The following is a 44,918-nucleotide window of genomic DNA, read 5'->3' as shown; positions in this document are numbered from 1 at the left end:
CGTTGACGACGCCCCCGGTGTACCCCAGCCCCCGGGGCGCCCCGGGGGGGGGGCGGGGCCCCCCCCCGCCCACACCCCCGGGGGGGGGGCCCCGCCCCCCCGGGGGGGGGGGCGGCCCCCCCGGCTCACCGGTCGCGCAGGGTGTGCGGCCGGACACAGCTCGTCGCCGGGTGCCGATGAAGTGCTGGGAATCAGCGCTCTTCTTCGGTGGCCGTGTTGGTGGTGGTGCTGGTGAGACGGCCGCTCTCGTCCTGTATCTCCACGGCGATCTTCTTGAGCTCGGGCTCGAACTTCCGGCCGTGGTGGGCGCAGAAGAGCAGCTCTCCGCCGCTGGCGAGTACGACGCGCAGATATGCCTGGGCGCCGCAGCGGTCGCAGCGGTCAGCCGCGGTCAGCGGGCTCGCAGGTGTCAGAACAGTAGTCACGTCGCCTCTTCTCTAGCTCGACGAGCTGTCGTACCAGGGTCAACATCCAACCAGGCCGAAAACGTTCCCGCTCGTGGCTTTTCTTCTTTGAGGATTCTGCTGTGTTGATGAGGACGTGCCCCGGGGGCCGGTGGTTCATGCGTACCGATTCCCAGGATCCGCCCGTCGCTCGAACGCCCGATCGGGACCGGGGTCGAGGTCCGCGTAGCATAATCCTCTGCTGGGTTGGAGCATAAGCCCCGTCCTGGGCCCCGGTAGCCTGCATAACGGCAGTTCCGGAGCCTGCGCCCGGCCCCACGGTCCGCCAGGACCGCTGGTACCGGGAGGAGATGGCGCCCCGGCGCCCCGAATCCTGCACAGTTCTTGTTCGCGCAGCGCGTACAAGCTGCGCGGGACCGGCCCGCCGTGCTGCGTACCGAGCGGAGGGGTGCGCACACGCAGGGGAACGGCTGTCGGTGCGCTGTGCTGCACTGGCGGGCGATTCGGATGGACCCGGATGTGACCGATGAGACAGAACTTCACCGAGGAGAGTGCCGCGTGAGTGCCGAAACGACCGTGCCGTCCGCACTGCTGGCCGGCGACGACGGTTCCAACTACACCGCTCGGCACCTGCTCGTCCTGGAGGGCCTGGAGGCGGTCCGCAAGCGCCCCGGCATGTACATCGGCTCGACCGACAGCCGCGGCCTGATGCACTGCCTCTGGGAGATCATCGACAACTCCGTGGACGAGGCGCTCGGTGGCCACTGCGACCGTATCGAGGTCGTCCTGCACGAGGACTCCTCGGTCGAGGTGCGCGACAACGGCCGTGGCATCCCGGTGGACGTCGAGCCCAAGACCGGGCTCTCCGGCGTCGAGGTGGTGCTGACCAAGCTGCACGCCGGCGGCAAGTTCGGTGGCGGTTCCTACGCGGCCTCCGGCGGTCTGCACGGCGTCGGCGCCTCCGTCGTCAACGCCCTCTCCGCCCGGCTGGACGTCGAGGTGGACCGCAGCGGCCACACCCATGCGATCAGCTTCCGCCGCGGTACCCCCGGCATCTTCACCGAGGGCGGCCCGGACGCCCCGTTCGAGCCCGCCAACGGCCTCACCAGGGCCCGCAAGGTGCCCAAGGCCCGCACCGGCACCAGGATCCGCTACTGGGCCGACCGGCAGATCTTCCTCAAGGACGCCCGGCTCTCGCTGGAGAACCTGCACAACCGGGCCCGGCAGACGGCCTTCCTGGTCCCCGGCCTGACCATCCTGGTCCGTGACGAGCGGCTGACCGAGAGCGACAAGGTCGAGGAGTCGACCTTCCACTACGACGGCGGCATCGCCGAGTTCTGCGAGTTCCTCGCCCCCGACAAGGCGATCTCCGACGTCGTGCGGCTGCACGGCGAGGGCACCTTCAAGGAGACCGTCCCCGTCCTGGACGACCTCGGCCACATGACGCCCACCGAGGTCACCCGTCACCTCGGCGTCGACATCGCGCTGCGCTGGGGCGCCGGCTACGACACCACCCTGCGCTCCTTCGTCAACATCATCGCCACCCCCAAGGGCGGCACCCATGTGACCGGGTTCGAGCGCTCGCTCGCCAAGACCGTCAACGAGGTGCTGCGCTCCAGCAAGCTGCTGCGCGTCGCCGAGGACGACATCACCAAGGACGACGCCACCGAGGGTCTCACCGCGGTGGTCACCGTCCGGCTCGCCGAGCCGCAGTTCGAGGGGCAGACCAAGGAGGTGCTGGGCACCTCGGCGGCCAACCGGATCGTCGCCGCGGTGGTCGCCAAGGAGCTCAAGTCCTTCCTGACCTCCGCCAAGAAGGACGAGAAGCTCCAGGCCCGGGCCGTGCTGGAGAAGATCGTGGCCGCCGCCCGCACCCGGGTCGCCGCCCGCCAGCACAAGGAGGCGCAGCGCCGGAAGACCGCGCTGGAGACCAGCTCGCTGCCGGCCAAGCTGGCCGACTGCCGCAGCGACGACGTCGAGCGCAGCGAACTCTTCATCGTCGAGGGGGACTCCGCGCTCGGCACCGCCAAGCTGGCCCGCAACTCCGAGTTCCAGGCGCTGCTGCCGATCCGCGGCAAGATCCTCAATGTGCAGAAGGCGTCCGTGAGCGACATGCTCAAGAACACCGAGTGTGCCGCGATCATCCAGGTGATAGGGGCCGGTTCGGGCCGCACCTTCGACATCGACCAGGCCCGTTACGGCCGGGTCATCTTCATGGCCGACGCCGACGTCGACGGTTCGCACATCCGTTGCCTGCTGCTGACGCTCTTTCAGCGCTACATGCGGCCCATGGTCGAGCAGGGCCGGGTCTTCGCCGCGGTGCCGCCGCTGCACCGGATCGAGCTCACCAACCCCAAGCGCGGCCAGGAGAAGTACCACTACACCTACTCCGACGCCGAGCTGCGCTCCACCCTGCTGGAGTTCCAGCGCAAGAGCATGCGCTGGAAGGAGCCGGTGCAGCGGTACAAGGGCCTCGGCGAGATGGACGCCGACCAGTTGGCCGAGACCACCATGGACCCGCGCCACCGCACCCTGCGCCGGATCAACCTCGGGGACCTGGAGCAGGCCGAGAAGATCTTCGACCTGCTGATGGGCAACGACGTCGCCCCGCGCAAGGAGTTCATCGTGGACTCGGCGGCCACCCTGGACCGTTCCCGCATCGACGCCTGAGCGGCGGCTTCGCGCGCGGGCCCTCCACCCCTGGGTGGAGGGCCCGCGCGCTGCCGGTTCCACCCCCGGTCCACCCCGGCTCCGATCACCGGGCGGCGCCGGATCCGTAGCGTCGGAGAGGTCAGCCCAGCCCTTCCCGTCGGGACGGAGAGTCCGATGACCGGCCTCGTCAACGTACTTGTGATCATCGCGGTGATCGCCCTGGTGGCCCGCCGCCAGCTGCGCGCCCAGCGTCTGGACACCGAACGCCGCTTCTGGCTGCTGCCGGTGATCCTGGCCGTGCTCGCGCTGCGCGACCCGCGGCTGGTCGACCAGGCGCACCCCGGCCTCTCGGTGGCGCTGCTGGCCGCCTCGCTGCTGGCCGTGCTCGCGATGGGCTGCGTCTGGGGCTGGACCGTCCGGCTCTGGCACGGCAAGGACGGCGCGGTCTGGGCGCAGGGCACCAGGGCCACCGTGGCCGCCTGGGCCGGCCTGATCGCCATCCGGCTGGGCCTGTACGGCCTCGGAGCCGCGCTGCACGTCCACCAGGGCGCCAACGCGCTGCTGCTCGGCCTGGCGGTCCTGCTGCTGGTCAGGGCCGGCGTGGTGAACTGGAGGGCACGGACCCTGGAGAGCCCGCACCGCGTCGGCCTGGCCGGCTGAACCGCCGCCGTCCACCGGTCGGTCCGATGAGCCGATGAGCCGCCGAATCCAGGAGGAGGTACCCGTGCCCGGGTGGAACCGGACCCGCTGGCCGTCCCGCGAGGGGCTGGAACGGGAGCCCGAGAGCCCGGCCCGGCGGACCCTCTCGCTGATCGGGCGGACCGTGCTGGTCGCCACCGTGGTCTGGGGGACGTATTCCGGGGGCGGGTACAGCGGCTGGGGCGCGGTCGCGGTCGGGGCCGGACTGGTCGCGACGGTCGCGCAGGCGGCGGCCTTCCTGCGGGTCAGCCGCGAGCAGCTGCTCCGGCCCACGCTCGCGCTGGCCGTCACCCTGGTCGGCAGCGGCTGGCTCGCCGAGTGGGGGCGGGCCCACCTGCTGGCCGACTTCGTCTGGGGCGGGCTGGCGCTCACCGCGCTGGTCCGGCTGCCGTCCGTCGCCGCGCTCGGCACGGCGGTGGCGGGCTTCGGCTCCTACACGGTGGCCGGCTGGGAGAACTGGCTGGGCATCACGGCCACGGTCGGCGGGCTCGGGCTGCTGGGCTACCTGCTGCGGATGGACACCGAGGCGCGCGGCACGGCCCGCCGGCTGCTGGCCCAGGAGCGCGCCGCCCGGGCCGCCGAGGCGGAGAGCGCGGCGCTCGCCGAACGGGCCAGGATCGCCCGGGAGATCCACGACGTCCTGGCCCACAGCCTCTCCGCGCAGCTCGTCCACCTGGAGGCGGCCCGGCTGATGCTGGACGCCGGGACCGACCGGGAGCAGATCCGGGAGCGGGTGGTGGCGGCCCGGCGGATGGCGCAGGACGGCCTGGCCGAGACCAGACAGGCGCTCTCGGCGCTGCGTGGCGAGTTCACCCCAGTGGGGGAGTTCCTGGTGGAACTGACGGGCCGGGAGCGGGCCGCGCTCACCGTCACCGGCACACCGCGCCCGCTCGCCGCCGAGGCCGGGCTGGCGGTTCGGCGCACGGCGCAGGAGGCGCTGACCAACGTCCGCAAGCACGCGCCGGGCGCGCGGTGCACGGTCGAACTGCGCTATCTGCCGGGGGCGGTGGAGCTGGAGGTGCGCAACGTCCGTGCCCCGCGCGGCGAATCGCCCGGTGAGCTGGCGGCCAGTGGCAGCGGGTACGGTCTGCTGGGGATGCGCGAACGTGCGGAACTGCTCGGCGGCACCCTGCTGGCGGGCCCGGAGGAGGGCGGCTGGCGGGTGCTGCTGCGGCTGCCGGGGTGAGCGGGCGGTACGAGGCGGACGAGCGCGGATGAGCGAGGTGGACACGTGAACGGGGAGCGGCCGACCAGGGTGCTGGTCGCGGACGACCAGACGGTGGTGCGCGAGGGCATCGTGATGCTGCTCGGGCTGCTGCCGGGCATCGAGGTGGTCGGCGCCGCCGCCGACGGCGAGGAGGCCGTCGCCCTGGTGGAACGGCACCACCCCGACGTGGTCCTGATGGACCTGCGGATGCCGCGCTGCGACGGCGTCGAGGCCACCCGCCGGATCCGGGCCGCCCACCCGGAGACCGAGGTGGTGGTGCTCACCACGTACGCCGACGACGACTCGCTGTTCCCGGCGTTGCGGGCCGGCGCGCGCGGCTACCTCACCAAGGACGCGGGCGGCGAGGAGATCGCCCGGGCCATCGCGGACGTCCGCTCGGGTGCGGCCGGGCTCTCGCCGCAGGTGCAACTGCGCCTGCTGGAGCGGCTGGCGGACGCCGGACCGGTGGCCCCGGCCGCTCCCGGGGCTTCGGCGGGCGCCGGGGCGTCGGCCGCCGCCGACCGGGGCGAGCTGCCCGACGGGCTGACCGCCCGGGAGGCCGAGGTCCTGGCGCTGATCGCCGAGGGCCTCTCCAACACCGAGATCGCCCAGCGGCTGTTCGTCAGCCCGGCCACCGTGAAGACGCACATCAACAACCTGTTCGCCAAGACCGCCGTCCGCGACCGGGCGCAGGCCGTCGCGTACGCCTTCCGACACGGAATCACGAGTACGCAGCAGTAGTCGGATGAGTGCCAGTCGGATGATCGATCACCTCATTGAGTGAACGTATCTGTATCCGGCGTTGGCGGTGCCCGGGGGCGCCCATCATGGTGTCGGTCAGACGACCCCGGCTCAGGAGCAGTAGTGCCACAGCAGCAGACGAGCAGCCCGGAGCAAGGGCGGCGATTGGACTCGTGGGCCGCTCAGGCCGCCGCCCCCGGCCAATCGGCCCAATCCGCCCCGCCCGTCCCCACCCGGTCGGCGCAGTCCGCCCCCGGCCGGGCCGCCGACAGCAGCGCGGTGTACCGCGCCGTCCAGGGCAGCGAGGCCTTCCAGGAGATCCGGCGCAGCTACCGGTCCTTCGTCTTCCCGGCCTGTGGGGCCTTCCTGGGCTGGTACCTGCTGTACGTCGCGGCCCAGGCGGGCGCGCCCGGTGTGATGCGCCGTCCGGTGGCCGGTCCGATCAATGTGGCGTGGCTGCTGGGCCTGCTCCAGTTCGCCTCCACCTTCCTGCTCACCTGGCTCTACGCCCGCCACGCGCGCACCCGGCGCGACCGGGCCGCCCTGGAGCTCCGCTGGGACACCCAGGACCAGCTGCGATGACGACCGCCACCCCGCCCCCCGTCGCCGCCACCGGCGACCACCACGACCTGGCCATCGTGCTGTTCGCCGTCATCGTCCTGGTCACCCTGGGGATCACCCTCTGGGTGGGCCGCCGGGGCGGCGCCGCCGAGGACTTCTACGTCGGAGGGCGCGACTTCACCCCGCTGCAGAACGGCTTCGCGCTCTCCGGGGACTACCTCTCCGCCGCCTCCTTCCTCGGTGTCGCCGGGCTGATCGCGCTGTACGGCTACGACGGCGCGCTCTACAGCATCGGCTTCCTGGTCGCCTGGCTGGTGGTGCTGATGCTGGTCGCCGAACTGGTCCGCAACGCCGGCCGGTACACCCTGGCGGACGTGCTGGCGCTGCGGCTGCGCCGCCGCAAGGTCCGGGCGGCGGCCGGCGGGGCCAGCGTGGTCGTGACGCTGCTCTACCTGGTCGCCCAGATGGTCGGCGCGGGCAGCCTGGTCGCCCTGCTGCTCGGCACCAGCAGTGCCCAGGCCCGGACATGGACCATCGTGGCGGTCGGCGGTCTGATGATCATCTATGTCACGGTCGGCGGGATGCGGGCCACCACCTGGATCCAGATCGTCAAGGCGTTCCTGCTGATCGCCGGATCGGTTCTGCTCACCGTGCTGCTGCTGATCCGGTTCCACGGGGACGTGGCCGAGCTGATGCGCCAGGCGGCCCAGCACAGCGGCGCCGGACAGCGCTACCTGGAGCCGGGGCTCAAGTACGGCGGGAGCTTCACCAGCCGGCTGGACTTCTTCAGCCTGGGCCTGGCCCTGGTGCTGGGCACCGCCGGTCTGCCGCACATCCTCTCCCGCTTCTACACCGTGCCGACCGCCCGGGCCGCCCGCCGCTCCACGATGTGGGCGATCGGGCTGGTCGGGAGCTTCTACCTGATGGCCATCGCGCTCGGCCTGGGCGCCACCGCACTGGTCGGCTCCGGCGAGGTCCGGCACGCCAACGCGGCGGGCAACACGGCCGTTCCGCTGCTGGCCCTGGTCCTCGGCGGCGGCAACGGCAGCACCGGCGGGGTCGTGCTGTTCGCGCTGATCTCGGCGATCGCCTTCGCCACCATCCTCGCCGTGGTCGCCGGGCTGACCCTGGCCTCCTCGGCGGCCTTCGCCCACGACATCTGGGCGGGCGCCTGGCGCGGCCGTCCGCGCCGCGGACAGGGCGCGGTACCGGCCTCCCGGCAGTCGGACGGCGAGGCCGTCGAGCACGAGGAGGTCGGCGTCGCCCGGATCGCGGCGGTGGGGATCGGGGCGATCGCGATCGTGCTCAGCCTCTTCGCCCAGCAGCTGAACGTCGCCTTCCTGGTCGGTCTGGCCTTCGCCGTCGCGGCCTCCGCCAATCTGCCGGTGCTGCTCTACAGCCTGTTCTGGCGGCGGTTCACCGCCCGGGGCGCGGTCTGGTCGGTGTACGGCGGGCTGATTCCGGCGGTGCTGCTGGTGGTCTTCTCACCGGTGGTCTCCGGCACCAGGACGGCGCTCTTCCCCGGGATGGACTTCCACTGGTTCCCGCTGGAGAACCCGGGAGTGGTCTCCATCCCGCTCGGCTTCCTGGCCGGCTGGATCGGGACGATGACCTCGGCCGAGCCGGCCGATCCGGACCGCTACGCCGAGCTGGAGGTCCGCGCCCTGACCGGCGCCGGTGCCGCCTGAGAAGCCGCTCCGCACCGAACGGCGACGGTGAACCCCGGTGGGGCCTCGGGCCCGCCGGGGTTCACCACGTCCGGGTCTCACGCCCTGACGGCCAGTCCGTAGCGGTGCTCGGGCCGCCCGGTGTCGCCGTACCGGAGGGTGAGCCGCAGCCGGCTGTCGCGTTCCAGCTGCTTGAGGTAGCGCTGCGCGGTGGACCGGCTCAGCCCGGTGGCGTCGGCGACCTCCTGCGCCGAGAGCGGCCGGGCGGCCCGGCGGAGCACCCCGAGCACCAGGTCGGTGGTGGGCGCCGAGTGCCCCTTGGGCAGGGCGGTGGCCGGGGAGGCGGTACCGCGCAGGGTCGCGAAGAGCCGGTCCACCTCGTCCTGCCCGGCCTCGCGTGCGGCCGGCCCGGCCAGCGCGTGCCGCAGCCGCGCGTACGCCACCAGCTTCTCCCGCAGCCCGCCGAAAGTGAACGGTTTGACCAGGTACTGCAACGCGCCGTGCTGCATCGCCGCGTGCACGGTGGAGACGTCGCGGGCGGCCGTCACCATCATCACGTCGCAGCTCACCTGCCGTTCGCGCAGCCGCCGTACCAGGGCGAGCCCGGTCTCGTCCGGCAGATGGTGGTCGAGCAGCAGGAGGTCCACCGGGCGGCGCTCCAGCGCGGCCAGCGCCTCGCCGGCCGAGTGCGCCGTGCCGGTCACCCGGAAGCCGGGCACCTTGGCCACGTACGCGGCGTGCACATCGGCGACCCGGAAGTCGTCGTCCACCACGAGTACGTCGATCATCACGCCTCCACGAGCGGTGCGGCGGGCAGGGCCCCGGTGCGCAGGGCCTCGGGCAGTTCCACGGTGAACCGGGCGCCGCCGAGCGGTCCGGTGTCGAGCACGATCCGGCCGCCGGTCCGTTCGACCAGCCGCCGGACCATCGCCAGCCCCAGCCCGCGCGGCCGGTGCGCCGGCGCGTCCTTGCTGCTCCACCCCTCCTCGAAGACCTGCTCACGCAGACGCTCCGGAACGCCCGGTCCGCTGTCCGCGACCTCGACCAGCAGGGTGGAGCCGGCCGCCGCCAGCGTCACCGCCACCTGCCCGCCCCCGCCGGGCGCCAGCGCGTCCACGGCGTTGTCGACCAGATTGCCGAGCACGGTGACCAGCGTCCGGGCGTCCACCACCGCGTCCGGCAGATGCGCGGCCGGGGCGACCACCAACCGGACCCCGCGCTCGCCCGCCACCGCGGACTTCCCGGCCAGCAGCGCCGCGACGTGCGGGTCCTGCACCTGTTCGGCGATCCGCGCCGCGACCGCCGCGTGCGAACCGGACTGCTCCGAGATGAACTCCACCGCCTGCTCGTGCCGGCCCAGTTCCAGCAGCCCCAGCAGGGTGTGCATCCGGTTGGCGTGCTCGTGGTCCTGCGCCCGCAGCGCCTCGGTGAGACTGCGGGTGGTGTCCAGCTCCCGGACCAGCGACTCCAGCTCGGTCCGGTCGCGCAGCGTCACCACCGCGCCGCCCTCGGCCGTCGCCATCCGGTTCACCACCAGCACCCGGTCGTCCCGGACGGCCGGCAGATCGGCGCCGGTGATCCGCCCGGTCAGGACATCGGCCAGCCGCCCGGCCGGCAGCACCTCGTCGATCGGCCGGCCGGCGCAGTCGTCGGGCAGGCCGAGCAGCCGGCCCGCCTCGTCGTTGGCCAGCCGGATCCGGCCCCCTTCGTCCAGCGCCACCATGCCCTCACGGATCCCGTGCAGCATCGCCTCGCGCTCGACCAGCAGCGCCGAGATGTCCGCCAGCGCGATGTTGTGGGTGCGGCGCTTCAGCCGTCGGGCCAGCGCCAGGGTGGCGACGGTGCCCGCGGTGAGGCCCGCGCCCGCGCAGAGCAGGATCCCGGTGAGCATCTTCAGCAGCCGGCGCCGGATCGAGTCGTCGCTGATGCCCACCGACACCTCGCCGACGATCCGCCCGTCGGCGACCCGCAGCGGCACCTTGCCGCGCGCGGTGCGCCCCAACGTGCCCTCCTGGATGGCGGTGATGCTGCGCCCGCTCAGCGCGGGCTCGGGATCGGTGCTGACCCGGTGGCCGATCCGGACCGGGTCGGTGTGCGAGAGCCGGATCCCGTCCAGGTCGGTGACCACGACGAAGCTGGCGCCGGTGGCCAGCCGGATCTGCTCGGCGTTGCGCTGGGCGGCGGCGGAGTCGCGGTCCTCGGCGGCCCGGGCGATCGTCTCGTCGGCGGCGGTGGCCTGGGCGATCGACAGCGCGCGCTGCATCGCGTCGTGGTCCAGCTCGGAGCTGACCGGTGCGAGGAACAGTCCGGCGGTGACGATGGTGACGCCGACGGTGACCACCGTCTGGCCGAGCAGCAACTGGGCGAAGACCCGGCGGGGCCACCGGGGACGGTGGGTCAGGCGGGGCCGATGGGACGGACGAGGCCCGTGCGGCCCGTGCGGTCGGTGTGGGCGGTGTGGGCGGTGGGGGCGCGACATCCGGGCCTCCTCTCGGCAGCGGACGGGCGGGTGGTGCGGCTGGTGCGCGCGGCAGGGGTGGTGGCACACCCTATGTTTCCGACGTGTTTCTGTCAGCCGCGCCCCCCGTTGTTGTAGCGGAAGCAAAACGAGCAGAACACCCCTCAACGCGGAGAACCCGCAGTACGCCGAGAAGCCTCCCGCCACCCCCCGGGCCACTCCTAGCCTCCCGGAGCAAGCACAGACCCGGGAGGTCATATGAGCACAACCCCGGCGCCGGTCCCGGCGATCGAGCTGACCGGCGCGACCAAGCGGTTCCGCACCCCCTCCGGGGGCCTGCACACCGCCGTCCGCGATCTCGGCCTCACCGTCGCCGAGGGCGAGTTCGTCGCCGTCGTCGGCCCCACCGGCTGCGGCAAGTCCACCACGCTGACCCTGGTCAGCGGCCTGGAGGAGCCCACCGAGGGAGAGGTCCGGGTGTACGGCGAGCCGGTCGACGGGATCAACCCGCAGGTCGGCTTCGTCTTCCAGCAGGACGCCGTGTTCCCCTGGCGGACCGTTCTGTCGAACGTCACGGCCGGCCCGCGCTTTCGCGGTGTTCCCGCCACCGAGGCCCGGGAACGGGCCCGGGACTGGCTGGCCCGGGTGGGCCTGGGCGCGTTCGAGGACCGCTATCCGCACCAGCTGTCCGGCGGTATGCGCAAGCGCGTCGCGCTCGCCCAGACCTTCGTCAACGAGCCGAAGATCCTGCTGATGGACGAGCCCTTCTCGGCGCTGGACGTGCAGACCCGCGCCCTGATGTCCGACCAGCTGCTGGAGCTGTGGGCCGGTGCGGGCACCGCCGGCAACGCGGCCTCGGTCGTCTTCGTCACGCACGACCTGGACGAGGCGATCGCGCTCGCCGACCGGGTCGTGGTGATGACGGCCGGCCCGGCCACCGTCAAGGAGATCTTCACCGTCGACCTGCCGCGCCCGCGCACCGTGGAGGCCGTCCGGCTGGAGCCGAGGTTCGTCGAGCTGTACCGCGAGATCTGGGCCTCGCTCGGCGAAGAGGTGCGCATCACCCGGGAGAGAGGAGCGGGTCGTGCCGCTTGAGACCGCTTCGACCGCCGCCGTCGCCGGGAAGCCCCCGGCCGTCGCCGCCAGCAGAACCGAGGCCCGCCAACGGGCCGCCCGCAACCGGAGACTGGGGGTGTACGGGGCCCGGGGCGCGGTGCTCGTCGCCTTCCTCGGCCTCTGGGAGCTCTGCGCCCGGACCGAGGTCGTCGACCCGTTCAACTTCTCGCAGCCGTCGAAGATCTGGGCGCAGATCTGGCAGTGGACCACCCACGGCACGGCGCAGGGCTCGCTGGGCGAGCAGATCGGCTACACCCTCTACGAGGCCCTCACCGGCTGGGTGATCGGCGTCACCGGCGGTGTGCTGCTGGGCATCGCGCTCGGCCGGATCCGCTTCCTGGCCGATGTGTTCGGGCCCTACATCAAGGTGCTGAACGCCATTCCGCGGATCGTGCTGGCCCCGATCTTCCTGATCTGGTTCGGTCTCGGCCCGGCCTCCAAGGTGGCCTCGGCGGTGGTCCTGGTGTTCTTCCCGGTGTTCTTCAACGCCTTCCAGGGCGCCCGCGAGGTGGACCGCAACCTCGTCGCCAACGCCCGCATCCTGGGCGCCGACAACCGCAAGGTCACCCTTCAGGTGGTCATCCCCGCAGCCACCACCTGGATCTTCACCAGCCTGCACGTCAGCTTCGGCTTCGCGCTGATCGGCGCCATCGTCGGCGAGTACATCGGCGCGACCAAGGGCCTCGGCCTGCTGGTCGCGGCCGCCCAGGGCACCTTCAACGCGGCCGGTGTGTACGCCGCCATGACGATCCTCGCGGTCGTCGCGCTGCTCACCGAGGGGCTGCTGACCTTCGCCGAGAAGAAGCTGTTCCGCTGGAAGCCCGCCGACTCCGGCGACGGCCGCTGACCCCCACCCCCGTTCCGTAGAGAGGCACCCCCACCCATGCGCCGCAACCCGATCGGCAGAACCACCGCAGCCGCCCTCGCCGCCGTCCTCCTCCTCCCGCTCGCCGCCTGCGCCAACGACGCCGCCTCCTCGCACAACGGCGCGGCCCCGGCCGGCCGGCAGGTCGACGGGCCCAAGGTCAAGATCATGGTCGGTGGCCTGGACAAGGTCATCTACCTGCCCGCCATGCTCACCCAGCGCCTCGGCTTCTTCGCCGACGCCGGTGTCAACGTCGAGCTGATGAGCGAGCCCGCCGGCGTCAACGCCACCACCGCGCTGCTCGCCGGGGACGTCCAGGGCGCGGTCGGCTTCTACGACCACACCATCGACCTTCAGGCCAAGGGCAAGAACGTCGAGTCCGTGGTCCAGTTCTCCCAGGCCCCGGGCGAGGTCGAGCTCGTCTCCACCAAGCAGGCCGAGGCCATCAGGTCCGGTGCGGACTTCAAGGGCAAGAAGCTCGGCGTGACCAGCGTCGGCTCCTCCACCGACTTCCTCACCAAGTACCTCGCCGTCAAGAACGGCACCGCGGTGGCCGAGTTCAGCCCGATCGCGGTCGGCGCCGGCCAGACCTTCATCGCCGCCCTCCAACAGGGCAGCATCGACGCCGGTATGACGACGGACCCGACGGTCGCGACCGTCCTCGACAAGGGCCTCGGCAAGATCCTCTACGACATGCGGACCCCCGAGGGCTCGCGCGAGGCGCTCGGCGGCCTCTACCCCTCGTCCTCGCTCTACATGAACACCGACTGGGTGGAGAAGAACAAGGACACCACCCAGAAGCTCGCCAACGCGTTCGTGAAGACCCTCAAGTGGATGTCCACCCACACCCCCGCGGAGATCGCCGAGAAGATGCCCGCCGACTACGCGCAGGGCGGGGCCGAGCAGTACGCGGCGGCGATCAAGGCGACCCTGCCGATGTTCACCACGGACGGCGTGATGCCGGCCGACGGCCCGAAGACGGTGCTCGCCGTGCTCGCGGCCTTCCACCCGGACGTCAAGGGCAAGGAGGGCTCGATCGACCTCGCCCGCACCTACACCACCGAGTTCGTCAGCAAGGCCGCCACGGGCTGACCACCGCGCCGACGGTCCCGCGTCCACCCCCACGGGCGCGGGGTCGTCACCGTGCCGGAAGCAGCGGGAGCCGACGACGGGGGAGGGCCGTCACCGCGCCCGGACGACCGTCACGTCCATCCGCGACGGCGTGCCCGCCGCCTTGCCACAGCTCTCCGGGCGCGGCGGCTCGCTCGCCCCCTCCACGACCTCGACCTCCCAGGCCCGGCCGTCCTCGTGCACCACGTCCACCAGCCAGCGCCCCTCGCCCGCCGGCGACTGGGCCAGGGTCAGCGCGTCCGCCCTGGTCTCCCCGGTGGCCAGCCGCACCGCGTGGTCGGCCGCCTGGCCCGGGCGGTCCCAGCCCGAGCAGCCCCGCGACCACTCCGGCACCATGTGTCCGGAGGCCGTCGCGGCCAGTACCTCCTTGGCGCTCTCCGGCGTCAGCCGCCCGTAGGCGTAGCCGTACGGCAGCACCAGCATGGTGGGGGAGAAGCGGTGCCCGCCCAGGTGCGTCACCTCCCACACCTCGCTGTGCCCGGCCGCCGCCAGCTCGGCCGCCAGCGGACGCCCCAGCAGCGCGCAGCAGCGGTCCCGCCGGCCGTTGGTGCACACCAGGGCGACGGGACCGCCGACGTGCGCCGTGCCGAAGCCTCCGTGGTCGCCCGCCCCGAGCTCGCCGAAGTCCAGCCCGAGCAGCTCCGCCGGGTCGGCCACCGTGGCCCGGCGCACCCAGCCCCGGCCCGGCACGGTGTGCGCCACGATCACCTCGTGCCGGGCGGTCGGCAGGCAGTCCGCGTGCCGCCCGGGCCGGCGGATCAGTGCCACCCGCACCCCGGTTCCCGCCGCGGCCGCGTCCAGGGCCCGGCCCACGGCGGCGTCCAGATGGCTCTCACCGAGCGCCTTCGCCCCCCACGGTCCGTTCTGCTCGACCAGCAGCCAGGTGGTGGCGGTCGCCGCCGTGGCGGCCAGTGGTTCGGACAGTTCACGCGACACGGTCGCACAGGTGCTCACGCAGGCAAGGCTACCCTTGGCGCCTCGGCCGACGGCGGCCCCGGCCCGGGGCGCCGCCGTGGGCTCCCGGGGCCCCGCCCTGGACCGGGGGCCTGGCCCGACCCCGCTTCCACCGGGACCCGTACCGCAGCCGGTCTCCCGGCACAGGCCCGGAACGACGAAAACGGGGGCGGGGAACCGGCCTCCGGTGCCCCGCCCCCGCCCCGGACCCTGCTACGCCGGGCCCGCCACCACGGCGATCGGCGTCGTCACCGGAGTGCCCGAGCCGTCACGGCGCGGGTCGCGCTCGGGGAGGTCGACCGGGGCCGCCTTGGCCGTCGCGGCACGGGCCGGGGCCGCGCCCGCCCAGGCGAAGGCGAGGGCGTCCTCACCGCGGAGGAAGCGCTGGCAGCGCACGCCGCCCGTCGCCCGCCCCTTGCGCGGGTACTGCTCGAACGGCGTCACCTTCCAGGAGCTCTGCTCCTCGCCGGCCAGCGTGCCCGTGGTGCCCGCCACCGTGACCACCACCGCGTCCGCCGCCGGGTCCACCGCGGTGAACGACAGCACCCGGGCGCCGTCCGACAGCTTGATGCCGGCCATGCCGCCCGCCGGGCGGCCCTGCGGACGGACCTGGCCCGCCGGGTAGCGCAGCAGCTGCGCGTCCGAGGCGATGAAGACCAAGTCCTCCTCGCCGGTACGCAGTTCGACCGCACCGACCAGCTCGTCACCCTCCTTGAGGGCGATCACCTCGAACTCGTCCTTGTTCGCCGGCCACTCCGGCACCACCCGCTTCACCACGCCCTGCGCCGTGCCCAGCGCCAGACCCGGCGAGGACTCGTCGAGCGTGGTCAGCGCCAGCGCCCGCTCGCCCGCCTCCAGCCGCAGGAACTCGCCCACCGCGGCGCCGCCCGCCAGCGTCGGCGACGGCGTCGGCGGCAGCGCCGGCAGGTCGATCACCGGCAGCCGCAGCACCCGGCCCGCCGAGGTGACGACACCCACGTCCGCCCGCGCGGTGGCAGGCACCGCCGACACGATCACGTCGTGCTTGGCGCGCTTCTCCGACAGCTCGAACGGCTCGCCGTCCGCCGTCCGCGCCAGCAGGCCCGTCGAGGACAGCAGCACCCGGCACGGGTCGTCCGCCACCTCCAGCGGCACCGACAGCGCCGCCGACGGCGCCGCGCCCGCCTCCAGCAGGACCGTCCGCCGCTCGGTACCGAACTGCTTGGCCACCGCGGCCAGTTCGCCCGACACCACACTGCGCAGCCGGGTGTCCGACTCCAGGATCTCGGTCAGCTCCGCGATCTCGGAGTTGAGCTTGGCCTGCTCCTCCTCCAGCTCCACCCGGTCGAAACGGGTCAGCCGGCGCAGCGGGGTGTCCAGGATGTACGCCGTCTGCGTCTCCGACAGCGAGAAGCGCTCCATCAGGCGCTCCTTCGCCTGCGCCGCGTTGTCGCTGGACCGGATGATCGCGATGACCTCGTCGATGTCGACCAGCGCCACCAGCAGACCCTCGACCAGGTGCAGCCGCTCCTGACGCTTGCGCCGACGGAAGTCGCTGCGCCGGCGGACCACCGAGAAGCGGTGGTCGACGTAGACCTCCAGCAGCTCCTTCAGGCCCAGCGTCAGCGGCTGGCCGTCCACCAGCGCCACGTTGTTGATGCCGAAGGTCTCCTCCATCGGCGTCAGCTTGTACAGCTGCTCCAGCAGCGCCTCCGGCACGAAGCCGTTCTTCACCTCGATCACCAGCCGCAGCCCGTGCGCGCGGTCGGTCAGGTCCTTGACGTCCGCGATGCCCTGCAGCTTCTTCGCGTTGACCAGGTCCTTGATCTTCGAGATGACCTTCTCCGGGCCGACGTTGTATGGCAGCTCGGTGACCACGATGCCCTTGCGGCGGGCCGTGACGCTCTCGATCGACGTGGTCGCGCGGATCTTGAAGGTGCCGCGCCCCGACTCGTACGCGTCCCGGATGCCCGACAGACCGACGATCCGGCCGCCGGTCGGCAGGTCCGGACCGGGGACGAACCGCATCAGCGTGTCCAGGTCCGCGTTCGGGTGCTTGATCAGATGCCGGGCGGCCGCGACCACCTCGGACAGGTTGTGCGGCGGCATGTTGGTCGCCATGCCGACCGCGATCCCGGTCGCGCCGTTCACCAGCAGGTTGGGGAAGGCGGCCGGCAGCGCCATCGGCTCCTGCTCGCTGCCGTCGTAGTTCGGGCCGAAGTCGACGGTGTCCTCGTGGATCGACTCCACCAGCGCCATCGACGCCGCCGTCAGCCGCGACTCGGTGTACCGCATCGCGGCCGGCGGGTCGTCGTTGCCCAGCGAACCGAAGTTGCCGTGGCCGTCGATCAGCGGCAGACGCATCGAGAACGGCTGCGCCATCCGGACGACCGAGTCGTAGATGGAGGCGTCACCGTGCGGGTGCAGCCGGCCCATCACCTCGCCCACCAGGCGGGCGCACTTGACGTGTCCGCGGTCCGGCCGCAGGCCCATCTCGTTGGCCTGGTACAGGATCCGCCGGTGCACCGGCTTCAGACCGTCCCGCGCGTCGGGCAGCGCACGCGAGTAGATCACCGAGTAGGCGTACTCCAGGAAGGAGCCCTGCATCTCGTCCACGACGTCGACGTCGAGGATCCGCTCCTCGAAGTCTTCGGGCGGCGGGGTCTGCGAACTGCGGCGGGCCATCGCGGCGGGGCTCCCTTACGTCTCGCTTGCGTCTCGTCTGCGTCTGTCATCGGCTGGTCGTCAACAGGGCTCAGCGCCCCCATTGTGGACCCTCACGCCGACACTCCCAGCCAGCGCCCCTCTTCCGCCCCTGGCGAACGCCCTGTCCGCGCGGACACATCCGCGCCCCCCGTGCGTTGCACCACAATGGGGGACGCCACACGAACCCCGACATCGACGACGGGAAGGACCCGAGCGCATGGCCAACCCGGCCCCCGCATCAGCCTCCACCGGAGGAACTGGCGCTGCCATCGCCATCACCGAGCACCGCCTGGCCAACGGCCTGCGTGTCGTCCTCTCCGAGGACCACCTCACCCCGGTCGCCGCCGTCTGCCTCTGGTACGACGTCGGTTCCCGCCACGAGGTGAAGGGCCGCACCGGGCTGGCCCACCTGTTCGAGCACCTCATGTTCCAGGGCTCCGCCAACGTCTCCAACAACGGCCACTTCGAACTTGTCCAGGGCGCCGGCGGCTCCCTCAACGGCACCACCAGCTTCGAGCGGACCAACTACTTCGAGACCATGCCCGCCCACCAGTTGGAGCTCGCGCTCTGGCTGGAGGCCGACCGGATGGGCTCGCTGCTCGCCGCCCTCGACGAGACGTCGATGGAGAACCAGCGCGACGTCGTCAAGAACGAGCGCCGCCAGCGCTACGACAACGTCCCGTACGGCACCGCCTTCGAGAAGCTCACCGCACTCTCCTTCCCCGACGGCCACCCGTACCACCACACCCCGATCGGCTCCATGGCCGACCTGGACGCGGCCACGCTGGAGGACGCCCGCGCGTTCTTCCGCACCTACTACGCGCCCAACAACGCCGTCATCTCCGTCGTCGGCGACATCGACCCCGAGCAGACCATCGCCTGGGTCGAGAAGTACTTCGGCAGCATCCCCGCCCACGACGGCAAGCAGCCCCCGCGCGACGGCACCCTGCCCGACACCATCGGCCGTGAGATCCGCGAGCTGATCCGCGAGGACGTCCCGTCCCGCGCCCTGATGGCCGCCTACCGCCTCCCGCACGACGGCACCCGCGAGGCCGACGCCGCCGACCTGGCCCTGACCATCATCGGCAGCGGCGAGTCCAGCCGCCTCTACAACCGCCTGGTCCGTCGTGACCGCTCCGCCGTCGCGGCCGGCTTCGGCCTGCTCCGCCTCGCCGGCGCACCCAGCCTCGGCTGGCTCGACGTCAAGACCTCCGGTGACGCCACCATCGAGCAGATCGACAGGGCCGTCGACGAGGAGCTCGCCCGGTTCGCCGCCGAGGGCCCCACCCCGGCCGAACTCGAGCGCGCCCAGGCCCAGATCGAGCGCGAATGGCTCGACCGCCTCACCACCGTCGCCGGCCGCGCCGACGAACTCTGCCGTTTCGCCGTCCTGTTCGGCGACCCGAAGCTGGTGAACGAAGCCCTCCCCAAGGTCCTCGACATCACCGCCGAGGAGGTCCAGGCCGTCGCCAAGACCCGGCTGAACCCCGAGAACCGGGCCGTCCTCGTCTACGAGCCCACCGCCGACGACGAGACCGCCGCCACCGCCGAGACCGACGAGGAGGGCGCTGCCGCATGAGCACCGACTACGTCCCCGCCATGACGTTCCACCCCCAGCCCCAGCCCGGCACCCCCAGCCCGTGGGCGTTCCCCGCCCCCGAGCGCACCGCCCTCGGCAACGGCATCACCGTCCTGCACTGCCACCGTCCCGGCCAGCAACTGGTCGCCGTCGACGTCCTCGTCGACGCCCCGCTCGCCGCCGAGCCCGAGGGCCTCGACGGCATCGCCGGCATCCTCGCCCGCGCCCTCAACGAGGGCACCGACACCCTCAGCGCCGAGGAGTTCGCCGCCGAGCTGGAGCGCGCCGGAGCCACCCTCGACGCGCACGCCGACCACCCGTGCATCCGGGTCTCGCTGGAGGTCCCCGCCTCCCGCCTGGCCCGCGGCCTCGGCCTGCTCGCGGACGCGCTGCGCGCCCCCGCGCTGCCCGAGGACGAGATCGAGCGGCTGGTCGCCAACCGCCTCGACGAGATCGTCCACGAGCAGGCCAACCCGGCCCGCCGCGCCGCCAAGGCCCTGTACGCCGAGCTCTTCGACGGCGCCGACCGCCTCTCCCGCCCCCGCGGCGGCACCGCGGAGACGGTCAAGTCCATCGACCGGGCCGCCGTCAGGGCCTTCTACGAGGCCCACATCCGCCCCGCCACCACCACCGTCGTCGTGGTCGGCGACCTCACCGGCGCCGACCTGCCCGCGCTGCTGGAGGCCACCCTCGGCACCTGGACCGGCTCCGCCGCCGCGCCCAGCGTCCACGCCCCGGTCACCGGCGACGACACCGGCCGCGTCGTCATCGTCGACCGCCCCGGCTCGGTGCAGACCCAGCTGCTCATCGGGCGCATCGGCCCCGACCGGCACGACCCCGCCTGGGCCGCCCAGATCCTCGGCACCTACTGCCTCGGCGGCACCCTCACCTCCCGCCTGGACCGCGTCCTGCGCGAGGAGAAGGGCTACACCTACGGCGTCCGGGCGTTCGCCCAGCCGCTGCGCTCCTCGGCCGACGGCAGCGGCCGCTCGCTGCTCGCGATCAGCGGCTCGGTGGACACCGCCTCCACCGCCCCGGCGCTCGCCGACACCTGGACCATCCTGCGCACCCTCGCCGCCGAGGGCCTCACCGACGCCGAGCGCGACGAGGCCGTGCGGTTCCTGGTCGGCGTCGCCCCGCTGAAGTACGAGACCGCGGGCTCGGTCGCCGGCACCCTGGCGGACCAGGTGGAGCAGCATCTGCCGGACGACTACCAGGCGGAGGTCTACCGGCAGCTGGCGGAGCTGCCGACGGCCGCCGCCACCGAGGCCGTCGTGGCGGCCTTCCCGCCGGAGCGCCTGGTCACGGTCCTCGTCGGCGACGCCGCCACGATCGCCGGCCCGGTGCGCGAGCTCGGCATCGGTGAGGTCACCGTGGTCAGCGCCTGACGTCCGGCGCCCGAACCCCGGCACCCGGCGTGCCGAACGGGGCCCGGTGGAGCGTTTCGCTCCGCCGGGCCCCGTCGCGTTAATTCCCTTGCGGGGGCTGTTCGCCGCATGGGTAGATATCCCCTGGCACACACGGACGAAAGGAGGCGGTCACATGCGGGTCGAGCAAGCCATACGGCGCTCCCCGAGGCCGTCCTCCCGATGTGCCCTGGGCGCCTGAGCGCCCTCCCACGCTTCTCCCGAGCCGCACCGGGCTTCTCCGTGCGGCACCCCGCCTAGGCTTGAACCAACCGACCTTTGGAGGTCGTTCCGCCATGCCGTACACCGAGGTACCCGGCGTCCGGGTTCCGATCCGGATGTGGACCGACCCGGCCACCGTCGAGGGCCAGGCCATGCAGCAGCTGCGCAACATCAGCTCGCTGCCCTGGCTGCACGGCCTCGCCGTGATGCCCGACGTCCACCTGGGCAAGGGCGCCACGGTCGGCTCCGTGATCGCCATGAAGGGCGCCGTCTGCCCGGCGGCGGTCGGGGTGGACATCGGCTGCGGGATGAGCGCGGTGAAGACCTCGCTCACCGCCAAGGACCTGCCGGACGACCTCTCCCGCCTCCGCTCCAAGATCGAGGAGGCCATCCCGGTGGGTCGCGGTCTGCACACCGACCCGGTCGACCCGCGCAAGCTGCACGGCTTCGCCACGGCGGGCTGGGACGACTTCTGGCAGCGCTTCGACGGCGTGGCCCAGGAGGTCAAGTGGCGCCGCGAGCGGGCCGCGCAGCAGATGGCGACCCTGGGCGGCGGTAATCATTTCATCGAGTTGTGTGTTGATGACACCGGTGCCGTCTGGCTGATGCTGCACTCCGGTTCTCGCAACATCGGCAAGGAGCTGGCGGAGCACCACATGGGCGTCGCCCGTTCGCTGCCGCACAACCAGGGGCTGATCGACCGTGATCTCGCGGTCTTCATCGCGGACACCCCGCAGATGGCCGCCTACCGCCAGGACCTCTTCTGGGCCCAGGAGTACGCCAAGAACAACCGGGCCCTGATGATGGCGCTCTTCCAGGACGTGGTCCGCCGTGAGTTCCGCCGGGCGAAGGTCACCTTCGACGAGGTGATCAGCTGCCACCACAACTACGTCAGCGAGGAGCGCTACGACGGTGTCGACCTGCTGGTGACCCGCAAGGGCGCGATCAAGGCCGGCTCCGGTGACTTCGGCATCATCCCGGGCTCGATGGGCACCGGCTCGTACATCGTCCGCGGCCTGGGCAACGAGGCGGCGTTCAACTCCGCCTCGCACGGCGCCGGCCGCAAGATGAGCCGGACGGCGGCGAAGAAGCGGTTCACCACGCATGACCTGGCCGAGCAGACCAAGGGCGTGGAATGCCGCAAGGACAGCGGGGTGGTGGACGAGATCCCCGGCGCCTACAAGCCGATCGAGAAGGTCATCGCCCAGCAGAAGGACCTCGTCGAGGTCGTGGCGCACCTGAAGCAGGTGGTCTGCGTCAAGGGCTGACGCGGGTGGCGCGGCCCCTCTGATGACTCCCGGGGTGGCCCGGCGACGGCGGCGGGGCCGTGCGGCCCCCGGCCGTGTCGGGAGCCGGTCATGCCGCGAGGGGTGCACCGCGATGGCGGTGCACCCCTCGTGTGACGGTGCTCAGGCGGCGGCCGGCAGCTCGTCGAGGCCCTCCTGGACCAGCTTGGCGAGGCGGTCCAGGGCCTGGTCGGCGCCCTCGGCGTCGGAGGCGAGGACGACCTCCTCGCCGCCCTGGGCGCCGAGGCCGAGCAGCCCGAGCATGGAGGCGGCGTTGACCGGGTTGCCGCCGGGCTTGGCGATGGTGACGGGCACGCCGGTGGCCGTGACGGCCCGGACGAAGATGGAGGCGGGACGGGCGTGCAGGCCCTCGGCCCAACCGATGGTGACGCGGCGCTCAGCCATGAGACGTGCCTTTCCGGTGAAGCTGTCACGGCCGTGCTCGGGGTGGCGGCCATGTTGTCTAGACCAGTGTTGCACGCAGGTGACCCCTCCGAGCCGCCGCGTTCGGGACTTGTGATTGTTTCTTTCGGGGGCATAAGCCCCGGCCAGTGGCCCTGTCCACCCTGCCGCGAGCACACACCCGACGCCATTCGGCTCGCCGCCGGATAACCTGACGAATGTGGACGACTCCGCGGCACCGCGCCCCCAGCAGGACCCCGGCCAGACCCCCCGTCGGGACCTCGTACAGGCCTCCCGAACGGACCTGAAGCGGGACCCCCAGGACACCGAACCGGACTACCCGCAGCACTGGGAAGCCGACATCCTGTTGCGCGACGGCGGCACGGCGCGGATCCGGCCGATCACACCCGCGGACGCGGGCCGGCTGGTCGAGTTCTACGAACAGGTCTCGGACCAGTCCAAGTACTTCCGCTTCTTCGCGCCCTACCCCCGGCTCTCCGACAAGGACGTCCGCCGCTTCACCCACCACGACTTCGTGAACCGGGTCGGCCTCGCCGTCGTGATCCGCGACCGCTTCATCGCCACCGTCCGCTACGACCGGATCGACGCCGACGGCCGGCCCTCCATCACCGGCACCGACGCCGAGGTGGCGTTCCTGGTGCAGGACGCCCACCAGGGCCGCGGCGTGGCCTCGGCCCTGCTGGAGCACATCGCGGCGGTGGCGCAGGAGCGCGGCATCCGCCGCTTCCAGGCCGAGGTGCTGCCGGAGAACCGCAAGATGGTGAAGGTCTTCACCGACGCCGGCTACACCCAGCACCGCAGCTTCGCCGACGGCGTGGTGCACCTGGAGTTCGACCTGGAGCCGACCGCCGCCTCACTCGCCGTCATGCGGGCGCGCGAGCACCGTGCCGAGGCGCGGTCCGTGCAGCGGCTGCTCACCCCACGCTCGGTGGCGGTGCTCGGCGTCTCGCGCAATCCGCAGACCGTCGGCCGGGCGATCCTGCGCGACCTGCTCGGCGACTTCACCGCCAAGAACCGCGACTTCACCGCGGATGACGGCGACGGCACCGCCCGGGACGGCGACCCCACCACCGGAGACGGCCGCACGGTCTACGCGGTGAACCGCAACGCCCCGCCCGGCACCGAGCTGGACGGCGTCCCGGTGCACCGCTCGATCCTGGAGATCCCCGGGCCGGTCGACCTCGCGGTGATCGCCGTCCCCGCCGCCGCCGTCCCCGCCGCCGTCGCCGAGTGCGGCGCGCACGGCGTGCAGGGCCTCGTGGTGGTCACCGCCGGGTACGCCGAGACCGGCCCGGAGGGCCGCGACCGCCAGCGCGCCCTGGTCCGCCAGGCCCGCGCGGCCGGCATGCGGGTGATCGGCCCGAACGCCTTCGGCCTGATCAACACCGACCCCGACCGGCCGCTCAACGCCTCGCTCGCCCCCGTCCTGCCCGAGCGCGGTGGCTTCGGCATCTTCTGCCAGTCCGGCGCGATCGGCGTCGCCCTGCTGGAGGCCGCCCACCGGCGTGGCCTGGGCGTCTCCTCCTTCGCCTCGGTCGGCAACCGGTCCGACGTCTCCGGCAACGACTTCCTCCAGTACTGGGCGGAGGACCCGGCCACCGACGTGGTGCTGCTCTACCTGGAGTCCTTCGGCAACCCCCGCAAGTTCACCCGGATCGCCCGCCGGCTCGCCACCGCCAAGCCGATCGTGGTCGTCAAGGGCGCCCGCCACACCGGCAGCCTGCCGCCCGGCCACGCCGTCCCGGCCACCGCCACCGGACTGCGCGACGCCACCGTGGACGCGCTGTTCCAGCAGGCCGGGGTGACCAGGGTGGAGACCATCACCGAGCTGTACGACACCGGCGAGCTGCTCGCCCAGCAGCCGCTGCCGGCCGGCGGCCGGGTCGCCGTCGTCGGCAACTCCGACTCGCTCGGCCTGCTCACCCACGACGCCTGCCTCAGCGCCGGCCTGCGCCCCCGGACGCCCGTCGACCTGACCACCGCCGCGACCGGCGAGAACTTCCGGATCGCCCTGGACGTGGCGCTCGGCGACCCGGCGGTGGACGCGGTGATCGCCGTCGCCATCCCGCCGATCGGCACCTCCGCCCACGCCTTCATGGGCGGCCGGCTGACCGGCCCGGACGACCCCGAGATGGGCTCGGACGACCCGGAGATCGCCGCCGCCCTGCTCGACGCCGGCCGGCGTGCCCAGGAGCTGGGCAAGCCGCTGCTGCTGGCCCACCTGGCGCTGACCGACCTGCCGGCCCGGCTGCGCCCGGGCGGCATTCCCGCCTACCCCGCGCCCGAGCGGGCCGTCCGTGCCCTCGCGCACGCCGTCCACTACGCCGAGTGGCGCCGCCGGATGGCCGAGGCGGAGGAGACCGCCCGCGTACCCGAGCTGGACCGGATCGACGAGGGCGGCGCCCGCGCCCTGGTCGAGGCCGCGCTCAGCACCCGCACCGCGATCGCCGCCCGCACCCAGCCCGGCGGCGCCCGGATCACCCTGCCGGACGCGGACACCGCCGGGCTGCTCGCCCACTACGGCATCGACGTCCACCCCACCCTGCCCGCGCCCGACGAGGAGACCGCCGTCCGGGCGGCCGCCACCCTCGGCTACCCGGTCGCGCTCAAGGCCACCGCCCCGCACCTGCGCCACCGGCCCGACCTCGGCAGCGTCCGCCTCGACCTGACCGGCGAGCCGGGGCTGCGCCGGGCCCACCGCGAGCTGGACGCGCTGCTCGGCGGCGCCGCCCAGGCCGAGCTGGTGGTGCAACGGCTGGCCCCGCGCGGTGTGGACACCGTGATCGGCGCCACCGTGGACCCGGCGGTCGGCGCGATCCTCTCCTTCGGCCTCGCCGGCGCCCCCGCGGAACTGCTCGGCGATGTCGCCCACCGCCTGGTGCCCGCGACCGACCAGGACGTGGCCGGGCTGATCCGGGAGGTCCGGGCGGCGCCGCTGCTGTTCGGCTGGCGCGGCGCCGAGGCGGTGGACACCGGTGCCCTGGAGGAACTGCTGCTGCGGGTCTCCCGACTGGTCGACGACATTCCCGAGGTCGCCTCGGTGGACCTCGAACCGGTGGTCGTCGCCCCGCACGGCCTGGCGATCCTGGGCGCGCGGGTGCGTATAGCACCTCTGCCCGTCCGAAGCGATCTGGGCCCGCGCGCCATGAGCACGCTGTAACCTTCCTTGGTTGCGCCCTGCTCGGGGGCGCTGTCGTCCGGAAGCTCGGCGCCGCGCCGCCCGCTTCGTCGGCGGACCATGCCAGGATGGAGTTATGGCGAAGACCGGTACCACCACCACTCAGGACCTGCGCTCGGCGATCGAGCGCAGTGGCTACTACCCGGCCCTGGTGTCCGAGGCGGTCGAGTCCGCGGTGGGCCCGGAGCCGATCAGCTCCTACCTGGTGCACCAGGAGACCACTTTCGACGCCAACGAGGTCCGCCGGCATGTCACGGTGCTGGTCCTGACCCCGACCCGGTTCGTGGTGAGCCACACCGACGAGCAGACCGGCGACGGGGCCGGCCCCGCCGTGCCGTACGCGACCACCTCCACCGAGAGCGTGCGTCTCGACCGGATCGGTTCGGTCGTGGTGAGCCGGATGGTCGCCAACCCGGAGACGTACACCCCGGGCACCCTGCCGCGCGAGGTCGTGCTGACCATCGGCTGGGGCGCCGTGCAGCGCCTGGACCTGGAGCCGGCTGGCTGCTCGGACCCGAACTGCGAGGCGGACCACGGCTACACCGGTTCGGCCACCGCCGACGACCTGTCACTTCGGGTCAGCGAGGCGGGGGACGGCCCGGAGACGGTCGCCCAGGCGCTGGTGTTCGCCCGCGCGCTCTCCGACGCGACGATCAGCACCGCCCCGCGGGCCTGAGCGGCGACGGACCGGAAAGCCAGGGAACCAGACCCGCCGATATGTCCTTCGCACCCGCCGACGGTTACGACGCCTTCGAGATCCTCGACCCTGCCGGAGCCCCCGCGCCCCCGTACGGCAGCGGTTCGCTCTGCGACCTGCTCCCCTCCGTGGCGGCCGGGCTCGGCGTCCCCGGCTTCACCGCCACCCTGCCGATCGCGCCCGCCGACCGGGCGGTGGTCTTCCTGGTCGACGGTCTCGGCTGGGAGCTGCTGCTGCGCCATCCCGAGTACGCGCCGTTCCTCTCCTCGCTGGTCGGCAGCTCGCTGGGCGGCACCGGGCGCCCGTTGACGGCCGGCTTCCCGTCCACCACCGCGACCTCGCTGGCCTCGGTGGGCACCGGCACCCCGCCGGGCCTGCACGGCCTGGTCGGATACACCGTGGCGGTGCCCGGCGCCGGGTACCTGATGAACCAGCTGCGCTGGCAGCCGCCGACCGACCCCGGCACCTGGCAGCCGTACCCGACGGTCTTCGAACAGACCCACGCCGCCGGGGTGGCGACCGCGCAGGTCTCCTCGCCGCTGTTCGCGCAGACCCCGCTGACCCGGGTGGCGCTCTCCGGCGGCACCTTCCTCGGCCGCACCACCGGCGAGGAGCGGATGGACCAGACCGCCCGCTGGCTGGCCGAGCACGACCGGGCCCTCGTCTACACCTACGTCAGCGAGCTGGACGGCGCGGGGCACCGCTTCGGCGTGGACTCCGACGAGTGGCGGATGACGCTGGACGCGGTGGACCGCCTGGCCCGGCGTCTGGCCGAGCAGCTGCCGCCGCGCTCGGCGATGTACGTCACCGCCGACCACGGCATGATCGATATCGCGCCGGAGGACCGGATCGACTTCGACGAGGACTGGGAGCTCGGCGCGGGCGTCGCCCTGCTCGGCGGCGAGGGCCGGGCCCGGCACGTGTACGCGGTGCCGGGGGCGGCCGCCGATGTGTACACGGTCTGGAGCGAGGTGCTCGGCGACCGGATGTGGGTGGCCACCCGGGACGAGGCGATCGCGGCCGGCTGGTTCGGCCCGTCCGTGGACGACCGGGTCTACCAGCGGATCGGCGACGTGGTCGCCGCCGCCCGGGACGACATCGCGATCACCGCCTCCCGCAACGAGCCCGGCGAGTCCGCGATGATCGGCCTGCACGGCTCGATGACCCCGGTGGAGCAGTTCGTGCCCCTGCTCGAAGTCCGCCGGTAGGAGGTCTGTTCGATGAACCAGGCCCCCAACTCCCCTGATGTGAAAGGCCTCTGCACCACCCATGGCTGAACTGGTGTTCTTCTCGGGCACGATGGACTGCGGGAAGTCGACGCTCGCGCTCCAGATGGACCACAACCACGCCGCCCGCGGCCGGCAGGGGATCATCCTCACCCGCAACGACCGGGCCGGCGCGGCCACCGTCTCCAGCCGGCTCGGCCTGCGTACCGAGGCGGTCGAGGTGACGGACGACTTCGACTTCCACGCCCATGTCGTGCACCGGCTCTCGGCCGGCGGCCGGGTGGACTACCTGATCTGCGACGAGGCCCAGTTCTTCGCCGCCGAGCAGGTCGACCAGCTGGCCCGGGTGGTGGACGAACTCGGCATCGACGTCTTCACCTTCGGTATCGCCACCGATTTCCGCACCCGGCTCTTCCCCGGCTCCCAGCGGCTGATCGAACTCGCCGACCGGGTCGAGGTGCTCCAGGTCGAGGCCCTGTGCTGGTGCGGCGCGCGGGCCACCCACAACGCCCGTACGGTCGGCGGCGTGATGGTGGTCGAGGGCGCCCAGGTCGTGATCGGCGACATCTCGGTGCGCGAGGACGAGGTCGGTTACGAGGTGCTCTGCCGCCGTCACCACCGCCGCCGGCTGACGGCTGCCACCGCCCGTGCCTCGGTGCTCTCCCCGGACGTCCTGCCCTTCGAGGAACAGCAGGCCTGAGCCCTTATCCGGTCTGCAGGACCGAGAAGTGGCCGCCCTGCGGGTCGGCCAGCCGGGCGACCCGGCCGCGTTCGGTCTCCTGCGGCTCCACGAGCACCCCGCCCCCCAGCTCGACCGCCCGACCGGCCGTCAGCGCGGCGTCCCGGACGGCGAAGTGGACCCGCCAGCGCGGCGGATGCCCGCGCAGCTCACCGCTGTGCCGGATGCCCGCCACCGGCCGGCCGTTCACCAGCAGTGCGGACCCGCCGGCCGAGGACTCCACCGGCCGGCCGAGCACCGCGCCGTAGAAGGCGGCGGAGCCCGGTTCGTCCGGGGTGAGCAGCTCGGCCCAGGCCGGGCCGCCGGGCTCGGGCCCCGCCTCCCGGCCGAGGTGTTCCCCGCCCTCCCAGAGCCCGAAGACGGCGCCGGACACGTCGGCCGCGATCGCCAGCCGCCCGGCCTGCTCCGCCTGGAGCGGTCCGACCGCGACCGTGCCACCGCACTCGCGCACCTGCTGGGCCGTCCGGTCGGCGCTGTCCACCGCGAAGTACGTGGTCCACTGCACCGGGAAGCCCGTCACGGAGGAGACCCCGAGACCGGCGACGGGTGTGCCGCCCAGCTCCGCCCGGACGTACGCGCCGAGCTGGCCGGGGCCCGGGGTGTACGTCCAGCCGAGCAGCCCGCCGTAGAAGGCGCGGGCACCGGCCAGGTCGTCGGTCATCAGGCTGACCCAGCACGGTGTGCCCTGGGCCAGCCGGAGTTTCACCGCGGGCATGCGGGCCTCCTCAGGGGCGGTTGGCGCACGAAGGCGCGCACGTGAGGGTGATGGTTCCACCCTGGCGCGCGTCGAACCCTCGGGCCGCGCGGAAAGTCCGGCAAAGACCGCACAAAGAGCCTCGCGGCGGTCGCGCTGCGCGAGAATGACCGCCATGACCACCAATAACGACGGGTCCCCGCTGATCTCGGCGGCCGGTCTGCGGGAGGCGCTCGCCTCCGACCGTCCGCCGGTCCTGCTCGATGTGCGCTGGCAGCTCGGCGGCCCGCCCGGCATCGAGGACTACACGCTCGGCCATCTGCCCGGCGCCCACTTCGTCGCCCTGGACCAGGACCTCGCCGCCCCGGCCGGCCCGCCCGGGCGCGGTGGGCGCCACCCGCTGCCCGACCCCGAGGAGTTCGGTGCCGCGCTGCGCCGCTCCGGTGTCTCGGCCGGGCGCCCGGTGGTGGTGTACGACGGCGCGACCTCGCTGGCGGCGGCGCGGGCCTGGTGGCTGCTGCGCTGGGCCGGCCACCCGGAGGTCCGGGTGCTGGACGGCGGATTCGCGGCCTGGCAGGCGGCCGGCCTGCCGGTGACCACCGAGGTGCCGGAGCCGGCGGAGGGCGACTTCAAGCCGGTGCCCGGGCAGCTGCCGACGGTGGACGGGGACGGCGCCGCCGCGCTGGCCCGCACCGGTCTGCTGCTGGACGCCCGCGCGGGGGAGCGCTACCGGGGTGAGAGCGAGCCGATCGACCCGCGCGCCGGCCACATCCCGGGGGCGCTCTCCGCGCCGACCACCGAGAACGTCGGCCCGGACGGGCGGTTCCGGCCGGCCGCCGAACTGGCCGAGCGGTTCCGGGCGCTGGGCGCGGGCGAGCGGGAGACCGCGGTCTACTGCGGTTCGGGCGTGACGGCGGCTCACCAGATCCTGGCGCTGGCGGTGGCGGGCCTGCCGGCCGCGCTGTACCCGGGCTCGTGGAGCGAGTGGTCGAGCGACGCCACCCGCCCGGTGGCGGTTACCGGGCAGCCGGGCTGATCCCGGCACGGCGAACACGACGAACACGACGAACACGACGAACACGCGAAGGAGGGGGCGCCGACCTGGTCGGCGCCCCCTCCTTCGTCATGCGTCTACTCCTGCTTCTTGCGCCGGCTGCCGAAGACGATCTCGTCCCAGCTCGGCACGGTGGCCCGGCGGCCGGGCCGTACGCCGTCCGCCTCGGCCTGCCGGTCGGTCGTGCCGACCAGACGCTCCCGGTGCGGGGCGACGGCGCGCGGCATCAGGATGTCCGCGTACGCCGAGCCCGCGCCGACCGCGGGTGCGGCGGCGGCCGGTTCCTCGGTCTCCTCGGCGACCTCGGCGGCCACCGGCTCGATCGGGGCGGGGCCGACCGCGAGGTCGCCCCGGAAGGCCGGGACGACGTCGAGCAGGCTGGTCAGTGAGTCGCGGGACTCCGCCGTGGCCTCACGGGACTCGCGCACCTCGCGGGACGACATGATGCGGTCGGCCGAGGGCCGGTCGATCATCGGGCGCGGCGGCCGCTCCTGGGGGAGCCGGGCGATGCGCGGGATGAACGGGAAGACCGACTCCTCCTCGCGCTCGACGTTCTCGCCGATCAGCGCGCGGGCCTCGTCGTCGTTCGGCTGGACCAGGCGCCGGGGCGGGTCGTACGTCCAGGAGGCGCTGCGGCCCTCGCCGTCGGCCCGGTAGGAGAGGATGACCTCCCAGGTGCCGTCGTCGCGCCGCCAGGAGTCCCAGCGTTCGGTGTCCTTCTCGGCGCCGCGCAGCGCGAGCCGCTCGGCGACGGCCTCGCCCAACTGCGGTCCGGTGGACTCGCCGTGCCGGCGGATCGCGGTCTTGCGGGCCCGCTCGGCCATGAAGGCTCGCTCGGCCAGCACCGGTCCCTCGAAGCGGCGGACCCGGTCGACGGAGATGCCGGCCGCCTGCGCGACCTCCTCAGCGGAGGCACCGGCTCGTATCCGCGCCTGGATGTCACGGGGGCGGAGATGGCTCTCCACCTCGATCTCGATCTGGCCGAGGCGCGGACGGTCACCACGGATGGCGGCGCGCAGCCGCTCATCGATGGGAAGGGTGTACTCCGTGCTGTCGGCGGCCTTGAGCACCAGCCGTGTGCCGTCGTTGCTGACGGCCACAACCCGCAGTTCGGGCACGGTTACCTCCCGGGTGGTGCCTGCCGACGTCACCTGCGTCGCTGCTCCCGTACTGAGTGTGGCCTGCCCACTCGCGACTGGCCACAACCTTGCTGAGTTCCCCGGCGTGTCGGGCTTACGCCCGGGAACGCCACTGTGGCACGGTTGCCTTTTTGCCACGTCATCCATCGACGTCGCGTCTGGGTGTCCCGGCCGTCCTCGCACGAGCAGTGACGCGACGATCCGGGACGGGCGTCGCCGTGCGTGCCTGCGCCGTGGCTCTTTGTCCAGCTGCCGGTTGAGGGGCAGTCGACAAGTCGACCCAAGGCTCAGGCTTTACGAACAGTACTCCATTCGTGGCATCCAAAGGGGCGGCTCGCCGCTCAAGTCTCCCGCGATTTACGGGAATCTCAAGAGCGTGCCCCTCCAATGGCCGACGACCGATCGGGGAACGGTGATCATCTTCACATATATCGACCGCGGAGAACCGCATTTTCGACCCTTGTGTCCTTCTTTGTGCAAGATGGAGTGACTTGTTCGAGGAACAGTCGTACGGACCGAGGGATGTTGATGCCGGAGCGGAAGGCCGTCGAGGAGGGCGGCAAGGAAGGTCGCAAGCGAATTGATCTGAGTGTGGCTCAGGTCGCGGCAAGCGCACTGGCAACCGTGGTGGGGGCCTTGCTGGCTTCCGAACTCGGGGTGTACGGAACGATTCTGGGCGCGGCGGTGGTCAGCATCGGCGCGACCACCGGTGGCGCGGTGTTCCAGCACATCTTCAAACGCACCGGTGAGCAGCTGCGCGAGGCGGTGGACCGGACCGGTCCCGGGCCGGCGGTGAACGGGCTGCGCCAGGTGCCGGCCGACTCCCCGTCCGCTCCGGTCACCCGGCCGCGGCTCTCCGAGGAGTGGAACGAACCGCGGACGGTCCGGGCGCGTCGGCGGTGGAGCTGGAAGACGTACGCGGCGGTCTCCTCGCTGGTGTTCGTCCTGGCGATGGTGCCGATCCTGGCCTTCGAGCTGGCGACCGGGCAGCCGGTGTCGGCGACGGTGAAGGGGGAGTCGGGCAACGGCACCTCGCTGGGCGGCACGGTCGGCACGAAGCCGTCGAGCCCGCCGGCTGACGCTCCGTCGCACGGTCCGTCGAGTCCGCCGTCCACGGGCGGGCGCGCCCCGGAGGCCTCGCCGTCCGCCGGCGGTGGCGCCTCGGCGCCGGCGCCCTCCAAGCCCGGTCCGGACCAGAGCTCCAGCCCGGGTGCGGGGACCGACGGCGGCGGCAAGGCCTCGCCCTCGGCGGGCCCGAGCGCGACGCCGTCCGCCCAACCGACCCCGTCGGGTGGCACCGGTGCGAAGCCGTCCGGCGCGGCGAGCCCGCAGCCGCCCGTTCCCAGCGGTGCGGCCGCCGGGGTCTCCCCGCCGCCCGCCGCCCCGACCGGAGAGCCGGCGCCGTAGGGCGGGATCCGCCCCGGGAACCGCCGGAGCGGCCCTACGCCCCGAGCACCCGCCGCAGATAGTCGTTGCCGAAGACGCGCCGCGGGTCGAGTTCGTCGCGCAGTGCGGTGAACTCGGCGAAGTGCGGGTACACCTCGCGGAGGTAGCCGGCGTCCCGGGTGTGCAGCTTGCCCCAGTGGGGGCGGCCCCGGTGGGCGGTCATCAGGCGTTCGACCTCGGTGAAGTAGCCCTGGTCGGCGGTGCCCCGGTAGAGGTGGACGGCGATGTAGGCGGTGTCCCGGCCGCCGGCGGTGGAGAGCCAGAGGTCGTCGGCCGGGGCGAAGCGCACCTCGACCGGGAAGCTGATCCTCCAGTCGGAGCGCTCGATCAGGGCCCTGAGCTCGCGCAGCACCCCGGCGGCCGCCTCGCGCGGCACCGCGTACTCCATCTCGACGAAGCGGACCTTGCGCGGGCTGGTGAACACCCGGTACGCGGTGTCGGTGTAACTGCGGTCCGACCAGGCGCGGCTGGCCAGGGAGGCGATGGCGGGGACGGACCGGGGGAAGCGCCGGCCGACCCGGCAGGCGCCCTCCCAGACGGTGTTGGAGAGGAAGTCGTCCTCCAGCCACTCCCTGAACCGGGGCAGTGGGGCGGCCGGACCCTGGCTGCGGTTGTTGCGCTTGGTGGAGCAGCGGTCGGTGTGCGGGAACCAGTAGAACTCGAAGTGCTCGTTGACGGCGGTGAGGTCGTCGAGCCGGTCCAGCACCTCGTCGAAGCGCATCGGCTGCTCGTGGGCGGTGAGCAGGAAGGCGGGCTCGACCGCGAGGGTGAGCGCGGTGATCACGCCGAGCGCGCCGAGGCCGAGCCGGGCGCCCTGGAAGAGCCGCGGGTTCTCGGTGGGGGAACAGCGGTGGACGCTGCCGTCGGCCAGGACGATCTCCAGCGCCCGGATCTGGGCGGCGAGCGAGCCGGAGTCCCGTCCGGTGCCGTGGGTGCCGGTGCTGGTCGCCCCGGCGACGGTCTGCACCTCGATGTCGCCCATGTTGGTGAGCGAGAGGCCGGCCGCGGCGAGCAGCCGGTTGAGCCTGGCCAGCGGCAGGCCGGCCTCGACGGTGACGGTGCCGGCCGCGCGGTCGATCTCCCGGACGGCGGTCATCGCGTAGGGGCGGACCAGGACGCCGTCACCGGCCGAGGCGATCGAGGTGAAGGAGTGGCCGGAGCCGACGGCCTTGACCGTCCGGCCCTGCTCGGCGGCGCGCAGGATCTCCTTGGCCAGCTCCTCCGCCGTCCCCGGGGTGACCACCTTGGCGGGCCGGGCACTCTGGTTGCCGGCCCAGTTGGTCCAGCGGGTCCGGGGGGCGGTACTGGCCTGGGGCATGCGGTGCCTCCTGCTCCGTGGCCGAACGGTGTCGGCGCGCTCAGGGGCGGCCCGGCCGCCCTACCCGCGGGTAGGCCCGCGAGTAGGGAGGAGAGTAGTCAGTTCACCGTTCGAGGTCTACGGTCTGCGCGGGGGTCTCGACGGCCTCGCCGGCCGCAGCGGTGGAGAGCCCGCCGCGCAGCCGGGGCAGGCCGATCAGAGCGGTGACGGCGCCGAACACCCCTGCCGTCAGCGGCACCCAGTAACCGGCGGCGGCCCCGGACGCGTCGATCACCCAGCCGCCGGCCGAGGAGCCGAGGGCGACGCCGAGCGCCAGCCCGGTGGTGGTCCAGGTCATGCCCTCGGTCAGCTTGGCGGCCGGGACGAGCCGCTCGACCAGGGCCATCGCGGTGATCAGGGTGGGGGAGATGGCGATACCGGCCACCAGCAGCGCGGCGCCGACCGCGACCAGCCCGCCGACCCCGTGCACCCACTCGGCGACCAGCAGCAGCGGCAGCATGCTGAGCGCCATCAGCACGACGCCGCCGAAGAAGCGTCCGGCCATCGAGCCGTTGAGCCTGAGGGTGCCGAACACCACGCCCGCCAGGCAGGAACCGAGGGCCCAGAGCGCGAGCACCACGCTGGCGACGGCCTTGTGGCCCTGCTCGTCGGCGAAGGCCACGGTGACGACCTCCACCGAGCCGAAGATCGCGCCGGTGGCGATGAAGGTGAGGACCAGCACGACGAGCCCGCCGTTGAAGATCGCGCTGCCGCCGCTCTGCGCGGCCGCCGGGTGGACCGGGGGCTCGGTGCGGCGCTGCGCGGTGAACATCACGATGCCCACCGCCAGGGCGACGCCGGCCAGCATGACGCCCGACTCCGGGAAGACCGTGGTCGCCAGGCCGACGGCGAGGATCGGGCCGACGATGAAGCAGACCTCGTCGACCACGGCCTCGAAGGAGTACGCGGTGTGCAGTCTGGGCGCGTCGTCCCGGTAGAGGTGCGCCCAGCGGGCCCGGACCATCGCGCCGGTGCTCGGCATCACGCCCATGCCGGCGGCGAAGACGAACAGCGTCCAGACCGGCGCGTTGTAGTGGGCGCAGAGCAGCAGCCCGGTCGCGGCGACGACGGTGATCGCGGCAGCCGGCAGGGCGACCCGGCGCTGTCCGTGGCGGTCCACCAGCCAGGAGACCAGCGGTCCCAGGACCGCGGCGGACAGTGCCAGCACCGCCGATACCAGGCCCGCCACCCCGTAGGAGCCGCGCAGCTGGGAGAGCATGGTGACGATGCCGATGCCGGTCATGGAGATCGGCAAGCGGGCTATGAAGCCGGTGGAGGAGAAGGCCAGACTGCCGGGGGCGGCGAATATCTGGCGGTAGCTGGACAGCACGGGAGCTCCGTCGAGGGTAAGGAACGAGGCTGGCCCAGACAGCTTACGTACCTTGGCAAACCGTATTTTCCGGACACCCTACGCGGCCCCGCCGACGTCACCGGCCCCCGCAGTGGCAGGATCGGTCGCATGTCCGACGTGCGCAATCCCTCGCCTTCCGGCACCGCTCAGGCTGGGGCCCAGCCCTACGACGCGCTGCTGCTGCTCTCCTTCGGCGGTCCCGAGGCCCCCGAGGACGTCGTCCCGTTCCTGGAGAACGTCACCAGGGGCCGGGGCATCCCGAAGGAGCGGCTGAAGGAGGTGGGCAAGCACTACTTCCTGTTCGGCGGGGTGAGCCCGATCAACGAACAGAACCGCGAGCTGCTGGCCGCGCTGCGCAAGGACTTCGCCGAGCACGGCCTGGACCTGCCGGTCTACTGGGGCAACCGGAACTGGGCCCCCTACCTGGTGGACACCCTGCGCGAGATCGTCGCCGACGGGCACCGCCGGGTCGCCGTCCTCGCGACGAGCGCCTACGCCGGCTACTCCGGCTGCCGCCAGTACCGCGAGAACCTCGCCGACGCGCTGGCCGCGCTCGCCGCGGAGGGGCTGCCCGGGCTCCGGGTGGACAAGCTGCGGCACTTCTACAACCACCCGGGCTTCGTCCAGCCGATGATCGAGGCCACCCTGGCCGCCCTGGAGCGGCTGCCCGCCGGGGCCCGCCCCGGCGCCCGGCTGGCGTTCACCACCCACTCCATCCCGGACACCATGGCCGAGACCTCCGGCGCCCCGGACGACCCGGCGCGCGGCCGCCCCGGCGGCGCGTACGTGGCCCAGCACCTCGACGTCGCCCGGCTGATCGCCGAGGCCGTCGCCGAGCGCACCGGCGTGACCGACCGCCCCTGGGAGCTCGTCTTCCAGAGCCGCAGCGGCGCCCCGCACATCCCGTGGCTGGAACCCGACATCTGCGACCACCTGGAGGCCCAGCACGCCGACGGCGCGCCCGCCGTGGTGATGGTCCCGATCGGCTTCGTCTCCGACCACATGGAGGTCAAGTACGACCTGGACACCGAGGCCGCGGCCAAGGCCGCCGAACTCGGCCTGCCGGTCGCCCGCGCCGCGACCGTCGGCGCCGACCCCCGCTTCACCGCCGCCGTGCGCGACCTCGTGCTGGAGCGGGCCGCCACCGAGCGCGGCGAGACCGTGACCCGCTGCGCCCTCGGCACGCTCGGCCCCAGCCATGACGTGTGCGCGGTGGCCTGCTGCCCCAACCCGCGCGCCCCCCGCCCGGCCGTCGCCGAGCGCTGACCCCTTCCCGAGGAGACCCCCGTGCCCAGCCCGAGCCCCGAACTGCTCGACGAACTGCTCGATGTCGCCCTGGACGCCGCCCGGCAGGCGGGCGCCCTGCTGCGGGACGGCCGGCCCGCCGACCTCGGCGTGGCGGGCACCAAGAGCAGCCCGGTGGACGTGGTCACCGAGATGGACCTCGCCTCCGAGAAGCTCGTCCTGGAGCTGATCTCCGACCGCCGCCCGGACGACGGCTACCTCGGGGAGGAAGGCGCCGAGCGGCCCGGCACCAGCGGGGTGCGCTGGGTGGTCGATCCCCTCGACGGCACGGTCAACTACCTGTACGGACTGCCCTCGTGGGCCGTCAGCGTGGCCGCCGAGCTGGACGGCGAGGCGGTCGTCGGCGTGGTGTACGCGCCGGCCCGCGGCGAGCTGTTCCACGCGGTGCTCGGCCGTGGCGCCCACCTGGACGGCCGGCCGATCGCCGCCCGGCAGGCCCCGCCGTGGGGGCAGGCGCTGATCGGCACCGGCTTCAACTACGTGCAGCCGGTGCGGGTCCGGCAGGCCGAGGTGCTGCTCGCGCTGATGCCCGAGGTGCGTGACATCCGCCGGGGCGGGGCCGCCGCCGTGGACCTCTGTGACGTCGCCGCGGGCCGGCTGGACGGCTACTACGAGCGCGGGCTGGCGCCCTGGGACCGCGCCGCCGGCTGCCTGATCGCCGCCGAGGCGGGCGCCCAGGTCGGTGGCCGCCCCGGGCAGGGCCCCGACGGCGAGCTGACCGTCGCCGCCGCGCCCGGTGTCTACCAGCCGCTCCAGGAACGGCTGGCCGAACTGCGCGCCTGGGCCGACTGAGTGGCGGCCCGGGTTCCGGGCCGGCCCCTCTCCCGGGCGGGCGCGGAACCCGGGCAGCGAAGAGCCCTGGCATACGGGGAATGCCAGGGCTTGAGGTTTCGCACGGCCCCCGCAGGGCCGCTGGTGCCGGAGGTCCGGCGCGGGTGGACGGGTCAGGCGGCGGTGCGGTGCCGCCCGAGCACCGTGTCCACGCCGTGTTCGGCGGCGAGCCGGCGGAGATCGTCCAGCTCGGACTGCTCCACCTCGGCCAGGAATTCGTCCCCGGCCTCGATCGCGCGGTGCAGGTCCTGCTCGGCGTTGGCTATGCGCTGCAGGATTCCGGCGGTGAAGGCGTCCATACGGGCCCCCTTACTGTGTCGGACGTGCACGTTCGTGCGTCCCCCGCCCCAGGGTGATGGTGGCCGGCGGAAGCGTCCGAGCCGGCAGGTCGGAATCTCCGGTCGGGCGCGGAGACGGCCTTCGGCCGCTCCCGGCGACGCCCCAGCCCCAGGGCCGGCGCGGATGAACGCACGGCGGGTGGGTGCGATCGGCCAGTGGCCAGATCGCGGGTGTGCAGCACTCCTCCCCCCGCCCGGGCCGGGGAAACCTCCCGGGGCGAGAAAGTTGCCTGTGTCACAGTCCAAGCGGAGTGTTCCCGACACGAATCGTGACCGGCGGCCCCGCGCGGGGCCCTGCCTCCGGGGCAGCTTATCGCTGCTTTACCGCTGGACCAGGCAGGATGGAGGCACCGTCGGAGCCGTGCGTCCGCTTCCGGGGCCGGCCTGGAGAAGGGACAACCACCGTGCGGGTTCTCGTCGTCGAGGACGAGCAGCTGCTCGCCGAGGCCGTCGCCACCGGCCTGCGCCGCGAGGCGATGGCCGTCGACGTGGTGTACGACGGGGAGGCCGCGCTCCAGCGCATCGCGGTCAACGACTACGACGTGGTCGTGCTCGACCGGGACCTGCCGCTGGTCCACGGGGACGACGTCTGCCGCAGTGTGGTCGACCAGGGCCTGGCCACCCGGGTGATCATGCTGACCGCCTCCGGCGACATCAGCGACCGGGTCGAGGGCCTGGAGATCGGTGCGGACGACTACCTTCCGAAACCGTTCGCCTTCAGTGAACTCGTCGCCCGGGTCAGGGCACTGGGCCGCCGGGCGACCGTACCGCTGCCGCCGGTGCTGGAGCGGGCCGGCATCTCGCTCGACCCCGGCCGCCGCGAGGTGATCCGCGAGGGGCGGACCGTCCAGCTCGCCCCCAAGGAGTTCGCCGTTCTGGAGGTGCTGATGCGGGCCGGCGGCGCCGTCGTCTCCGCCGAGCAGCTGCTGGAGAAGGCCTGGGACGAGCACACCGACCCGTTCACCAACGTGGTGCGCGTCACCGTGATGACGCTGCGCCGCAAGCTCGGCGATCCGCCGGTGATCGTCACGGTTCCCGGCTCCGGCTACCGGATCTGACCGGACCACTTCACTTCTGAACCGGATCCCTTCGGGTCCGACTGTCACGCGCCCGCCCCGGCGGACGCTCCGAGAGGACGATCATGACCACCCCGCCCCCGGCCGGCGGGCCCTCCGGTGCGCCTGCCGGCGGCCGCGCCGTACCGCCCAAGCCCGTGCACCCGCCGCGCGCCCCGCGCCTGCGCACCGCCCCGCACGACGGCTACGTCCCCGGCGACGGCATGCTCGCCTGGCTGCCCTTCCGCCCCACCATCCGCATTCGGCTCACCCTGCTCTACGGCGGGATGTTCCTGATGGCGGGGGTCGTCCTGCTGCTGCTGATGTACTTCTTCGTCGGGCAGGCCCTGAGCATCCTCCAGCCGCCGCCGTTCAACTTCGGGCCGGACGGCGCCGTGGTCAACGGCGTCCGGATGAGCAGCGACCAGTTCAACCAGGCCCTCGCCCACCAGTTCGATGGCAACTCCAACGCGGCGCTCAACACCCTGCTCCGCAAGTCCCTCACGGTGCTGGTCTGCCTCGCCGTGATCGCCTTCGCCACCGGGTACGCGATGGCCGGCCGGGTCCTGCACCCGCTCGGCCGGATCACCCGCACCGCCCGTGAGGTGGCCAGCTCCGACCTGCACCGCCGGATCGAGCTGGACGGGCCGGACGACGAGCTCAAGGAACTCGCCGACACCTTCGACGACATGCTGGACCGCCTGGACCGCTCCTTCGACTCCCAGCGCCGTTTCGTCGCCAACGCCTCGCACGAGCTGCGCACCCCGCTGGCGATCAACCGGACCCTGCTGGAGGTCCAACTCTCCGATCCGGGCGCCTCGGCCGATCTCCAGCATCTCGGCAAGATCCTGCTGGCCACCAACGAGCGCAGCGAGCAGCTGGTGGAGGGCCTGCTGCTGCTCGCCCGCAGCGACAACAACCTCACCGACCGCCGCCCGGTGGAGCTGTCCGAGGTGGCCACCAGGGCGCTGGAGCAGACCCGGGCCGAGGCCACCAAGCGCGAGGTGGAACTGCGTTCGACGCTGGACCCGGCCGTCGTGTCGGGCAACGGCGTGCTGCTGGAGCGGATCGCGCTCAACCTGCTGCAGAACGCCGTGCGCTACAACGTCGCGGACGGCTGGGTCGAGATCTCCACCGCCGCGGTGCCCGGCGGCGGCGAGCTGGTGGTCTCCAACACCGGCCCGGTCGTGCCGGGGTACGAACTGGAGCACATCTTCGAACCGTTCCGCCGGGTCAAGGGCGCCGACCGCACCCGTAGCGACAAGGGCGTCGGGCTCGGCCTCTCCATCGTCCGGTCGGTGGTCCGGGCCCACGGAGGTGTCATCGAGGCCATTCCGCGCACCGGTGGCGGCCTCACCATGCGGGTCCGCCTCCCGGCCGCCTGACCGGCCCCCTGGGCCCGTCCGTGCCCCACTGTGCCGCCCGGGCGTCACCGCTTCGCGCGCCGACCGTTTCCAGCCGCCCCCGCCAGGTCTGTCAAGACGACATAAGGCCTGGCGGGGGCGGCTTGTCATTTCCGGCCCGAGCAACTTACGGTGTCGTAACCTACGCAACCGTAAGTGCGTTTTCCGACGTGTCCGCCCAACGCGCCCGTCCCGCGCGTGCCCGTCCCTCAGGAGCAAGACTCGTGACCATCGCCCCCGTGCAGCGCACCGCTTCTCCCGGTTCGAGCGCCTGGACCGACGCGCGGCTGATCATGGCCCTCGAAGAGGTGGTGGAGAAGGAGCTCGACCGCCACCTGAAGGTCGCCAAGGACTGGATGCCCCACGAGTTCGTCCCGTGGAGCCAGGGCCGTGACTTCGACGGCGTACTGGGCGGCGAGGCCTGGGCGGTGGAGCAGTCGCAGGTCACCCCGCTCGGCCGGGTGTCGCTCGTGGTCAACCTGCTGACCGAGGACAACCTCCCCAGCTACCACCACGAGATCGCCACCATGTTCGGCCGCGAGGGTGCCTGGGGCACCTGGGTGCACCGCTGGACCGCCGAGGAGGGCCGGCACGGCATCGCGATCCGTGACTTCCTGCTCGCCACCCGGGCCGTCGACCCGAACGAGCTGGAGCGGGCCCGGATGAGCCACATGTCGGAGGGCTTCGAGTCCGACAACGCGCACAGCATGCTGCACTCGGTCGCCTACGTGGCCTTCCAGGAGCTCGCGACCCGCATCTCGCACCGCAACACCGGCCACTTCGCCGGGGACCCGCTCTGCGACCAGCTGCTCGCGAAGATCGCCAACGACGAGAACCTGCACATGATCTTCTACCGGAACCTGCTGAAGGCGGCTCTGGAGATAGCCCCTGACCAGGCCATGCGGGCCATCGCCGACGTGATCATCAACTTCCGGATGCCCGGCCACGGCATCCCCGGTTTCGAGCGGGCCGCCGCCCAGATCGCCATCGGCGGCGTCTACAACCTGCGGATCCACCACGACGACGTGCTGCAGCCGGTGCTGCGACACCTCAAGGTCATGGAGATCGGCGGGCTCGGCCCGGAGGGCCTGCAGGCCCAGGACGAGCTCGGCGCCTTCCTCGGCGGGCTGGACGCGCAGGCGTCCAAGTTCGCCGAGCGGCAGGCCGCGCTGCTGGCCCGCCGGGCCGCCCGTGTGGCCGCCCGGTAGCGGACGGCAGGCCCGGACGCGAGGCCCGGACGCGAGGCCGTCGGAGGGAGCACGCCCGGTCGGGGGCGTGAGGCCCGTTCGGGGAGCGCGCGGCCGGGCCGCACGAGCGGCGGGGCACGAACCGCGCGGCCGGCCGACCCGGGGATCCACCCGCTCCGCTTGGGTGGATTTTCCGTGGTTTGCCCCGGAAGATTCAGAACGTGAGCAAGCTCACACAAAGTCGCCCCGAGCGTTGGAGCGACCCCGGAGAGTGATCATGTCGACGGGCGCCCCGGTCGCCGTCCGTGAGGGGCCGGGTGGCCGGTGGCGCTCGGGCGGGTTGACGGGCGTCCCTGGTGGGCAAGGGAATTGGCAGGCCTCCGCAGGGCTTATGATCACCGTGAGTGTCCGCCGGGCGGGCCCCGTCCCAGATCGGCGATGGCCCAGCGTGAGGCCCTCAGCGCCCGACCGGATCACCCCAACGGACCCCCGGCTGAGTGTCGATTGAGTAACAGGGCTTGAAGTAAGGCAAAATCTCCGCCTCGGGTCGGGCACAAGACCGACCCCCCATGCGTTACGTGCGCTGGAGATACCGCACACACCGCACAAACCCGGAGGGGGAGAGCGAAAAATGGCAACGGACTACGACACCCCACGCAAGACCGATGACGACCTCAACGAGGACAGCATCGAGGAACTGAAGGCTCGGCGGAACGAGAAGACCGGTAGCTCGGTCGACGTCGACGAGTTCGAGGCGGCCGAGGGCCTGGAGCTCCCGGGCGCGGACCTCTCGAACGAGGAGCTCTCGGTCCGGGTGCTGCCCCGGCAGGCCGACGAGTTCACCTGCATGAGCTGCTTCCTGGTGCACCACCGCAGCCAGCTGTACAGCGAGAAGAACGGCAACCCGATCTGCCGGGACTGCGGCGCCTGAGCGCCAGGGCGGCCATGGTCCGGGCCTCGCGGCTCCCGCGAGACCGGCACACCGCCCCTTCCGGCCCCGGGCAGCGGGGCCGGACGGCAGTTCCGGCGGCCGTCGAGGCGGACGCACCGGCAGTACGGGGTCAGGTCATACCGGCGCAGTACCTCGTACCGCGCTTTTCTGTGCAGCACGGAGAGATTTGGGACGGTCCCGCATCGCGGAACCGTCCCTCTCCGTTTTCCGGGTCTTCTTTCCGGGTCTTCGCGCGGCCCCGGCCGGGACCGGCCGGACGCTCAGGCCCGGGCGCCGCGGCGGGCCTCTTCCAGGGCCTCGGCCAGCTTCATCGGCGAGCGGGTCGACAGATACAGGTACGGCGTGGGATCGGCCGGGTCGCTGACCTCGACGCGCAGTGCGGTCGGGACGTAGCTGCGCAGCAGCATGAAGGCGCGCGGATCGGCCTTCGGCCCGCGCCAGGCGACCGCCTCGGCCGGGCTGAGCGGGTGCGCGGCGCCGAGGGCGTCGACCGGGATCCGGGCCGGGCCGGCCACCAGCGAGCCCTGCACCACCCGGATCCGGGCCGAGCCGTAGCTGCTGATCGCGGCCGCGCCGGCCGCGATGCCGACCACCAGCCCGACCAGCGCGCCCACCGCGCTGAAACGCAGCAGGATCATCGCGAGCGTGAGCCCGATCGCGACCGGGAGCAACCACCAGGAGCGCGGCACGGTGAGGCGTTCGTCGTACATGCCCCCATTGTGATCGCCGTGACGGACGGAGCGGGACGGCACCCCCGCTTCCCGGCTTCCTACCGCTGGGTAGGGTTGGTCGCCGTGACCGGTTCCATAGCTTCTCCGTCCGCAGCCTCCCCGTCCGCGCAGTCGTCCGCGCACCTGCCCGCCGTCCTGTCGCCGACCACGCCGCCCCCGGACGCCGTGCTGCCGCCCCGGGCCCCGCAGGCGCCGGCCCCGGGCACCCGGCTCGGCTCGCACTACGAGCACTGCTTCGGCTGCGGCCCGCAGCACCCCGGCGGCCTGCGGATCGACGCGGTGGCCGGCGAGGGACTGGACGTCACCGCCGAGTTCACCGTCGGCCAGGCCCACCAGGGCGGCCCGGGCCTGGCCCACGGCGGCCTGCTGACCACCGCCATGGACGAGACCCTCGGCACGCTGAACTGGCTGCTGCACGCCCCCGCCGTCACCGGCCGGCTGGAGACCGATTTCGTCGCCCCGGTGCCGGTCGGTTCCGTGCTGCACCTGCGGGCCTGGATCACCGGCGTGCACGGCCGGAAGATCTACAGCGCCGGCGAGGCGCGGATCGGCGGCCCGGACGGACCGGTCGCGGTGCGTGCGCAGGCGCTCTTCATTCAGGTGAAGCTGGAACACTTCACCAAGAACGGTCGACCCGAGGACATCGAGAAGGTTCTCGACGACCCCGACCTGATGAAGCGCGCCCGAGCCTTTGAGGTGAACCCTTGAGCAGCACCCCCCGTCCGCCGGTAGACGTCCTGATCAGGCGAATCGACCCCGACCTGCCGCTGCCCGCGTACGCGCAGCCCGGCGACGCGGGCGCCGATCTGCGGACCACCGTCGACGCCGAGCTGGCCCCCGGCGAGCGGGTCGTCCTCCCCACCGGCGTGGCCATCGCCCTGCCCGACGGCTACGCGGCGTTCGTCCACCCCCGCTCCGGGCTCGCAGCTCGTTGCGGAGTTGCTCTGGTGAACGCCCCAGGGACGGTCGATGCCGGGTACCGTGGAGAGATCAAGGTGATCGTCGTCAATCTGGACCCGCGCGAGGGGGTCAGCTTCCGCCGAGGGGACCGGATCGCCCAGCTGGTCGTCCAGCAGGTCGAGAAGGCCCGCTTCCACGAGGTGGCCGAGCTGCCGGGGTCGGCACGCGCCGAGGGCGGGTTCGGGTCGACCGGCGGCCACGCCGCGGTCTAGCATGCCCGCGGCCTCGCAGGAAGCCGAGCAGGTATTCGCATCGGTCTTGGACCGGGAAGGACAGTGACCGTGTTCCGTCGTCGCCAGAAGAGCGAGGACGCTGTCGAGCAGCTCGCCGACGACGCCATCAGCGCCGACGAGACGGCCGATGACGTCGAAGGTTCCGCCGAGAGCGAGAACGTGACCGAGCTGGACCCGACGGACCGGGTCGGGCTGCCGCCGGCCCCGCGTCCGGACGGTCCGTGGGACCACTCCGAGCTGGAGAAGCCGGAGGAGGGCCGGGTGGACCTCGGGGGTCTGCTGGTCCCCGGTGTCGAGGGGATGGAACTGCGCGTCGAGGTGGCCGGCGAGTCGATCGTGGCCGCGACGCTGGTCCTCGGCAACAGCGCCATCCAGCTCCAGGCCTTCGCGGCTCCCAAGTCCGAGGGCATCTGGGGCGAGGTCCGCGAGGAGATCGCCAGTGGCATCACCTCGCAGGGCGGCATCGTGGACGAGGAGGAGGGCCCGCTCGGCTGGCACCTCCGCGCCCAGGTCCCCGTGCAGCTGCCGGACGGCACGCAGGGTGTGCAGCTGGTGCGCTTCGTCGGCTGCGACGGGCCGCGCTGGTTCCTCCGGGGTGTGATCTCCGGCCAGGCCGCCGTGCAGCCCGAGATGGCCGGAATCCTGGAGCAGGTCTTCCAGCAGACGGTCGTCGTCCGTGGTGAGAGCCCGATGGCGCCTCGCGACCCGATCGTGCTGAAGCTTCCGGAGGACGCCCAGATGGTCGCCGACGGTGGCGCCACCGCGGCGGCCGGCGGCGAGGGCGAGAACCGCTTCGGTGGCACCGCGCTCGATCCGTTCGCCCGCGGCCCGGAGATCACCGAGGTCCGCTGAGCACGTCGATCGCCCCCGCCCGGGAAGCCCGGGCGGGGGCGATTTGCATGTGGCGTGCCCGGGCCCGTACAGTTCCGGAGTCGCACCGAGAGGGGCGGCGGAAAGCGAATCCGATGAATGAAACTCCGGAAAAC

The 44,918-nt window shown here is 72.9% G+C and carries 38 protein-coding genes and 1 pseudogene; 27 read left to right on the top strand and 12 right to left on the bottom strand.

Translation table 11 applies throughout. The features are described from left to right. Positions 1-191 precede the first annotated feature (191 nt). Positions 192-425: a hypothetical protein gene (locus tag ACIP82_RS28345; protein WP_363615334.1), complete on the bottom strand. Its 234-nt coding sequence runs from the start codon at positions 423-425 to the stop codon at positions 192-194. 537 nt (positions 426-962) lie between these two features. On the opposite strand from ACIP82_RS28345, the gene ACIP82_RS28340 reads away from it, so the two are divergent. The 6 genes from ACIP82_RS28340 to ACIP82_RS28315 all read left to right on the top strand — a co-directional run bounded on the left by ACIP82_RS28340 (position 963) and on the right by ACIP82_RS28315 (position 7,952). After that, the gene (locus tag ACIP82_RS28340; protein WP_363615332.1) at positions 963-3,074 is read left to right on the top strand and encodes a DNA topoisomerase IV subunit B; all 2,112 of its coding nucleotides are present in this window, start codon (positions 963-965) and stop codon (positions 3,072-3,074) included. A 156-nt stretch (positions 3,075-3,230) separates the two neighbouring features. Further along, positions 3,231-3,716 (top strand): DUF1453 domain-containing protein, encoded by a 486-nt coding sequence (locus ACIP82_RS28335; protein ID WP_363613163.1) that lies wholly within the window; start codon positions 3,231-3,233, stop codon positions 3,714-3,716. 34 nt (positions 3,717-3,750) lie between these two features. Continuing rightward, a complete protein-coding gene (locus ACIP82_RS28330; protein WP_363613165.1) occupies positions 3,751-4,941 on the top strand; it encodes a histidine kinase in 1,191 nt (396 codons plus the stop codon). Positions 4,942-5,055: 114 nt separating this feature from the next. Continuing rightward, the gene (locus tag ACIP82_RS28325; RefSeq protein WP_400657440.1) at positions 5,056-5,703 is read left to right on the top strand and encodes a response regulator; all 648 of its coding nucleotides are present in this window, start codon (positions 5,056-5,058) and stop codon (positions 5,701-5,703) included. A 123-nt stretch (positions 5,704-5,826) separates the two neighbouring features. Continuing rightward, entirely contained in the window at positions 5,827-6,285 is a 459-nt protein-coding gene (locus ACIP82_RS28320; RefSeq protein ID WP_363613169.1) for a DUF485 domain-containing protein, read from the top strand. Next, positions 6,282-7,952 (top strand): cation acetate symporter, encoded by a 1,671-nt coding sequence (locus tag ACIP82_RS28315; RefSeq protein WP_363613171.1) that lies wholly within the window; start codon positions 6,282-6,284, stop codon positions 7,950-7,952. The genes ACIP82_RS28320 and ACIP82_RS28315 overlap by 4 nt, the downstream gene beginning before the upstream one ends. A 77-nt stretch (positions 7,953-8,029) precedes the next feature. On the opposite strand, the gene ACIP82_RS28310 is transcribed toward ACIP82_RS28315, so the two are convergent. Together ACIP82_RS28310 and ACIP82_RS28305 are read right to left on the bottom strand one after the other, a co-directional pair. Beyond that, positions 8,030-8,719 carry a response regulator gene (locus ACIP82_RS28310; RefSeq protein ID WP_400657353.1) on the bottom strand — a complete coding sequence of 230 codons (690 nt, stop codon included), beginning with the start codon at positions 8,717-8,719 and terminating at the stop codon, positions 8,030-8,032. Beyond that, positions 8,719-10,290 (bottom strand): sensor histidine kinase, encoded by a 1,572-nt coding sequence (locus tag ACIP82_RS28305; RefSeq protein WP_363613175.1) that lies wholly within the window; start codon positions 10,288-10,290, stop codon positions 8,719-8,721. Before ACIP82_RS28305 ends, ACIP82_RS28310 begins: the two co-directional genes overlap by 1 nt. 357 nt (positions 10,291-10,647) lie before the next feature. On the opposite strand from ACIP82_RS28305, the gene ACIP82_RS28300 reads away from it, so the two are divergent. From ACIP82_RS28300 to ACIP82_RS28290, 3 genes are read left to right on the top strand one after another with little or no spacing between them, the layout of a single operon-like run. Next, positions 10,648-11,484, top strand: coding sequence for an ABC transporter ATP-binding protein (locus tag ACIP82_RS28300; protein WP_400657350.1), 837 nt, complete (start codon positions 10,648-10,650; stop codon positions 11,482-11,484). Next, positions 11,474-12,352: an ABC transporter permease gene (locus tag ACIP82_RS28295; protein ID WP_400657348.1), complete on the top strand. Its 879-nt coding sequence runs from the start codon at positions 11,474-11,476 to the stop codon at positions 12,350-12,352. The genes ACIP82_RS28300 and ACIP82_RS28295 overlap by 11 nt, the downstream gene beginning before the upstream one ends. 36 nt (positions 12,353-12,388) lie before the next feature. Further along, positions 12,389-13,462, top strand: a complete 1,074-nt coding sequence (locus ACIP82_RS28290) for an ABC transporter substrate-binding protein (RefSeq protein ID WP_400657346.1) — start codon at positions 12,389-12,391, stop codon at positions 13,460-13,462. 90 nt (positions 13,463-13,552) lie between these two features. On the opposite strand, the gene ACIP82_RS28285 is transcribed toward ACIP82_RS28290, so the two are convergent. Both ACIP82_RS28285 and ACIP82_RS28280 read right to left on the bottom strand, forming a co-directional pair. Further along, complete coding sequence (locus ACIP82_RS28285) at positions 13,553-14,455, bottom strand: sucrase ferredoxin (RefSeq protein ID WP_400657344.1); 903 nt, start codon at positions 14,453-14,455, stop codon at positions 13,553-13,555. Between the two features lie 213 nt (positions 14,456-14,668). Continuing rightward, positions 14,669-17,119 (bottom strand): DNA topoisomerase (ATP-hydrolyzing) subunit A, encoded by a 2,451-nt coding sequence (locus ACIP82_RS28280; protein WP_400657341.1) that lies wholly within the window; start codon positions 17,117-17,119, stop codon positions 14,669-14,671. Positions 17,120-17,357: 238 nt separating this feature from the next. Here ACIP82_RS28280 and ACIP82_RS28275 point away from each other — a divergent pair, with 238 nt between their 5' ends. From ACIP82_RS28275 to ACIP82_RS28265, 3 genes are all read left to right on the top strand, one after another. Further along, entirely contained in the window at positions 17,358-18,719 is a 1,362-nt protein-coding gene (locus tag ACIP82_RS28275; RefSeq protein WP_363613185.1) for a pitrilysin family protein, read from the top strand. Continuing rightward, on the top strand, positions 18,716-20,107 hold the full coding sequence (locus ACIP82_RS28270) for a pitrilysin family protein (protein ID WP_363613187.1): 1,392 nt from the start codon (positions 18,716-18,718) through the stop codon (positions 20,105-20,107). The genes ACIP82_RS28275 and ACIP82_RS28270 overlap by 4 nt, the downstream gene beginning before the upstream one ends. Before the next feature lie 314 nt (positions 20,108-20,421). Further along, positions 20,422-21,615 (top strand): RtcB family protein, encoded by a 1,194-nt coding sequence (locus ACIP82_RS28265; protein ID WP_400657338.1) that lies wholly within the window; start codon positions 20,422-20,424, stop codon positions 21,613-21,615. Positions 21,616-21,756: 141 nt separating this feature from the next. Here ACIP82_RS28265 and ACIP82_RS28260 read toward each other — a convergent pair whose 3' ends face one another. Then, positions 21,757-22,038, bottom strand: a complete 282-nt coding sequence (locus ACIP82_RS28260; protein WP_363613191.1) for an HPr family phosphocarrier protein — start codon at positions 22,036-22,038, stop codon at positions 21,757-21,759. A gap of 301 nt (positions 22,039-22,339) precedes the next feature. Between ACIP82_RS28260 and ACIP82_RS28255 the strand changes: the two genes are divergently transcribed. From ACIP82_RS28255 to ACIP82_RS28240, 4 genes are all read left to right on the top strand, one after another. After that, complete coding sequence (locus tag ACIP82_RS28255) at positions 22,340-25,216, top strand: GNAT family N-acetyltransferase (protein WP_400657437.1); 2,877 nt, start codon at positions 22,340-22,342, stop codon at positions 25,214-25,216. A gap of 94 nt (positions 25,217-25,310) precedes the next feature. Then, positions 25,311-25,910, top strand: a complete 600-nt coding sequence (locus tag ACIP82_RS28250) for a DUF5998 family protein (protein ID WP_363613193.1) — start codon at positions 25,311-25,313, stop codon at positions 25,908-25,910. Between the two features lie 41 nt (positions 25,911-25,951). After that, positions 25,952-27,139: a nucleotide pyrophosphatase/phosphodiesterase family protein gene (locus ACIP82_RS28245; RefSeq protein WP_363613195.1), complete on the top strand. Its 1,188-nt coding sequence runs from the start codon at positions 25,952-25,954 to the stop codon at positions 27,137-27,139. Between the two features lie 61 nt (positions 27,140-27,200). Continuing rightward, a complete protein-coding gene (locus tag ACIP82_RS28240; RefSeq protein WP_363613197.1) occupies positions 27,201-27,857 on the top strand; it encodes a thymidine kinase in 657 nt (218 codons plus the stop codon). Positions 27,858-27,861: 4 nt separating this feature from the next. On the opposite strand, the gene ACIP82_RS28235 is transcribed toward ACIP82_RS28240, so the two are convergent. After that, the gene (locus ACIP82_RS28235; RefSeq protein ID WP_363613199.1) at positions 27,862-28,611 is read right to left on the bottom strand and encodes a VOC family protein; all 750 of its coding nucleotides are present in this window, start codon (positions 28,609-28,611) and stop codon (positions 27,862-27,864) included. A 154-nt stretch (positions 28,612-28,765) separates the two neighbouring features. Between ACIP82_RS28235 and ACIP82_RS28230 the strand changes: the two genes are divergently transcribed. Continuing rightward, positions 28,766-29,626, top strand: coding sequence for a sulfurtransferase (locus ACIP82_RS28230; protein ID WP_400657333.1), 861 nt, complete (start codon positions 28,766-28,768; stop codon positions 29,624-29,626). A gap of 95 nt (positions 29,627-29,721) precedes the next feature. Here ACIP82_RS28230 and sepH read toward each other — a convergent pair whose 3' ends face one another. Then, positions 29,722-30,795, bottom strand: a complete 1,074-nt coding sequence (sepH, locus tag ACIP82_RS28225) for a septation protein SepH (protein ID WP_363613202.1) — start codon at positions 30,793-30,795, stop codon at positions 29,722-29,724. Between the two features lie 624 nt (positions 30,796-31,419). Between sepH and ACIP82_RS28220 the strand changes: the two genes are divergently transcribed. Then, positions 31,420-32,190 carry a hypothetical protein gene (locus ACIP82_RS28220; RefSeq protein WP_400657330.1) on the top strand — a complete coding sequence of 257 codons (771 nt, stop codon included), beginning with the start codon at positions 31,420-31,422 and terminating at the stop codon, positions 32,188-32,190. Positions 32,191-32,224: 34 nt separating this feature from the next. Here ACIP82_RS28220 and ACIP82_RS28215 read toward each other — a convergent pair whose 3' ends face one another. Both ACIP82_RS28215 and ACIP82_RS28210 read right to left on the bottom strand, forming a co-directional pair. After that, positions 32,225-33,547, bottom strand: coding sequence for a D-arabinono-1,4-lactone oxidase (locus tag ACIP82_RS28215; protein ID WP_400657328.1), 1,323 nt, complete (start codon positions 33,545-33,547; stop codon positions 32,225-32,227). Between the two features lie 103 nt (positions 33,548-33,650). Continuing rightward, positions 33,651-34,916: an MFS transporter gene (locus tag ACIP82_RS28210; RefSeq protein WP_400657326.1), complete on the bottom strand. Its 1,266-nt coding sequence runs from the start codon at positions 34,914-34,916 to the stop codon at positions 33,651-33,653. Positions 34,917-35,045: 129 nt separating this feature from the next. On the opposite strand from ACIP82_RS28210, the gene ACIP82_RS28205 reads away from it, so the two are divergent. After that, positions 35,046-36,203: a ferrochelatase gene (locus tag ACIP82_RS28205; RefSeq protein ID WP_363613210.1), complete on the top strand. Its 1,158-nt coding sequence runs from the start codon at positions 35,046-35,048 to the stop codon at positions 36,201-36,203. Between the two features lie 21 nt (positions 36,204-36,224). Continuing rightward, complete coding sequence (locus ACIP82_RS28200) at positions 36,225-37,034, top strand: inositol monophosphatase family protein (protein ID WP_363613212.1); 810 nt, start codon at positions 36,225-36,227, stop codon at positions 37,032-37,034. Between the two features lie 152 nt (positions 37,035-37,186). On the opposite strand, the gene ACIP82_RS28195 is transcribed toward ACIP82_RS28200, so the two are convergent. Further along, positions 37,187-37,372: a hypothetical protein gene (locus ACIP82_RS28195; RefSeq protein ID WP_363613213.1), complete on the bottom strand. Its 186-nt coding sequence runs from the start codon at positions 37,370-37,372 to the stop codon at positions 37,187-37,189. Between the two features lie 443 nt (positions 37,373-37,815). Between ACIP82_RS28195 and ACIP82_RS28190 the strand changes: the two genes are divergently transcribed. The 4 genes from ACIP82_RS28190 to ACIP82_RS28175 all read left to right on the top strand — a co-directional run bounded on the left by ACIP82_RS28190 (position 37,816) and on the right by ACIP82_RS28175 (position 41,987). Next, positions 37,816-38,469 carry a response regulator transcription factor gene (locus ACIP82_RS28190; RefSeq protein WP_363613214.1) on the top strand — a complete coding sequence of 218 codons (654 nt, stop codon included), beginning with the start codon at positions 37,816-37,818 and terminating at the stop codon, positions 38,467-38,469. Between the two features lie 83 nt (positions 38,470-38,552). Further along, positions 38,553-39,851 (top strand): sensor histidine kinase, encoded by a 1,299-nt coding sequence (locus ACIP82_RS28185; protein WP_400657322.1) that lies wholly within the window; start codon positions 38,553-38,555, stop codon positions 39,849-39,851. Positions 39,852-40,093: 242 nt separating this feature from the next. Then, entirely contained in the window at positions 40,094-41,077 is a 984-nt protein-coding gene (locus ACIP82_RS28180; RefSeq protein ID WP_363613216.1) for an acyl-ACP desaturase, read from the top strand. A gap of 610 nt (positions 41,078-41,687) precedes the next feature. Next, complete coding sequence (locus ACIP82_RS28175; RefSeq protein WP_148642658.1) at positions 41,688-41,987, top strand: DUF4193 domain-containing protein; 300 nt, start codon at positions 41,688-41,690, stop codon at positions 41,985-41,987. Positions 41,988-42,268: 281 nt separating this feature from the next. Here the strand turns inward: ACIP82_RS28175 and ACIP82_RS28170 are convergent, their stop codons facing one another. Continuing rightward, the gene (locus ACIP82_RS28170; protein WP_363613218.1) at positions 42,269-42,718 is read right to left on the bottom strand and encodes a DUF3093 domain-containing protein; all 450 of its coding nucleotides are present in this window, start codon (positions 42,716-42,718) and stop codon (positions 42,269-42,271) included. Positions 42,719-42,862: 144 nt separating this feature from the next. Here ACIP82_RS28170 and ACIP82_RS28165 point away from each other — a divergent pair, with 144 nt between their 5' ends. The 3 genes and pseudogenes from ACIP82_RS28165 (at position 42,863) to ACIP82_RS28155 (ending at position 44,784) form a co-directional block, all read left to right on the top strand. Further along, positions 42,863-43,447 (top strand): PaaI family thioesterase, encoded by a 585-nt coding sequence (locus ACIP82_RS28165; RefSeq protein WP_363613230.1) that lies wholly within the window; start codon positions 42,863-42,865, stop codon positions 43,445-43,447. Further along, a pseudogene (dut, locus tag ACIP82_RS28160) lies at positions 43,444-43,978 on the top strand (dUTP diphosphatase). Before ACIP82_RS28165 ends, dut begins: the two are co-directional and overlap by 4 nt. Positions 43,979-43,980: 2 nt before the next feature. Next, positions 43,981-44,784: a DUF3710 domain-containing protein gene (locus ACIP82_RS28155; protein WP_363613222.1), complete on the top strand. Its 804-nt coding sequence runs from the start codon at positions 43,981-43,983 to the stop codon at positions 44,782-44,784. Positions 44,785-44,918 lie beyond the last annotated feature (134 nt).

It is taken from the genome of Kitasatospora sp. NPDC088548 (genome assembly GCF_044753005.1).
Lineage (GTDB): Bacteria > Actinomycetota > Actinomycetes > Streptomycetales > Streptomycetaceae > Kitasatospora.
Note: the sequence above shows the minus strand (reverse complement) of the source record. Positions and strands in the feature narration are given on the sequence as shown.

Excerpts from the sequence above, each read along its gene's own strand:
- ACIP82_RS28335 (WP_363613163.1), top strand. The coding sequence starts at position 3,231 with ATGACCGGCCTCGTCAACGTACTTGTGATCATCGCGGTGATCGCCCTG.
- ACIP82_RS28330 (WP_363613165.1), top strand. The coding sequence starts at position 3,751 with ATGAGCCGCCGAATCCAGGAGGAGGTACCCGTGCCCGGGTGGAACCGG.
- ACIP82_RS28325 (WP_400657440.1), top strand. The coding sequence starts at position 5,056 with ATGCTGCTCGGGCTGCTGCCGGGCATCGAGGTGGTCGGCGCCGCCGCC.
- ACIP82_RS28315 (WP_363613171.1), top strand. The coding sequence starts at position 6,282 with ATGACGACCGCCACCCCGCCCCCCGTCGCCGCCACCGGCGACCACCAC.
- ACIP82_RS28310 (WP_400657353.1), bottom strand. The coding sequence starts at position 8,719 with ATGATCGACGTACTCGTGGTGGACGACGACTTCCGGGTCGCCGATGTG.
- ACIP82_RS28300 (WP_400657350.1), top strand. The coding sequence starts at position 10,648 with ATGAGCACAACCCCGGCGCCGGTCCCGGCGATCGAGCTGACCGGCGCG.
- ACIP82_RS28290 (WP_400657346.1), top strand. The coding sequence starts at position 12,389 with ATGCGCCGCAACCCGATCGGCAGAACCACCGCAGCCGCCCTCGCCGCC.
- ACIP82_RS28280 (WP_400657341.1), bottom strand. The coding sequence starts at position 17,119 with ATGGCCCGCCGCAGTTCGCAGACCCCGCCGCCCGAAGACTTCGAGGAG.
- ACIP82_RS28275 (WP_363613185.1), top strand. The coding sequence starts at position 17,358 with ATGGCCAACCCGGCCCCCGCATCAGCCTCCACCGGAGGAACTGGCGCT.
- ACIP82_RS28270 (WP_363613187.1), top strand. The coding sequence starts at position 18,716 with ATGAGCACCGACTACGTCCCCGCCATGACGTTCCACCCCCAGCCCCAG.
- ACIP82_RS28265 (WP_400657338.1), top strand. The coding sequence starts at position 20,422 with ATGCCGTACACCGAGGTACCCGGCGTCCGGGTTCCGATCCGGATGTGG.
- ACIP82_RS28260 (WP_363613191.1), bottom strand. The coding sequence starts at position 22,038 with ATGGCTGAGCGCCGCGTCACCATCGGTTGGGCCGAGGGCCTGCACGCC.
- ACIP82_RS28250 (WP_363613193.1), top strand. The coding sequence starts at position 25,311 with ATGGCGAAGACCGGTACCACCACCACTCAGGACCTGCGCTCGGCGATC.
- ACIP82_RS28245 (WP_363613195.1), top strand. The coding sequence starts at position 25,952 with ATGTCCTTCGCACCCGCCGACGGTTACGACGCCTTCGAGATCCTCGAC.
- ACIP82_RS28240 (WP_363613197.1), top strand. The coding sequence starts at position 27,201 with ATGGCTGAACTGGTGTTCTTCTCGGGCACGATGGACTGCGGGAAGTCG.
- ACIP82_RS28235 (WP_363613199.1), bottom strand. The coding sequence starts at position 28,611 with ATGCCCGCGGTGAAACTCCGGCTGGCCCAGGGCACACCGTGCTGGGTC.
- ACIP82_RS28230 (WP_400657333.1), top strand. The coding sequence starts at position 28,766 with ATGACCACCAATAACGACGGGTCCCCGCTGATCTCGGCGGCCGGTCTG.
- ACIP82_RS28215 (WP_400657328.1), bottom strand. The coding sequence starts at position 33,547 with ATGCCCCAGGCCAGTACCGCCCCCCGGACCCGCTGGACCAACTGGGCC.
- ACIP82_RS28205 (WP_363613210.1), top strand. The coding sequence starts at position 35,046 with ATGTCCGACGTGCGCAATCCCTCGCCTTCCGGCACCGCTCAGGCTGGG.
- ACIP82_RS28195 (WP_363613213.1), bottom strand. The coding sequence starts at position 37,372 with ATGGACGCCTTCACCGCCGGAATCCTGCAGCGCATAGCCAACGCCGAG.
- ACIP82_RS28185 (WP_400657322.1), top strand. The coding sequence starts at position 38,553 with ATGACCACCCCGCCCCCGGCCGGCGGGCCCTCCGGTGCGCCTGCCGGC.
- ACIP82_RS28175 (WP_148642658.1), top strand. The coding sequence starts at position 41,688 with ATGGCAACGGACTACGACACCCCACGCAAGACCGATGACGACCTCAAC.
- ACIP82_RS28170 (WP_363613218.1), bottom strand. The coding sequence starts at position 42,718 with ATGTACGACGAACGCCTCACCGTGCCGCGCTCCTGGTGGTTGCTCCCG.